Raw genomic sequence first — 57671 nt, forward strand, 5'->3', positions numbered from 1 at the left:
GTTTGGGAAGCCATTCAAGCGTGTGAGATTTTGGAAGCACAAGGCATCAGTGCGGAAATTGTTAATATCCACACTATCAAGCCTTTAGACGAAAAAGCGATTTTAAAATCAGTTCGTAAAACCAAATGTGTAGTTTCTTGCGAAGAACACCAAATGAATGGTGGTTTGGGCGATGCGATTGCACAAACTTTAGCAAAAAACTTCTTAGCACCACAAGAATATATTGCCGTTGATAATTCATTCGGTGAGTCGGGTACACCTGCTCAATTGATGGAAAAATATGGCTTAAATGCTGCAACAATTGTTGAAAAAGCATTGAAAGTAATTGCAAGAAAAGGATAAAAAATCAAAAAGAGCAAGTAAGAATCTTCTTTTTACTTGCTCTTTTATCAAAAATTCCTATTTTTATTCCCAAAAACACCATTTCTACAATAGTAATATCACTCATTTCAAGCATCTTAATAAAATAATTCTCCCTGCCTTTTACATTCCACATTTTACATTCCACATTTTACATTCCACATTTTACATTCTACATTTTTACATTCCACATTTTACATTCCACATTTTACATTCTACATTCCACATTTTACATTCTACATTCCACATTTTACATTCTACCTTTTACATTCCACATTCACTAAACTTCCTTTTAATCCTTTTTTAATACTTCTTTAAATTAGACTTGATACTCGATAAACAATTTTGCATCAACAAAACAATTACATGCAATGAAAAAATTGATTATCGTTTTATTAATGTTTAGCATCAAAGTCTCGGCTCAAGGCGACACATTAAAACTTACGCTTCCACAAGCAGAAGAATCATTTATACATGAAAATCTACAGCTGATTGCCTCAAAATTAGGGATTTCGGAAAGCAAAGCTTATGAAATTCAAGCAGGACTTCGAGTAAATCCTAATTTGTATATCGAACACATGCCTTACAATTCTCAGAAAAAAGAATTGGGCGGCATCAATCAAAATAATGCTGAACAATTGGTACAATTCCAATATTTGGTACAAGTTGCACAGAAACGTCAAAAGGCTGTTTCGTTGGCAAAAGCCAATACCGAACAAGCCGAAAATAGCTTCCGTGAATTACTCCGAAATCTCCAATTCCAGCTTCGTTCTACTTTCTACAATTTATATTTTGTCAATCAAGCACTTTCTGTGTATGACCAAGAAATTAATACTTTGCAGCAAACACTCATCTCTTATCAAGAACAATTTGATAAAGGCAATGTACCGCTCAAAGACCTCACACGCTTGAAGGCTTACTTGGTGAGTTTGACAACTGAAAAGCAACAACTCATTCAACAAAAAATGGATGACGAACGAGATTTAGGAATGCTAATAGGTGCAAAAAATTACGCACTTCAGCCAATTGTTAATCAAATAAGCAATCAAGCAGATTTTAAAACATTGACTATTAGTAACTTATTCGATATGGCCACCGAAAATCGTTACGATTTGAAGGCTGCATTCACCCAAAGAAAAATCGAAGAAAGTAATTGGCAATTACAAAATGCTCTTCGTAAACCTGACCTTACTTTGCAAATGACTTATGATAGAAATGCTGGCTATGTTGCCAATTATTTGGGCGTTGGTGTGGGAATGAATTTACCATTTTTCAACAAAAATCAAGGAAATATTCAAGCAGCACAAATCAGAATACAAGAAGCAGAAAAGCTTCAAAACGCTTGTCAGTTAAGGCTTGAAAAAGAAGTTCAAAATGCCTATTTCAAAGCTCGACAAGCGGATCAAACCGCTCAAACCATCGACCATAAATTTAGTGATGATTTCTCCCGATTGATCAGTGGGGTATTGGATAATTATAAGAAACAAAATATTTCAGTAGTCGAATTTATTGATTTTTTCGACTCCTACAAACAAACAATTTTACAATATAATCAACTACAAAATGACAGAATTTCAGCTTTTGAAAATTTAAACTTTGTAGTGGGCAAAAACATTTTAAATGGATAATCATATGAAAAATTCAGTCAAAACATTAAGTATAAGTCTTTTCATGACATTGATTGTATCAACATCAATGACAGGTTGTGGCGAAAGTCAAGCCAAACAAGACGAAAATTCATCAGAAAAAAAGCCTTTCAGTCTTGATGAAGTTGCTTTTAAAAACCTCAAAACAGATACTGTACGCCTAAAAACTGTCAATCAAGCTCTTAACTTAACTGGAAAAATCACTTATGACCAAGATGGCGTGGTGAAAGTATTCCCTTTGGTGGGCGGACATTTAGAGGAAGTGAAAGTTGAATTAGGCGATTATGTAACCAAAGGGCAAGTACTGGCTATTATTAGAAGTGGTGATTTGGCAGATTTAGAGCAACAAACCATTGCTGCCAAAAGCAACCTTTCAGTGGCACAAAAAAACTTACAAGTGGCCGATGATATGACAAAATCGGGACTTTCTTCACAAAAAGATTTGGTTGCTGCCAAAGAAGGAGTAGAAACTGCTAAAGCCGAAGTTGATAGAGTTGCCGAAAGAAAAGGCATTTTAGGTGGAAAAGGTACTTTATACATTGTAAAAGCCCCTTCAAGTGGTTTTATTGTTGAAAAAGCCGCAGCAACTGGTATGGAATTGCGAAACGATGACCCTGCTGACCTTTTCACTATAAGTAATTTAGATAATGTTTGGATTTTAGCAAATGTTTATGAATCCGATATTGCGAAGGTTCACTTAGGACAAGAGGGAAGAATTACCACCATTTCTTTTCCTGATAAAATTTACACAGGAAAAATTGATAAAATATTCAATACATTGGATGCGGAAAGTAAAACAGAAAAAGTAAGAATTCAACTCTCCAACAAAGATTATAGCTTAAAACCTGAGATGTTTGCCAATATTTCGATTGAGTATGGTGGCAATGAACAAAAACTGGCGATTGCGAGTAAATCGGTCATTTTTGATAATAATCAAAATTATGTCGTTGCAAAAGAAGGTAAAAACTTAGTTGTTAAACCTATTTCAATTTATAAAGTTGTAGGTGATAAAACTTTCATCGATGGTGGCTTAGAAGCTAACCAAGAAGTTGTGATTGAAAATCAATTAACACTTTTTCAAGCCTTATTAAATTAGTTTTTTTGAAGCTGCTGGTGTTGGATTAAAGATTTCAGCAGAATGATAAATACCGCAAGTTTGCAGTACAAGTTACTTATAATCAATTGATTACAAGCAACTTGTACTGCTTTTATTTTGAAAGTAGGTGCGAATAATTTTCATTTATTACGACTTTTTAACCCTATTTTAATCTAAGCTTAAACCTCTATATAGTTCATAAAGTCAGCTTTGTACTATCAAATTAAACAAGGCAAATTTATGAATAAGTTCATCAAAGGGATTTTAACATTCTCGCTCAAAAACAAATATTTTATCTTTTTTGCTACAATTTTAGCTGCCATTGGTGGTTGGTTAGCCTATAAAAATACACCTATTGAGGCATTTCCTGATGTAACAAATACACAGATTACCATCATTACCCAATGGCCTGGTAGAAGTGCTGAAGAAGTAGAAAAATTTGTTTCGATTCCACTTGAAATAGGCTTGAATCCTGTTCAGAAAAAAACTGACATCCGCTCAACTACCGTATTTGGACTATCGGTAGTAAAAGTAATGTTTGAAGATGGTGTTGATGATGCTTTTGCTCGCCAACAAATCAATAACTTGATAGGAGCAGTTAATTTGCCCGAAGGTGCCGATCCTGAAATCGAACCACCGTATGGTCCAACTGGAGAGATTTTTAGATATACACTTGAAAGTAAAATAAAAACTGTCAAAGAACTCAAAACTTTACAAGATTGGGTGGTGGAACGCCAATTGAAAGGCGTTGCTGGCGTAGCAGACGTGGTGAGTTTTGGTGGTGAAGTAAAAACTTATGAAATTAGTGCCAACCCTCATCTATTGGCCGATTATAATATTTCTGCCTTACAACTTTACCAAGCAGTAGCCAATTCCAATATGAATGTTGGTGGCGATGTGATTGAAAAGAATGCCGAAGCATACGTAGTACGTGGTATTGGCTTATTGAAAAATATCGATGATATAGAAAAAATCATCATCAAGTCGGCAAATGGTGTTCCTATTACGGTTAAAAATGTAGCTACCGTTACTGAATCTGCTCTTCCTCGCTTGGGTCAAGCAGGCAGAGATGCCCAAAATGATGTGTTAGAATGTATAGTAGTGATGCGAAAAGGTGAAAATCCGAGTCAAGTGATTGAAAAAGTTAAAGCAAAAATTGATGAATTAAATACTTCAATTTTGCCAAAAGATGTAAAACTCAATACTTTCTATAACAGAGAAACACTCATTAATTTTTCGACGCATACCGTCACGCACAATTTGCTCGAAGGGATTTTGTTTGTTACCTGTATTGTCTTCCTTTTCATGGCAGACTGGCGTACAACTGTTACAGTCTCTATCGTCATACCGTTAGCCTTGCTGTTTTCTTTTATTTGTCTTTATCTGAAGGGCATGTCAGCCAATTTGCTTTCGATGGGTGCCATTGATTTTGGAATTATCGTTGATGGGGCAGTTGTAATGGTTGAAGGGATTTTTGTTGTGCTTGATGCGTATGCTCATCAAGTTGGAATGGAAAAGTTTAATAAATTATCAAAATTAGGCTTGATTCGTAAAACAGGAACTGAGATGGGCAAAGCCATCTTCTTTTCAAAACTTATTATTATCACATGCTTGATTCCGATATTCTCATTCCAAAAAGTGGAAGGAAAAATGTTCTCACCTTTGGCTTGGACACTTGGTTTTGCCTTACTCGGAGCGTTGACATTTACCTTGACACTCGTGCCTGTCTTGGCAAGTATTTTATTAAATAAAAATGTCAAGGAAAAACATAATCCATTTGTCATTTTTATAGAAAAATGGGTAATGAGGGCTTTTAACTTTACTTATTCTCATAAACGTAAAACACTGATTATCACACTCTTGATTGTCATTGCAGGATTATTTAATTTCAACTTTTTGGGTTCTGAATTCTTACCCGAACTCAACGAAGGGTCGATTTATGTACGTGCAAGTATGCCTATGAATATATCGCTCAATGAGTCAATAAAATATACCAACGAAATGCGTCAAGTATTTAGAAGTTTTCCTGAAGTTCATGCTGTGATGTCGCAGACAGGTCGACCAAATGATGGCACTGACCCAACGGGTTTTTATAATATTGAGTTTTTAGTCGATATTTTTCCAAAAGATGAATGGAAACGAGATATAACAAAAGAGCAACTGATCAGTCAAATGCAAGAAAGATTAAAGGTATTTGCAGGAGTTAACTTTAATTTTTCACAACCAATCATGGACAATGTGGAAGAAGCCGTTTCGGGTGTAAAAGGAAGCATTGCGGTAAAAATATATGGACAAGATTTGGCATTAATGGAAAAAAAGGCAGATGAAATTCAGAAACAATTGGCGACTGTTCGTGGCATTGAAGATTTGGGAGTAATAAAAAACATTGGTCAACCAGAGCTTAGAATCGAATTAGACGAAGATAAATTGGCTTTGTATGGCATACAAAAGGGTGATGCTCAGGCAGTTATCGAAATGGCCATTGGCGGAAAAGCTGCTACACAAATATATGAAGGCGAGCGAAAATTTGATTTGAGAATAAGATTTCAAGCAGAATATCGAAAATCTGAAACTGAAATTGGTGATTTATTGATTCCAACAATGAATAATACCGAGATACCTTTGAAAGAAATTGCCCAAATCTATAATCATACAGGTCCAATTTTAGTTTTTAGAGAAGCCAACCAACGTTTCAATGCTGTCAAATTTTCAGTTCGTGGGCGAGATATGGGTAGTGCCATTGCCGAGGCACAACAAAAAGTAAATGCTCATGTAAAATTACCCGCTGGCTATTCGATGAAATGGGCGGGCGATTTTGAAAATCAACAACGTGCCACTGCTCGTTTGGCACAAGTTGTACCCATCAGTTTATTATTGATTTTCTTGATTCTCTTTGTATTATTTGGAAACATAAAAGACGCAGGAATTGTCTTGATCAATGTTCCGTTTGCGATTATTGGTGGTATTGCATCTTTGCTGATTACACATACAAATTTCAGTATTTCGGCAGGAATTGGATTTATTGCACTGTTTGGTATTTGTATTCAAAACGGTGTGATTCTGATTTCGGTTTTCAAGAAAAACTTGCATGAAAAAATGACACTTCGAGATGCCATTTTGAAAGGAGTAACCTCTCGCATCCGTCCAGTAATGATGACAGCCATGATGGCAGCCATCGGGCTAATACCCGCAGCCATTTCAAAAGGAATTGGTTCTGAAACATCAAAACCATTAGCTATTGTAGTGATTGGTGGCTTGATTTCAGCTACGATACTAACTTTGTTGGTTTTCCCCATTTTCTTTCATGTTTTCTACCAACACAAATTTAGTGATATTGAAAATTAATTTAAAAATTCAAATTTCTTTTATGGAACCGCTGTGGCGGTTCCATATTTCATTATTTATAACTTAAAATATTTAAAAGTATTTATAAGACCTTCGACTGATATTGCATTGAATGAAATTATCATATAAAATGGATAGTTATCGTTTTAGATTATTAAATTATTAATGTCTAATATTACTAATTATATTGTAAACCAGGTTGCGGGAAGTCTCGAAAGCTTCTTGCACTACTGCGGCAAGGTTGCGGAAAGTCCCGCAACCTTCCTGCACTATTGCGGCAAGGTTGCGGAAAGTCTCGAAAGCTTCTTGCACTAATGCGGCAAGGTTGCGGAAAGTCCCGAAAGCTTCCTGCACTACTGCGGCAAGGTTGCGGGAAGTCTCGAATACTTCTTGCACTACTGCGGCAAGGTTGTGGGAAGACCTGAAAGATTCTTGCACTATTATGGCAAGTTTTTAATTAAATTATATAAATCCTTAGTCCGAAGGACTTCAATATTGGTAAAACCGAAGGTGGAGTCAGTTTTCAAAATGCCTTAGGTATTCAAACCTTCGATTATTTGTTGCATTCATGCTAGATTTATTTGCCCTAATTATTAAAAAAAAAGATAGTCAAATCTTATGAAAATAGTCGATAAGCAAACCATCAGAGTTCCATTGATTTTGAGCTTTGCTCTAATAATTTTCTCGATAAACATTTATCTGTTTTTCTCTTATTTTAGAGAAAATGAGTTTTATGCCTATCTGCAAAGTACGGGTATAAATCGCTCGAAAATGCTATTTGATGAAGGCATTAGTGCTGAGCATTTCAATAGTATTGATGTCGATTTAAAAGAATCACCCTATTTACAAGAGCATTATATTATTTATGATTCAACAGGCAATGTTATCTATAAATCGAAATATTCAGTACCACATCTCAATGAAAAATTAAAACAAACAGTTTTGAAAGCAAAGATTACTGCACAAAAAGACGGTTTTGAGCGAATTATTTTTGCCAATAAAGAAAATAAAAAACATAGAACATTCATCATTGAAGCTTCTGGTTATGATTTAGCAGGTTTTGATAAACAAGAGAAATTATTTATCAATCTTATTATAAGCAATGTTATTCTAATTACCTTAATGGTATTTATCAGTCGTTTTTATATTTGGAAAGACCTCAAACCAGTAGGCGTAATTTCTAAAAGAATGCGTAGTATTACAACAAAAAATCTCCAACAACGTATTCCAGAGGCTAACTTAGACAATGAAATTGGCGAAATGGCTCATACTTTTAATGATTTATTAGACCGCCTTGATGCTTCTTATTCACAACAAAGAAATTTTGTTTCGTATGCCACGCACGAACTCCGCACACCTCTTGCCATCTTACTTGGAAATACGCAAGTAGCATTAATGAAAACTCGCAGTGCAGAAGAATATATTTCAACATTAAAAAACTTTGAGCAAGACATCAATAGTATGGTTAATTTGATCAGTGGTTTACTCGAATTGGCACGTATGAATGCAGATTCTCAATCTATACCATTTGCCGATGTGCGTATTGATGAGTTGCTTTGGCAAACAGAAAATATGATCAAAAGTAAAACTCCGATGTATAAAATTAATATCATATTTGAAGAAATACCCGAAAATGATGAATCCTTAATCGTCAATGGTAATGCTGAACTATTAATTTTAGTTTTCAGAAATCTAATAGAAAATGGCTGTAAATACAGCGAAAACAATAAAGTAGATGTAAAAATAAACTTTGATAAAAACAAAATACTATTAGATTTCGCTGATGAAGGAGTTGGAATTCCACTGAATGAAATTGAACATATTTTTGAACCTTTTTATCGTACGCAAAAGACCAAAGCAATATCGGGACATGGTATTGGTTTGCCGCTTACCAAACGTATCGTAGATTTGCATGGTGGTGAAATATTAGTAAATTCTACCGAAAATGTTGGTACTACTTTCACCGTAATATTTACCAATAAAAGTCGAATTAATTAAGTTATATCAATAGATTTTATATTTTCTTATGAAAATTTTACTCGTAGAAGACGAAGCTCGCTTATCTGAATTTATCAAGAAAGGCTTGGAAGAAAATGCTCACCATGTAGAGGTTGCTAATGATGGAGAAAAAGGGCTTCGAATGGCTTTTGATAATGACTATGACATCATCATTATGGATATCAACATGCCTAAATTGAATGGTTATGATGTGACTAAAGGTATCAGAGATGAAAAGCAGTTTACCCCCATTTTGATGTTGACAGCCATGGGTACGCTGAATGATAAAGCATTAGGTTTTGATGCTGGAATTGATGACTTTTTAGTAAAGCCATTTCAGTTTCAAGAACTATTGATGCGGATCAATGCTCTGCACCGCAGGAGTTCAATTGTAAAAAATCAAATCAGACATAATAGTATTAAAGTAGCTGATTTAATATTAGACTTATCAGCTCGAACAGTGAGTAGAGGACAAAAATCAATCACACTTACTGCAAAAGAATATGCTTTGCTTGAATATCTAATGGTCAATCATAATCGTGTAGTATCAAGGGTTGATATTGCAGAAAAAGTTTGGGACTCCGACCTTGATTCATTTAGCAATACGATTGATACCTATATCAATTTTTTAAGAAAAAAAATTGACCATGGTTTTCCAGTCAAACTTATTCATACTGTTGTGGGTATGGGTTATATGCTCAAAGAAAAAGATTAATACACGTATTTATATAAAAAAAGCATAATTTCTACCATATACCTATCATTTCAAACCAAAGCCGTTCCTTTCAAGGAATGGCTTTGGTTTTTTATAATCAGAATTTAATTTTCCTTTTAAGCCATTTTTAGTCAGTAATATTTATTTTGAATCATCAATAAAACGTAAGAGTTATGGCCAATTTTACTCATTTTAAACTATCAAAAAAAATGAATAATCTATTTCAAAAAGCCTTGCTCATCGGGATGATAGGGCTTGGCACAACAAAGGTAAAAGCACAGGTAATAACCAATGCTAACCATGCAGTAAATTTTCGTCAATATCATACTTACAACTGGGTAAGTCCTGATATTCAGACCAGAAATCCAATGTTGAATAGCGATTTAGTCACCAAAAGTATCGAATCAAGTGTTGATCAATCGCTACTTGCAAGAGGATTACAAAAAAATGAACAAGCCCCAGATTTGTTTTTCAGGTTTCATACTTATACCGAAAGAGTAATGAACGGAGGCTATTCATCAATGTATCCAATGGTTGGTTTTGGAAGATTTATGCCATTAGGTTTTGGCTACGGTCCTTATGGTGGAGGTGCTACCTATAACCAAGGTACTTTGGTTATTGATGCGATAGATACCAAAACCAAAGAATTAGTTTGGCAAGGAGGGGTTTCGGGTAGTATAAACCCACGCAAACTTGACAAAATAATTTATAAAGTAGTCAATAAAATTATGCGAAAGTACCCAGTTGAACAGATTAATTAGTCAATAGCATAAAACAACCAAGTCACCTCAATATTGCAACGTAAAATACTGTCTATCAGTTTTTTTACAAAAAACAAACTCATTAATTAAATCTACACAAGTACTTAATCGATGTAAAAAACACTTTAATTTTTAAAACTAAATAACAAAAAAATGAAAACGTTAAAAACACCACTCGTATCAGCTTTATTACTGCTATCATTCGGCTCAATGGCACAAGGAATTTCTCAAGTTACTATTGCTCCAAGCAAAAATGGAGAAAACGCTTCAGCTGTAATTACAAAGGTAGAAAACGATTTAAATGAAGTAAAACCAATTGAAAAAGGTTTGGCTTTTATGAAAACCTACCCAACTCGTTGGAAAATTTCACAAGAACAATTGGAGGCTTATGGCAAAAGCGATGAAACAACTTTCACAGAGGTTACAACCAAAGCTGATAATGAAACCTTGACAGCTGTTTATAATACAAAAGGAGAATTAGTAAAACTCAAAGAGGTCATCATTAATCAACCCTTGCCCCAGTCAGCAACTGATGTCATCAATACGAAATATAATTCATGGAAAGTGCTTGGTAACATTGAGGTTTTCAATAGTGAAAGTCGTAAACCAGATTACATAAAGGTAAAACTGTCTGAGGGTATAAAAAGAAAAGTGCTATTTTTTGATATTAATGGCCATGAATTGAATCATCTTTTAAAACCAATAGGCAGTTGATGACTTTCTTATTCAAGTAAATATTTTTTTGTACCTTACTGAATGTAAAAAAGCTTTGTATCGTTTGATGCAAAGCTTTTTTCTTGATTTTATACAAATATAATCACATTATTGTTTGTATAAAAATTCTACTTTACCACTCCCAACTTAGTCCATTTTTAAGGAATTATCACTTGAATTGAACATTTTTAAATCATATTTTCTTGTCAATCTACTTATCAATATTTCAAAGACTATTAAACTCCATCAATGATTTTATAAATTTTTCTCTAAAATGTTACTATTGACAAATTTGTAGTCAAAACATAAAATCTTAATGTAAAAAGTCTTTTACATTATGTATCGATAATACCCAAAAGCCTCCTCAAAATAACAAAGTATAAATTACCCAAAAATAGAAATGTGTACTGAAATTACTGAATTAGGATGCTCCTATAGCATTATTTTATCAGTTTTTTACAACCGCTTTGCAATGACCGTAATAAATTTATTTTAATTTATACCACAACTTATGCGATTACAACTACTATTTTTTGTGTTACTTATAGTACAAAGTTTGAAAGTTATTGGGCAAGACATCGAGAAGCTCATCAACACAAAACCTACAGATTTACTAAAAGGTAAAGGTTTAGCCATTGGAGGCTCGGTTAATGCAAATAATAGATATTATATTCCCTTCAATATACCTAATCGACAAATAAGCTATCAGTATCTTTATTCAGGAAGGTTAATTTTTGATTTTTTAGGCAAAATCAAAATGCCTATATCATTTAGTTTTACGAATCAAGGCAAAAATTTTGCGGGAGTATCGCTTCGTAGAAATTTACCAGCAGCACAACCATTCAATCGGCTTTCTTTAAAGCCAACTTATAAAGGTTCAACATTGCATCTTGGCACATGTACGCTACTTTTTTCACCTTTTACCTTAGCGGGTTACCGTTATCAAGGGGTTGGTTATGAATATAAATCTGCAAAATTTCCTATTTATGGAAGTCTGATGTATGGTACATTATTAAAACCCATACCAATATACGCTGATTTTCCTAATAATAAACCTGCTTATAAAAGAATAGGAATGGGTGGTAAAATTGGTTATAAAAAAGAACAAGATTTCATTGAACTCATTTTGTTTAATGCAGCAGACAAAACTAATTCATTAACATATTTATTAGATGATAGAAATATTTATCCTGAGTCAAACTTGGTGCTTTCAGCCAATTTTCAGAAAGTATTTCTCAATAAAATTTTCATTAAAACCGAAATTGCAAGTACACAGATTTTCGCTGAAAAGAATGAATTTAACTCGAATTTATCTTTTGCTAAAAAACTAAGTCGAGTAATAGGCTTAAATAAGGAAAATAAGCCAAAACAAGCAATTAAAGCAGGAGTTGACTATAAAAAGGATAATTCATTCATAGGATTTGAGTATAATCGAATCGCTCCCAACTACAAAACTTTCGGAGGTTATTTTTTCATCAATGATTTAGAATCTTTGGCTTTAAAATCAGGGATGCAAGTTTTAGACGGGAAACTTTCACTCAATGGTGACATTGGTTATCAGAGACATAATTTAGACCATACTATTCCACAGACATTAAAGCAATGGGTTTGGGCATTTGATGCGGCATACGCACCCAATGATAAAGTGAATCTAAGTTTGAATTATTCTACTTTTTCAAGCTATTCTAACTTTCAAAATAATTTTCGTTACCTGACGGCAATCGACCCTTTTCAACAAGCTGATACACTCAACTATAGGCAAATCAACCAAAGTTTAAGTACAAATTACCTTTTCGTGCTTCCGATAAGTGGAAAAACTAAAAAAATGATTACTGGAAATGTGGTTTATCAAGCTGGAATAGACCAACAAGGACAAATACCCAATATAAGTAAACTCACTAATGTCTCAATTAATTATGGTATTTCTAATGAAACTACCAAAAGTTCATACAGCGTAGGTTTGAATATCATTCATAACCAAATCGCTTCTACACGTGATTTTCTTTATGGCCCATTGATGGCAATAAGCAAGCCTATTTTAAAAAATAAGGCTCAACTAAATACTAATATTTCTTATACTTTTTCAAATAATCAAATTGCCGAAAGCTCAAAAAGTATAAAAAAACAAGTTTTACTGACCAGTATCGCTATTCAAACAACACTTTGGAAAAAGCATAAAGTTTCTTTTACAACAATGTATTTAAAAACACAAAATCCATTACAAAAATTGATGATTAGCGAAGATTTTTCAGAGCTGACATTCAATGTTGGGTACAATTATCATTTTCAATTGGTTGATTTGAAATTTTAGATGTCACGGTGTCTTCGGCTTCGCTCAGACACCATGCCTTGAGTGATATTTTCTGACACCAAATTTATATAGAACAACTTTTAAAAATTTATTCTATGCCACAACTTATACGATATTTAGTAAATAACATTTTCCACAAACTTCAAAAGCAGCATCAAACAATATTTCTTTGTTACTGTCTTTTACTTTCACCCTTGCTATTGAGTGGGCAAGCATACCCTGTTGATTGCCGAATTTTGCTCTCGCCTCCTTATAGTGGCAATTGGACTGATTATGCCAATAGTCCAACTAAATTTAGGGTACAACTTTTACTTAGAGATTTAACCAAACCCTCACTTGAAGTCAGTCTCAGAATCAGGCTTAAAAGTGTCGCTGGCGTTTGGATTGAAAACCCCGAAGGTTTCATTACCTCCAATCCTATTACCCTTAGTCCAGGTGTGCCTCGAATTATTTCGGGAGTTGAACTTTTTGATAATTTCAATCCAAACAATCTCGAAGCTCAAGGTATTGACCTTAAGGCTCTTTATCAAGGTGAAGTCCTGCCTGTTGGACCTTATCAATGGGAGGTTTTGGCAATAGAATTGTATCGAAATCGACAAGTTTCTAATATTGGTTCTGCCCGAATGACCATTAATGCCAATTATGCCCCGCTACTCAATTTGCCTCGAAATGAGGCAGTTTTAATGCCATCTCAGCCACAAAATATCTTATTCTCTTGGACACCTCGACATACAGCTTCCCCCTCTTTGGGTGTAAAATATACTCTATTTTTATATGAAATTTCAGATGATGATAACATACAAGCAGTGGTCAACAGCGGTATCTCGCCGTACAGAATTATCGAATCTTCACAGCCTAATTATTTGTATGGAGCAACCGAAGTGCCACTCCAAGCTGGTAAACGATATGCTTGGCAAGTAAAAGTTGAAGATTTACAAGGAAAAGAGGCATTTCAAAATGATGGATATAGTAATATTCAAAGCTTTAGTTATGGAAAACCACCATGTCTTGCTCCTGAAAATTTAATGAGTGAAATCGAAACGGAAGATGACAAACCCACTGGAGCAGTGAGATTCTCTTGGAAAGATGTACAAGATGCAAAGCCTATTGCTTACATTTTGACATATAACCAAGAAGGTAGTCTTCCGACCGAAGTACGTACAACAAAACCTGAGCATCTACTTTTACAACAAGAAGCAGGCAAAAACTACGAATGGAAAGTACAAAGTGTTTGTGGTGTAGGAGATAAAAGTTCTTTTACATCAATAGAAACATTTAATATTCCGTCACCCGAACCAGAAAGTTGGTACAGCGACCCAAACCTAAGTTACCAAGAAGAACCCACTCCCAAAGCTGACCCTGATGTGATGAGAACTAAAGAGGATGAAGTGGAAAATAATGAAACAACAAGCAAGGAAATAGAAAATGTAAACGCTCTATTAAACACACCAATCCAAATATTTATTCCTGCCGAAGGTGAAGAAAACTTGCCCGAAGGCATTCCTGCATCTTTGCCTATTTTACCTCAAAATGCAACGGTAGAGCAATTACAAGCTGCTTTAAAAACCAAAAAGCCTACTTGTTCAGGCATTGTATGCTCATACAGTTGTGGTAATCATGATACAACTCCAACCTACAATGGAACAATAATTCAAGTCAATACAGGAGATGAAGTTGCCATGAACTCATTAGTTTTAAGTATCGTAAGTATTGATGGCTCTGGCAATGGCAGTGGTTTGATAAAAATACCGATGATGAATAATGTCAAATTGGGTGTAACTTTAAGTGGCATCCAAGTAGCAGAAGGAGGCTGTGTGGTTGCAGGAAGAGCAGAATTAAGTGGTATCAGTGCATCGGTGCTTACCGAACAACAAAGAGTCAATTTAGAAAAGGCATATACTACATTTAACCAAATAATTGATGCTGGAATTGTCAATGCTGGTGCGATTGCAGAGACCTATAACGACATTGCGGAGTTGTACAACGGTATGGCAAAGAAAACACAAGCAATGTTGGATAAGCTCAACAATGGTGAGAAAATTTCACAAAGAGATGCCAAGGCTCTGGAAGAAATGAAAAAACAAGCCACTGTTGCAACAGATAAAATGATTGAAGCCTTGAAAACAAAATTTGGATCAGAAGGCTCAGAAGAGTTTATTGCTTTTCTCAAATCTACTACTGAAAGTTGTGTATGTAGTGCAGATATAGAAAAACCCAAAAAAGGGCCAAACGCAGAATTCTATTTTTCTTTTGATGATGATTGCAAAAAGTGCTTAGAAGAACAAAAGAAAAAGCAAGAACAAGCGGCACAGGTCATAAAGAAAGTGCAGAAGATTTTGATAGTAAAGATGCAATGTGGTTGTTTTAAATTGGGGAATTTTCTTCAAGATTTTGGTCATTTTAATAAAAAATGTGAAGAGGTTATTAATAAAGTAGAAATGGTAAAAAATGCCATTAAAACTGGCAAATCACTCCCAACAACTGATTTGAGTATTCAGGGGCAGATATTAATTGGAAGTGTTTGTTATACAGATTTACAAGTTATTTCAATACAAGGAAGTCTCGACCCGAAGAAATTTGAAATTAACTCCGATGGAATTACTTTTAAAAATGTATTAAAATTCAATATTACTGAACCTGACGATAGAAAAATGAAAGTTGAGTTATTAAGAAAGTATTTATTTGAAGAGGTGAAGGAAGTTGAGGAAGAAAAAAGTGAGGGAGATAAAAAAGTAGAGATATTGGATGATGAAGCATATAAAAAATATGCAAAAATTGCGGGTGTCAATGATTTTTTAGCATTTAAAGCTTTCGCTCTTGTAGAATCTGGCGGTAATGGTTTTTTTGAATATAAGGGTCAGGAAATACCAAAGATGTTGTTTGAACGTCAAGAATTTTATCGTTGTATAAAAAATGGCAAATTTTCCTCTAAAGGCAAAGTTTTTGAAAGTGTAGTTACCTCACCAAAAGATAAACTTTCTGAATTAGAAGAAAACTTTCCAGAGGTTGTCAAAAATTTAGACTATGTTTATTGTTCATCTTGTAAAAACTTACCTGCAAGAAAGGATAAATGTGAAGATAAGAATTCTTATGTACTTCGGGGTAAGGATTGTTGTGTTGAGGATAACAAACATGACTATAAATGGTTTATTTCGACTTGTTACCCATCTTCCCAAGTTGAAGTATATGAAAAACAGTTTTTAGTTGCTAAAAACATTAACAAAGAGTGTGCTTTTATGTCAACTTCATGGGGGCTTGGACAAGTCATGGGATATAACTTTAGAGATTCATACAAAAATATTGATGAAATGGAAAATGAAATAATGAAGGGTGGTTCAATGTCGCAAATTTCAATAATGGCAAACTTTATTAAATCTGATAAAGACTTACAAAACGCAATAAATAAAGAAGATTGGGCTACTGCAGCCAGTATTTATAATGGTCCTACTTATTATGTTCATGGATACGACAAAACAATAAAAGAAAAATATGAAAACCTTAAAAAATAAAATAGCTATATTAATTCTATTGTTTTTTAATTTGACAGTTAAATCACAACCCTCTGATAATAGATACTATCAGCATAATGATTCAATTTATCATTTTGAATTATTGTTTGAAAAGATTCAGACGAATAATACTATTACAAATCAAAAATTAAATAAAGAAATTTTTAAATTATTTCAAAGTAAAGTAAAGGTAATTTTAAATTATCAAAAAAAATACAAAAAAAACAAGAGAGAATATTTCCCTTATGTCACTACATATCAAGTAGATACTTTGTTAAGATATAACGATATCATTTCAATTGTTTACAAAGTTAATGAAGAAAATGCAACCCCAGGACTTGAGGATTTTTTCTATGAAATTTTTAATTTCAAACTTATTGATAGTCAAGCTATTTTCTTTGAAAAACGTTATTTTTATAAAGAAAATAATGCAAAAATTCAACAAATAATTGAACAACAATTACCTCAATGTAAAATATTTGATCAAGCTAATTTGAATAGGACCATTATTCAAATTCAGAAAAACCAGTTTTTAGTTTTGATATGGAAAGGATTATTGGATTTGGATTATATAAGATGTATAGATGATAAATTTTGGGTTAAAATAGAGAATAATTTTAACAATTTAAATAGTATTGTTTTTTCTACTAAGAAAATAAAAGATAAAGTGTTTTTGAATACAACTCCCAACACACTAACTAAAATGTACCTTCTAAAAGGTGACGAAGTAGAAATAATAGATGAAAAAGATGAATGGTTAAAAATTCGATACTACGGCAAAAAAACTGTCGAAGGATGGATAAAGAAAAGCGATGTGGAAGATAATTAAATTTCATCCATTCTCGATAAAAGCTATTTTTTAATAAAATAGTTTGAGACAAAAAACATAAAAAACAGTCTAAAGTTGAAAAACAAGCGAAGGCTGGGAAAAGACACACAAAAATAAACTAATACTAACCTATGAAACTACGTTTTTACATCTTGTTTCTCATAGCTTTCCCTTTTTCTTTTGTAACTTTTGCCAAAGATCTTAAACCTAAAGTTTATACAAAAGAGCAATGCCAGATATTGGGTTTACAGCCAATTAATTTTCCTAATGGTGAAGTTTTGATGCCAACCCATGATGGCGAAAGGTTTTTTGTAGGTTTAGAAAATAAACCCGCTACTGCTCAGGTTACGCCAGAACAAGTAATTGCTTTTTTTGAGAAAGCTCGGAGTGCTGGTAAAATCGTCCACGACCTTCTAAGTTTACAGTATGTAAGCGATATGCCTATCATTCTCCAAAAAGAAATTCAAGGCGTAAGTTATGAAATTGGTCTTAGTAATTTAATTTTCACACCTGCTGAAAATACCCTTTCATTGTTTGCCTTGATTACAACTCCTGATGGAAATCAACTATGTTTTGCAGGTGAACAGGTAGGTTTTACTGGTCAAGGAGGGATAAAAGAAGGCACTTTAAAATTAGTTTTAGGGGAGAAAAATACCATCCAATTATTAAAATTAAGCAAAATTGACTTGGAGCTTACAGGTGGTTCTTTAAAGTTCGACTGTAACGGCTATGATAGCTTTTCGATTGCTGGAAATGTCATTTTTGATCGATCGTTAATTGTTCCTGAAAATACATCTGATGGCGAAGTGATAGCTGGAAATGTAAAATCTGCTTTTGTATTGAATGAGGTAAAAGATTGGAATAATATGATGATAGAAATATCTATGCAACCATTCCAATTGCCTAATATGAAAGGGTATGGTTTTGAAGTAAGTAATGCCGTGATTGATGTAAGTGATTTCAAAAACTCACCAAATTGTATTTTTCCAATTGGTTATATAGCTGCCGAAACCGATAATTTGTGGCAAGGGGTTTATATCGGAAACGTGTCCGTTCATTTCCCAAAACACTTTAAAAACCGTTCTAATCCGCAACGTATAGTAGTTGGCGTAAGTAATTTATTAATCGACAGATTTGGTGTTTCGGGGGAGGTTTTTGGTGAAAACCTCATGGCTCTCAAAGACGGTGATTTGAATGGTTGGGATTACTCTTTAGATGCAGCAAGTATTGTTTTGGTCAAAAGTAAAGTCAAAGCAGGAAGTTTAGGAGGGAAAATGAGAATTGCCATTGCTGACGAAGACCGAACAATGGCTTACAAAGCGATCATTGACCCTACTCGTGAGTACTATAATTTTTCTGTTGCAACTGTCGATGCTCTCGAATTTAGTTTTTTAAAGGCTTCTCAGGTCACCCTTAGTCCCTCTTCTACCGTAGCTTTAACGCTTGAAAATGGTGAATTTTCAGCATCTGCTATGCTTCATGGCAAATTAGATATTACTTCAAAAGAAGATGGAATTAAACTTCAACAATATACTTTTGAGCAACTTTTCGTTTCTACCAAAGCTCCTTATTTGTCTATCGGATATTTTGGTGGTGGCTCAAATCAAGAGCATCTATTAGGAAATTTCCCTGTTACGCTCATTGCTCCTTATGTTTCTGTTCAAAATAACGTTGCCTTTATCGAATTTGGATTAGGTGTAAATTTAGACAATATTGGTATTTCTGCCAAAGGTGGCTTTGTTGTCGAAGGAGCTTTTGTTAATAAAAATAATAGACACTTTTGGGAAAATAAAAGATTTGAAGTTTCTCAATTGGCTATCAATGCAGACCTAAATGTTGGTACTTTTAGAGGAAATGTAGCTTTTTTCAAGAACGACCCTGTTTATGGAAAAGGTTTTTCTGGCGATTTAGAAATGACACTCAAGGCAAGTAGTACTTTGGGGGTAAGAGCCGCAGGTTTATTTGGAAGAACTACTGAAAGATATTGGTTCGTTGACGGCGAATTATCAAGTGGAGGTGGAGGAAGTGGACTTTCTATCAATATATTAGCTGGATGTTTTTATAAAAGAATGTCACCGATGGGAAGAGGTGGCAGCAAATCAATTACTGGCGTTAATTATGTTCCCGACTTTGGTGTCGGTTGGGGTGGACGATTTGCCATCGGACTAAGTGTTGGAGAAGCTTTAAGTGGTTTAGCTGGTTTAGAAATTGCCACTCATGCTGATGGTACTTTAAATAAAATTGGCATTTTAGGAGCAATCTCAGTTGCAGGAAGTGGCAGTGGGCAATCACCAGAATCAGCCAAACAGATGTACCAACAGATGTCATCGGATAGTGATATGACACAACCTGGAGGCATCACCAATCGAGTTGACGGAGACCCAAATACTGGTGACATAAAAAATTCGTCAAACAAGTTTTCTTCAGGTTCAGAAAGTGGTTTTGGAGCATCTATAATATTGAAATTAAATTATGATGACCGCAGTTTCTATGGAAAAATAGGTGCAAATGTTCATACAACTTCTATCGGCTTACAAGCAGTTGGAGCATTCTTATTCGCTCCTAATAAATGGTTTGTTCATCTTGGAGAACCGCCGAGAAATAGTAGAATTCTTGTTCAACTCCCTGCTTTTCCGACGGTTGATGCTTATATTATGCTTGGGCATGGAATTATTGAATTGCCTACGCCTGAACCAAATATTTTCACAAAATACCCACAAAAAAATGGTAAGCGAAATACTGGCATTAGTAGTTCAGCTATTATTGATGGTAGAGGCATTGCTTTTGGGGCAGCTCTTAGTGTAGGTGTTTCTGGTGGGTATAAAAATATTGTGAGAATTAGTGCTGAAGCACGAGCAGGATTGGATATGATGCTAACGCATTATGGAGATGGAGCATATTGCGAAGGCAGAGAAGGGCAAGGTATTGGCATCAATCATTGGCGAGCGGCTGGGCAATTATATGTGATTGGACAAGCAGGTGTTTCTGCTTTTGGATTTGATGTTTTGAGTCTTGAATTAGGAGCATTATTGAAAGGATCTGCCCCAAATCCAACTTATGGAGAAGGGCAAGTTGCTCTCAATTTCAGGGTTTTGATGAAAAATTATCATATTAATGCAGGTTTTCAAGTCGGAGAAAATTGTAAAGTGGTTGGCGGAGACATGACTACCGAAACTATTCAAGTGATAGAAGGTAATTATCCAAATGACGGCGACCAAAATATTGATAAAAGTATCAATCCTTTCATCGATTTTATAGAAAAAGTAGAATCGGAGGTTGCTGTTGATGGTTTAAATGGCTCTTATAAAATCAAAGTTTTGGCATTTAATCTTAAAACGGAATCAGGCAGTCCGATTGATGGTTCATGGGGCATTGATAGAAATAATGCAAAGAAAATTGCTTTTTACCCCTCCTCTACCCTTCCCGCAGCTACCAAAATTGTAGCTTATGGAAAAATACAATTACAAAAACAATCAGGTGGTAGTTGGCAACCATTTTTAGAAAATGGCGAAGTTGTTGAAGAAGTAAGACAGTTCTCTTTCATTACAGGAAAATCTCCAGAAGAGTATAAAAAAGACATTGAAATTATTAAAGACGTAGCTCAAGAAAAAGCCAAAGATATTATTGAAGAAACAAAAGAAACGGCCACTCAAATAAATGAATATGCCGAACAACGTGCAGAAGGAATTAATGAAAAAGCGACTAAAGAAGCGAAAGAAATAAATGACGAAGCAAAAGAACGAGGTAATAAAATCATAGAAAAAGCGATAGATTTACCAGAAGAAAAAAAGAAAGAAGTAATAGAAATAGTAACCGTTGCCATTGAAACTGTCAAAAAAGTGACCGAAGATGCACAGGCGAAAGTGAAACAAATAACTGATAAAGCTGTTGAAGATGTCAAGATCAATACCTCAAATGCTGTAAATGAGGTTAATAATACAGTCACTACTGCTCTTGCTAATGTGAATAACTTCAGCAATGATGGTAAAAGACAAATAGAAGAAATTGCACGCCAATTGAATGCAACAATCAATAATTTAGAAAGAGAAAGACGAAATGAAATCAAATGGTGGATGGGTAGAAGTAGAAGAAATAGAATCAAAGAAGACTATAAAAACCGAGTAATCGCTGCCCAAAATGCTACTCAAATAAAAATGGAGCAAGTCTATGAAGCAATTAAAACTCAAAGTGATGCAGAAATGGCAGAAGCTCAACGCAAAAGTAAAGAAATCATGGCAAATGCGAAAGCAAGAGCAGAAGAGATAATGAATGCTGCTGCCAATAAAGCCGATGCAGTCATGCAAAATGCTCGTGAATTGGCTAAACAAATAATGGATGAAGCTGAAAAACAATGCAATAACATTATTAACAATACGCCAAACACAGATATATCAGTTTTTGCAAAAATGAGGTATGATAATGCAGCTAATTATGATGAATCTGATGAAGGTGTTGCCGATGCTTTTCAAGAAGAAGATTTATCAGAAAATCCATTTTCACAAGAATCAGAACAACAAAAACAAGCGAAAATTGAGGAAGAAAACCAACGCTTGCAAGAAGCAATGATTCGTGAAGAAAATCAAAGAAAAGAGCAAGAACGGAGAGAAGAACAAGAAAGAGAACAACGCCAGCAAGAAGAATGGAATAGAGCTTACCAAGAAAGGCAAGCTGCCGAAGAAAATGAGCAACGAAGAAAAGAATACGAAAAACAAGCAGAAATAAACAGAGTCGAGCAAGAACGAATACAAGAAGAGCAAAGAATAGCAATGGAAACTTACCAAGCTGAACAAAAAAGAATCTACGAAGAACAAATACGAAGAGAACGAGAAACTTACGAAGCTGAGCAACGCCGATTAGCAGAAGAACAGCAACGAATAGCTGAACAACAAGCCTTTTATGCTGAAAAAAGACGTATTGCTTATGAAGCTGAGCAAGAGGCAAATAGGTTACGATTTTTAAGAGACGAAGAAGAACGTAATAGAAGATTGGTTGATGAGCCTGTTTATATTTTCACTCCCTATTATTACGAATACTGATAATCAAAATGAAACAATACTTCTTAATATTAATGATTATTTGTGCATGGAATACGTTTGCACAAGAAACACACTTAGGTATAATCGCCAAAGTGCAAGATAATAAAATAGTAGTACGATGGATGCCTTTAGATTATCAAACATGGAAATTAGGGAATTTAAATGGCTATCTATTAGAACGAAGAACTATTACTCGAAATAATATCAAAGTAAATGAATCTTCAATATTATTAACAAAAAAGCCTTTAAAACCATTAAAAGAAGACTTCTGGACTCGTTTCGGTAAAACTAACAAGTTTGCTGAAGTAGCTGGAAAATTACTATATCAAGAAACAAGTTCAGATACTACTACACAAAATCTTCAATTTGCTATGTCTATGCTAATGAGTAATATGTCTCCTGGGATTTCAAGTGGGATGGGCATGTTATATGAAGACAAAACCACAAACAAAGGTGAAGTGTATGAATACACTACTAAAATTGTGGATAGCTCAATTTTCGCAAAAACTATTATCAATACCTCAAAAAAAACGATACTTTTACCACCTCGAAATATCTATGCTGAGTTTTCTGATAGTACAGTTTTTATTCGTTGGCAAGTAACAGATTCTTTACTTCACAGTGCATTTGTTGTTGAACGCTCAGATGATGGTGGGGTTTCTTTTAAAAGCATTGATGTTAATCCAATTCTAATTTCCACAGAACCAGATTCATTAGGTCGATTTTTTGGCACAAAATCAGATAAATTGCAACGTTTTTACCAAAATTACTATTATCGAGTTAAGGCAATTACACCATTTGGAGAGCTTAGCCAAGCATCATCAATCGTCAAAGTAATGGGTTATCGTGATAAATTGCCTTTACCCAAAGTCTCTTATCAATTTTTGCCTAAAAATAGGGTCTTAATCAATTGGACTTTTCCTGATTCTCTTCAAAATGAAATGCTTGGATTTGAAATTTATCGTTCAGCAAAATTAGACCAAAAATATGAACTCTTATCCAAAAAACGAATCACTCGTAATGCAAGAATATTTGTTGATTCTCTTCCACTTTCAGAAGGCTATTATCGTGTGGTTGCCATCGATTGGGCGGGAAAAGAGCATACTTCTTATCCTGAATTTGTACAAATGGACGATACAATTCCTCCAATCAAACCTATTATTAAGATTAAAAGAATCAATGAAAAGGGAGTTGTTACACTTAAATGGTCAGCAAACAAAGAAAGTGATTTTCAAGGATATAGTATATTTAGAGGTGAAAATCCAAAACAAGAATTCAGTATTATTAGTAAAGAAATTTCAAAAGATACTGTTTTAACCGATACACTTTCTTTGGTTTTGCTCAACAAAAAAGTTCTTTATACCATTATCGCTTACGATAAACGATTAAATGCTTCGATACACTCAGATACAATTATTATTAAAAGACCAGACATTATTCCTCCCTCATCGCCAAATTTTACTTCATTCAATGTTAGTGATAGCACTATTTATTTAGAATGGGTCAATAGTTTTAGTGAAGATGTAATCTATACAGTTTTGTTAAGACGCCCTATAAGTGATTCTATTGCTTGTTTAGTACATGGTTTTAGGAATAACAATCTGAAAAGTACGTTAAATGAAATTAATACTCAAACTTCATTTTTAGAAGTAACCGCAGAAGATAATATTACGTATGAATATAGTTTGGTTGCTTATGATGAAAGTGGTTTAGCTTCCAAACCTACAACTATTCAATTATCGAAATTGTTTACAGGCGTTCGTAAAGCTATATCACCAATAACTTTTGAATTTGATACTACGGCAAGAAGCACTAAGATTACGTGGTTAGCTCCCAAACAAAAAGTTAGAAAATATATCTTGTACCGAAAAAGAGGAGAAAATGAATATATTTCTGTTTACAAACAATTTGAAGGCAAATATGCTTCCTTTACTGACACTAATATTGAATCCAATATTAGCTATTATTACCGATTAATGGCAATTTTTGAAGATGGTAGTGAAACAAAACTAAGTGAAATATTCACTGCAAAAATACCTACCAAATAACCCGTTCGTAGAATCTAATAGATTCTACGAACTTCCGAATTTTACCATAAATAACTGACCATCAAATATTTATAATTTATTCCATCTTAATATTTATTCAAAAGTTAGTACAACGTACTTCATTTTCAATAAAAACAAGCATTTTACTTACTTCAATGTCCCTTCTATTTCGCTAAGATTCACTCCCAATACTACTTTAGATAAATCATTCAATGCCTTTTTATCTCCTTCAAAATGGAATGTTCGATGATGATGGGTGATACTTTCACTGGTTTTCAAAGCTTTAGTCGAAGAATTTGATTCTAATTCTATAAAAGGACCTAATTGACTACCATCAGGCGTTTTTCCGTCATTATAAGCATTGAAAGCATCTCCTTTATAAGGTTCCGAGTGTCTTTCCCAAGTAGATTTAAGATAGTCGCCCTCTGTATCAAGGTCAAATTGGACGATGGTTAAAATTCCTCTTTCAGCGTCATAAGCACCAGCAAAAGGTTTTGCAGAAGGAGGAGCTAAACCAATTTTTCCTCGACTTTTACCATCTCCTTTAAAATAAGCAACGGAATCTACTATTTTCAATCGGTTATCAGGTATTTTTCCAAAATAGTCATCTGTTAACAATACCTTTTTTGTATTTGTAAATGGGGCAATCATCGTTGTTTCTTCACTTGGATTATACATTCCTAAAATCCAAATGCCTAAAGTTCCTTTATCTTTCGACCAATCTTTTCCTATATTCTTTATTATGTTTTCGCTCTCGAAACCTACATATTTTAGGGAAAGAGACGGTGTAACTTTCAAATACTTTTCAATGTCCTTTCTACTCAAAACAGATATTTTGCGGGTAATTTCAATGTCAAAATCTGTTCCTGAATAATTTTCAAGCGTTCCTCTCTTCTTAAAAGTAGCTTGTGATTTATTAGATTCTACGTTTTCATAACTTTCTGTGTCAATCAAGGAGGGTGTTTGCCAATTTTCAAAATCAAACTTTGCTCCTTTTTTGAAAAATATTGAGAATTGCCCACCTTCAGGTGATAACCAAAGGCGTTCTTCTCCGCCAAAAGCATTCATGTGAGGTTTTAATTTCCCTGATTCAATTAAATCATAATTGATCCAACCATAGCTATTACCATTTAATCCATCAGCGGTACTTGTCATCACTCGGCCCTGATAATCACCAATTACAATAATTTGTGCATCAGGGTTATCTTCAGCCTGAAGTACAATTAGTGGCTTTTGCTTTTCTAAAAATGTCAAATCATAACCAAAAGAACCAGGAGCTGATGAAACATTTTGCGTAGAGTCCGTCATACTTTGCATTTCATTTTTAATATTTTTACAACCAAAATGGCTATAAACTAGTGCAATTAAAACGATTGTATTGCTAAAGCCATATAAAGCTCTTTTTTTAGATAATCCTGACATATTATAAGTATTTTGGGTTAAATATTTGCGTAAATATATTTTCTACTTGATATTAATTACCATTTTTTCAATGGTTTAAAATACTCATTTATAGTAATTATAAATCTAAAATTACCTTTTGGTGCTTCAAAAAACTATCGCTCTTGAGTGTAAAAGTTTAGGTTTCTATATAAATGTTTCTATTTCTTGAATTTCATATTAATTGAGTCGTACTATCTTCTGTCTTAATTTTTTACCCTTCTATATTTCTCAATAATTATATGATCAACACCCAATTTTTCAACCTTTTCAATACCTTTTTGAATTAAAGTATCATTGACAATCTTTACTACAAATTCAAATTTATTATTTTCCCATTCACGGCTACTAAAATATTCTAAATGTTCTGTGTAAATACTATCTTTTAATGTGTATTGACCACCTCCAGCACTATAGGCGGCTGTAACAGAATCTTTTCCCATGCTTAGGTCATGACTTAGGAAAGCAAAATGGGTCGGATTAATAATTTTTATCATTTTAAGTTTTGGATTAAATGTCGAAACGGTCGAATCCTTTTCAGTACTTGTGGCTGAAACCAATTCCCACGTGCCAATAATTGATGGTTGATTTTGCTTATTTTCGCAAGAAAAAACAACCATAGAGATTAAAAAAATGCCAATTGTTAATTTCATATTTTTACTTTTAATAATGTTTGATTAATATTTTTTAATTATGGCTTTGGATATTTTTTTGAAGCATCATCAAGTATTAATACCCAATCTTGTCCATAGCCTGATGTTGGTGGTGTAAATTGTTTAGTTCCTTTATTTTCGAAAATTCCAAGATCTTTTACATCACCATTTTTTGGATTAAACCAGTAGCCAACTAATTGATTACCTAGTATTTTTCCTAAATTTATTGTCATTGATTTTCCCAAAGCCGTATAAACAAAGAGATAATCATTGCCTCTGGTAGCTTGAATACGTTCGTAGGCTGAAAGATTATTTTCCAAGACAATTGATTGATCTGGAATTCGCTCAAGCATCGGGCGTGATTCCATCAAACGTTTAATCAATTTTACTTGTTTAGCGGCAGGCAAATCTAATGCCTGTTGCCAAAAAACATGGGGGCCATTCACCCCCTCTCTATTAGGTGAATACATTTGCCAAATATCATGACACCCATAAGTACAGCCAAATGCTCCTGCAAAGAGGTCTAAATAAAGCGATTTTCGAACGTCATAAGCATTAGTTGAACCAAATTCATTGGCATTGAAACAAACAGGGTGATCTTCATAAATCGGTTCTCCATCAACTGTTGGTTTAGTTGGCAGACGGTCATAAGAGCCTTTTATTTTATCATACACATTATTATCACGACAATGACCTGTTTGAAACATATTAAAGTCAAACCATTCATCATTATGAAACCATTCACTCGACCCTTCATGATTAGGTTGAGGATGAAATGTCATCATCAAATTATCATTTCCGGCTGCTTCTGCCATTCCAGCCGCCATCGAACGCCAAATTTCTACATCATTCGTCCCTGCTCTTGGATTTCTATCTCCACCCAAAATCCAAATAATATTTTTACGATTTTTATAACGATTGGCTATCCATTTACCATAAATTTTAGCATTTTCAATATTGAAAATTTCAGGGCCTTTCCCCCAACGTTCTTTGCTTATTTTATCTCCCCAAGTTGGTAAAAAACCAATGGTTAAGTCATATTCTGCTGCTTTATCAATAATAAAATCAACGTGTTTGAAGTATGCTTCGTTGGGTTTTGTAGGGTCATTATCAATTAATGGCTTTTCACCATAAGCATTAGGTAAATTTAGTCCATCCATTTCTGCCAACGCAACAGCTTGAATCAAAGTAAAACCTTGACTTGCACGTTTACTGAAATAATATGTTGCAGATTCTCGATCCAAAACATGAAACAGTTCCCAAGCGGTATCTCCCATCCAAAAGAATGGTTGATTGTCCTTTAAAATATATCTTTTGTTGGCACTAACTTTAAATGTTTGTGCCATTGATCCAAAACTAATAAAAATAATTGTTAAAATTTCACAAAAGACCTTCATTATTTTTTTATATTATATATTTGAATTGTACTACAAATGTAGATTAAAAAATCAATATATAATTCAACATATTCTTATATTCTTAGGATAATTAAATGAGACGATTTTTAGAGAAAGTCAACTCAAATGTATAAACTTTTATTGGCGAAGAGGATGGAGATTATTCTAAGTAATTGATAATTGTATTTAATACCTTATTATCATTTTTAATACATTATCTAATCAAGAAAATTGTACCAATCTTTTCAAAAGGCTGATTAAATTTATCTTTGGCAGTGATTTTGTAGGCATAATTGCCTGAAGGGCTTGGTGTAATTCGGTCAAATTGAGTTCCATCCCATCCTGAATTCATATCAAAACTTTCAAAAACTATATCTCCCCACTTATTGAAAATAGTCATTTTGAATTCAACTATTCTTTTACCTTTGGCTTCAAAAATTTCATTGATGCCATTTCCATCAGGGGTAAAAGCATTAGGTACAAAGATATTTGGAGGTGGAATTATTGTAAAAGAATTTGAATAAATTTCAATAGGATAATTAATAAATCTTTGACTATTCAAATTAAATGTTGTGCGTTGAACGGCTCTTACTCTAATAACAGCTTGATCAAAATCATCCATTTCTTTTTTTACACCATTTACATCTTTGATATTAGCTGATAACATGGTAGTTCTATATGAATTAACTCGATTTATCGAACCATCATTATTGATTATATCAATATAATATTCCACTGGTTCAGCGTTTGGCAACTTCAAAAAGGGTGTCCAATTGATTGTATTTGGCTCATTGGAGCTCAGAAAAATGCTACAAAATGGAGCTGAAATTTCAGATTGTACACCATCATCACCTATATATGATACTCGATAACAATAGGTTTGTTTATTAGGGTCAACATTTTTATCAGTAAAGAAATTGTCTGTGGTTTTTGCAATTTCTTTATAATTATTTGAGTCACCATCTGCTCTATAAAAAATATATTGAGAGGCTTTTATTTCATCAGTTCTTAGAACAATGACTTTAATATTTTTAAAATCAGTTGTTACAGACACAAATCCAACATCAAGTGTTCTTTGAGAATATACAGCAATACTTGATATATTTATGATAAAATATATTATTAATAGCTGTTGAATATATGTTTTAATGGCATTCATAATTAAAAATCATTTTAAGGAGCTATAAATTGTTTTTATAGCCCCTTAAAAGTTATATCATCTTACTAATGTAATGAAGTGAATTCTATGATCTGTCTCATTACTAAGTTTGAGCGAATAGTAGTATGTGCCATCTGGGACTCCATCTCCACTTAATTTAAGCCCTTGGTTGCTTGTTCCATCCCATCCTTGAGAAGTAATCAATCCACTCGTATCTTTGAAAACCAATTGCCCCCAGCGATTATAGATTTCAATAGATTCAACTATCACACCCGTAGGAATTGAGATAATAAATTTATCATTTTTTCCATCCCCATTTGGTGAGAATCCTTCTGGAATAACCAGTTCCCCCACGATTGAAGGAAAAGTAACCACAGTTGGCGAAGTTTCATTCATTTTAATTTCTAAACCTGTATTTGAGGTATCGGATACAATATTTCCATTACTAATTGCTTTCGTATGAGCATAATTTATGTACGGGCCAAGGTGTTCATTATGGCATACTCGCACTGTGAAAAATACCGAATCCATTTGACTTATTTTCAATACACTGCTTGTATCAGCAATTAATAGATTGACATCTTCTTTACCATTAAAATTAGGATTTACTTTCAATGTTCCGTGTTGGCCAATTGTTGGTGTTCCAACCACTTCATAAGTGACACTATCACCAAATGTTTTACTTAGACTATCAACTACCTGTACATTTATCAATTTAGTATTACCGAAGTTTTTTACAAGTGCTAAGTATGTTACATTATGGCATTTACTATCAACTTTAGCCAAATTCCAAACCGATAAAGCAATACCAATAGCAGGACGACCAGTAGGGATATCTTCTTTAAACTGCACTTTTGTTGGTTCTTCATTATTACTTGGGTCTCCATCATCATCTGGATCTGCATTTATCCCAGTTGTGGATATATCTTTCTTTCCATGATAATTAACTTCAGCAATATTGAAGAAATTATTAACAGTTGCGTCTTTCAAATCTACTTTTACAGTAAATCTTAGCGTTAATTTCTGGCCTTTTTTAATGCTACTTAAAGAATCAATTAATAGATTCGTATTCAAACCACGTCCTGTGTAATTAGTGTTTGCTGCTAAGCTTGCATCTGTTGTTATTTGAATAGTATCGTTCAAAATTTTCGCACCATTACCAAATGCACGGTCAAGATCATCTTTTACTTGTAGGTTATTAATATCCTCGCTACCTAAATTTGTAATATAAATGACGAATGGCACTTTATAAACCTTATCCCTTACCCAAATAGCAGGTTCGCAGACTTTACTAATACCTAATAATTTACCCAATGACAAGTCATTAATTGTATATTCGCTCGAATTATTTGAGAGGACATTATCTGTTTCATTTATTTTAAATAACTCTACTTTATTCACAATTTTACCCGCTGATATCACCTTTGTTGTATAGGTAAATGTGGTACTATCACCTGCTTTTAAGGTATCTATTTTTGCTGTGATAATTCCATTTTCAAAAGTTGCATTATTACTAACTCTTTCGAAAGAAAGACTATTAGGTAATATATCTCTTACGATAAGCCCTGTTGCTTTATTCTGACCTACATTTTTAACAACAACTTTATAATTTACTGATTCGTTGATTGGGACAATTGATGCTGATGCTACTTTCTTCACTGAAATATCAACAAATCCTTCATTTTGATTTATTCCATTTCCTTCACAAAACTTAGTTTTAACTTTGACAGAGGCGAAATCAGAATAACAACCTACACTACTCCTTTCAAATACATAGTATTCCCCTGCTGACACTGCACTTGGATTTGTAACCAATGGTGAGTTTATCGAACTTGTTGTATGAAACTCAAATTGTCCTTCATTAGTTGATAGTTCACTTAAAACAGCTGTATTAAGATCTGAAGTATTATATGGGCAAATATTTGAAATTTCAGCAATTACTTTTGGTGCATCTACCTTTCTCCCTACAATTACTGTTACTTCATTTGATTTTTCGCTTTCACATTTACCCCCAAATGATTGACAAATCGCTGAATATGTTGTTTTTTCAGTGAGTGGAGAAACTTTAATTACTCCGCCTGTTTGTCCATCAGACCATAAGATTATACCTGTGCAACCAGAAGCAGTCAAAGTAGCTACACCACCTAAGCAAATTACACTATTTTTACAAGATACAAATGGTTGATTTGGTTTTCCAATTGGAATAGCAACATGTTCCGAACTTATACTTTCACAATCATCAATTCTACACTTAGCACTATACATTGTTGTTCCGTCAGGATTAACAATCATTGAGCTACCTGTGCTACCATTCGACCAAATTACGATTCCATCGCAACCATAAGCTTTCAACGTTGCAGTTTCTCCTAAACATACTAATGTAGAACTACAAGCTAACACTGGTGGAGCAATATGGCCTACTTTAATTTGAATGTTGTTTGAAAGTTTACTCAAACAATTATCAGATACCTTACAAACAGCAGTATAATTTGATGTAGTTAAAGGCCTTACAGAAATACTTGTCCCTGCTTGCCCTGTTGACCATATCACTGTACCTGAAGTACAACCTAATGCTGTTAATGTAATAGTCTCTGATTTGCAAATAGCTGTTTTAGAGGCTTTAATCTCTATAATTGAAACATTACATCCACAATTTGAAGTAACAATTACAGATTTTGAGCTAAATCCACAACTATTTGAACAAGTTGCCACATACGTTCCCGCTGAACTAATTATAATACTGCTACTTGTTGCTCCTACATTCCAAGTGATTATTCCATCACAACCTGAAGCTGTCAAGGTTTGATCAGTACCACAAACATTTATTGTTTCTGGTGAAACTGTTGGTGCTGAAGGTTTTTGCTGTAAAGTAACTTGTATTTGTCCACTCGATTGACATCCTGATCCATTAGAACTACAAACCGAAATTGTTTTTTCAGTACGAGCCAAACAATTTGATTTTACATTTGAAATGTTTTCACCAACTATAAGACCTTGAATGGTTTCCCTAAACGTAATTGCTAACACATTGTAACTACCAGCAGAAACATTTTCAAATGTTGGCGTATCAGCTATTTGCAAAATATTTCCACTAAGTCCCAATAATAAATAACGGGTTGTTATACCTGTTCCTGATGAACCTCCAGAAGTCTTAAAACGAATCGTCCCCTCATTAAAATCACATGAAGATTGATTTGATCCACAATTTGCTAAATAAGTTTTTGTTTCCGTTACAATAACTTTTATCTCACTACCTGTTGCTCCATTCGACCAAGTGATTTTTCCTGTGCAGCCGCCTGCTTTTAAAACAACTTCGCTTCCTAAGCAAGCTACTGTTGGCCCAGTTACAGTAAGGCTTCCTGAGTTTGGTGTTACAGTAATCGTAATATCACTTACAGAACTTTCACAAGCACCATCAACACATTTGGCTGAATAAGTTGTTGTTACAGAAGGAATTACTTTAATACTTGTACCTATTTGATTTGTATTAATCCAAATAACTGACCCTGTACATCCTGTGGCGTAAAGAATTACTTCTTCACCTCCACAAACGATTGATTTATCGGCTTTTAATAATGGTATTGCCATTGTGCCATTTGTGATTACAACTTCATTACTTACTCCGCTTTCTCCGCAAGCATTAGTACAAACCGCAGCGTATGTGCCTGAACTACTAACCGATATGCTTGTACTTATCGCTCCAGTATTCCACTTCAACTGTCCGCTACAACCACTTGCTTTAATAATTGTAGTTTCTGTTCCACATAATATTAGATTATCTGAATCAATTCTTGGGGGAGAAGGAACTATTCCTGAACTGATTACTACTCCATTACTAATACCACTTTGTCCACAAGTATTACTACAAATTGCAGTATAAGTTCCCGATATACTCACTGAAATAGTAGTGGTCGTTTCTCCTGTATTCCATAAAAGATTTCCATTACAGCCACTCGCTGTAATTGTTGCTTTTTCTGTACCACATAAACTTGTATTATCGCTATTAAGAACTGGTGCTAATGGCAACCCTCCTGCTGTTACAATTATGGCATTACTTACACCACTTTGTCCACAAATATTTGTACAAATTGCAGTATAGGTTCCCGATATACTCACTGAAATAGTAGTGGTCGTTTCTCCTGTACTCCATAAAAGATTTCCATTACATCCACTTGCTGCAATTATTGCTTTTTCTGTACCACATAAACTCGTATTATCACTATTAAGAACTGGAGTATTAACTGGTGGTATACTGGTTATCGTTACTATCTTTGAAGATGATGAAGATCCGCAACTATTGTTACAAATTGCAGTATAGGTTCCACTTGTATAAACTTTAATTGTTGCTGTTGTTTCTTGGGTATTCCAGATTAATGTCCCGTTACAATTTGAAGCAGTTAGATTCGCATTAGATCCTTCGCAACATATTGTTTTATCAATACTTAATAATGGAGCATTGGGAATAGTATTATTAGTTATTGAAATAGGATTAGAAATAGCACTTTCTCCACATGAATTACTACAAGTTGCCGTGTAGCTTCCTGCTGTACTTACACTGATACTCGCTGTTGTTGCTCCTGTACTCCACTTAATAATGCCCGAACAACCTGTCGCACTCAAGATAGCACTTTCGTTGTTACACAAACTATTCTTTGTCGTACTGATCACTGGTGTGGCAGGATTATTACCTGTGCTAATTATCACTGCATTGCTTATGCCACTTTCTCCACATGAATTACTACAAGTTGCCGTGTAGCTTCCTGCTGTACTTACACTGATACTCGCTGTTGTTGCTCCTGTACTCCACTTAATAATGCCCGAACAGCCTGTTGCACTCAAGATAGCACTTTCGTTGTTACACAAACTATTCTTTGTCGTACTAATCACTGGTGTGGCAGGATTGTTACCTGTGCTGATAATCACTGCATTGCTTATGCCACTTTCTCCACATGAATTACTACAAATTGCTGTGTAGCTTCCTGCTGTACTTACACTGATACTCGCTGTTGTTGCTCCTGTACTCCATTTGATACTTCCCGAACAGCCTGTTGCACTCAAGATAGCACTTTCGTTGTTACACAAACTATTTTTAGTTGTACTGATCACTGGTGTGGCAGGAATGCTGCCGGTGCTGATTATCACTGCATTGCTTATGCCACTTTCTCCACATGAATTACTACAAATTGCTGTGTAGGTGCCTGCTGTACTTACACTGATACTCGCTGTTGTTGCTCCTGTACTCCATTTGATACTTCCCGAACAGCCTGTTGCACTCAAGATAGCACTTTCATTGTTACACAAACTATTCTTTGTCGTACTAATCACTGGTGTGGCAGGATTGTTACCTGTGCTAATTATCACTGCATTGCTTATGCCACTTTCTCCACATGAATTACTGCAAGTTGCCGTGTAGCTTCCTGCTGTACTTACACTGATACTCGCTGTTGTTGCTCCTGTACTCCACTTAATAATGCCCGAACAGCCTGTTGCACTCAAGATAGCACTTTCGTTGTTACACAAACTATTCTTTGTTGTACTAATCACAGGTGTGGCTGGACTGTTACCTGTGCTGATTATCACTGCATTGCTTATGCCACTTTCTCCACATGAATTACTACAAGTTGCCGTGTAGCTTCCTGCTGTACTTACACTGATACTCGCTGTTGTCGCTCCTGTACTCCACTTAATAATGCCCGAACAGCCTGTTGCACTCAAGATAGCACTTTCGTTGTTACACAAACTATTCTTTGTCGTACTAATCACTGGTGTGGCTGGACTGTTACCTGTGCTGATTATCACTGCATTGCTTATGCCACTTTCTCCACATGAATTACTACAAGTTGCCGTGTAGCTTCCTGCTGTACTTACACTGATACTCGCTATTGTCGCTCCTGTACTCCACTTAATAATACCCGAACAGCCTGTTGCACTCAAGATAGCACTTTCGTTGTTACACAAACTATTCTTTGTTGTACTAATCACTGGTGTGGCTGGACTGTTACCTGTGCTGATTATCACTGCATTGCTTATGCCACTTTCTCCACATGAATTACTACAAGTTGCCGTGTAGCTTCCTGCTGTACTTACACTGATACTCGCTGTTGTTGCTCCTGTACTCCACTTAATAATGCCCGAACAGCCTGTTGCACTCAAGATAGCACTTTCGTTGTTACACAAACTATTTTTAGTTGTACTGATCACTGGTGTGGCTGGACTGTTTCCTGTGCTAATTATCACTGCATTGCTTACGCCACTTTCTCCACATGAATTACTACAAATTGCTGTGTAGGTGCCTGCTGTACTTACACTGATACTCGCTGTTGTTGCTCCTGTACTCCACTTAATAATGCCCGAACAGCCTGTTGCACTCAAAATAGCACTTTCATTGTTACACAAACTATTCTTTGTCGTACTAATCACTGGTGTGGCAGGATTATTACCTGTGCTAATTATCACTGCATTGCTTATGCCACTTTCTCCACATGAATTACTGCAAGTTGCTGTGTAGCTTCCTGCTGTACTTACACTGATACTCGCTGTTGTTGCTCCTGTACTCCACTTAATAATGCCCGAACAGCCTGTTGCACTCAAGATAGCACTTTCGTTGTTACACAAACTATTCTTTGTTGTACTAATCACAGGTGTGGCTGGACTGTTACCTGTGCTGATTATCACTGCATTGCTTATGCCACTTTCTCCACATGAATTACTGCAAGTTGCCGTGTAGCTTCCTGCTGTACTTACACTGATACTCGCTGTTGTTGCTCCTGTACTCCATTTGATACTTCCCGAACAGCCTGTTGCACTCAAGATAGCACTTTCGTTATTACACAAACTATTCTTTGTTGTACTAATCACTGGTGTGGCAGGAATGCTGCCGGTGCTGATTATCACTGCATTGCTTATGCCACTTTCTCCACATGAATTACTACAAATTGCCGTATAGCTTCCTGCTGTACTTACACTGATACTCGCTGTTGTTGCTCCTGTACTCCACTTAATAATGCCCGAACAGCCTGTTGCACTCAAGATAGCACTTTCATTGTTACACAAACTATTCTTTGTTGTACTAATCACTGGTGTGGCAGGATTATTACCTGTGCTGATTATCACTGCATTGCTTATGCCACTTTCTCCACATGAATTACTACAAGTTACCGTGTAGCTTCCTGCTGTACTTACACTGATACTCGCTGTTGTTGCTCCTGTACTCCACTTAATAATGCCCGAACAGCCTGTTGCACTCAAGATAGCACTTTCATTGTTACACAAACTATTCTTTGTTGTACTGATCACTGGTGTGGCAGGATTATTACCTGTGCTGATTATCACTGCATTGCTTATGCCACTTTCTCCACATGAATTACTACAAGTTGCCGTGTAGCTTCCTGCTGTACTTACACTGATACTCGCTGTTGTTGCTCCTGTACTCCACTTAATAATGCCCGAACAGCCTGTTGCACTCAAGATAGCACTTTCGTTATTACACAAACTATTCTTTGTTGTACTGATCACTGGTGTGGCAGGATTATTACCTGTGCTGATTATCACTGCATTGCTTATGCCACTTTCTCCACATGAATTACTACAAGTTGCCGTGTAGCTTCCTGCTGTACTTACACTGATACTCGCTGTTGTTGCTCCTGTACTCCATTTGATACTTCCCGAACAGCCTGTTGCACTCAAGATAGCACTTTCGTTATTACACAAACTATTCTTTGTCGTACTAATCACTGGTGTGGCAGGAATGCTGCCGGTGCTGATTATCACTGCATTGCTTATGCCACTTTCTCCACATGAATTACTACAAGTTGCCGTGTAGCTTCCTGCTGTACTTACACTGATACTCGCTGTTGTCGCTCCTGTACTCCACTTAATAATACCCGAACAGCCTGTTGCACTCAAGATAGCACTTTCGTTATTACACAAACTATTCTTTGTCGTACTGATCACTGGTGTGGCTGGATTGTTACCTGTGCTGATAATAACTGCATTGCTTATGCCACTTTCTCCACATGAATTACTACAAGTTGCCGTGTAGCTTCCTGCTGTACTTACACTGATACTCGCTGTTGTCGCTCCTGTACTCCACTTAATAATACCCGAACAGCCTGTTGCACTCAAGATAGCACTTTCGTTGTTACACAAACTATTCTTTGTCGTACTAATCACTGGTGTGGCTGGACTGTTACCTGTGCTGATTATCACTGCATTGCTTATGCCACTTTCTCCACATGAATTACTACAAATTGCTGTGTAGCTTCCTGCTGTACTTACACTGATACTCGCTATTGTCGCTCCTGTACTCCACTTAATAATGCCCGAACAGCCTGTTGCACTCAAGATAGCACTTTCGTTGTTACACAAACTATTCTTTGTTGTACTAATCACTGGTGTGGCTGGATTATTACCTGTGCTGATTATCACTGCATTGCTTATGCCACTTTCTCCACATGAATTACTGCAAGTTGCTGTGTAGCTTCCTGCTGTACTTACACTGATACTCGCTGTTGTTGCTCCTGTACTCCATTTGATACTTCCCGAACAGCCTGTTGCACTCAAGATAGCACTTTCGTTATTACACAAACTATTCTTTGTCGTACTAATCACTGGTGTGGCAGGAATGCTGCCGGTGCTGATTATCACTGCATTGCTTATGCCACTTTCTCCACATGAATTACTACAAATTGCCGTATAGCTTCCTGCTGTACTTACACTGATACTCGCTGTTGTTGCTCCTGTACTCCACTTAATAATGCCCGAACAGCCTGTTGCACTCAAGATAGCACTTTCATTGTTACACAAACTATTCTTTGTTGTACTAATCACTGGTGTGGCAGGATTATTACCTGTGCTAATTATCACTGCATTGCTTATGCCACTTTCTCCACATGAATTACTACAAGTTGCCGTGTAGCTTCCTGCTGTACTTACACTGATACTCGCTGTTGTTGCTCCTGTACTCCACTTAATAATGCCCGAACAGCCTGTTGCACTCAAAATAGCACTTTCATTGTTACACAAACTATTCTTTGTCGTACTAATCACTGGTGTGGCAGGATTATTACCTGTGCTGATTATCACCGCATTGCTTATGCCACTTTCTCCACATGAATTACTACAAGTTACCGTGTAGCTTCCTGCTGTACTTACACTGATACTCGCTGTTGTTGCTCCTGTACTCCACTTAATAATGCCCGAACAGCCTGTTGCACTCAAGATAGCACTTTCATTGTTACACAAACTATTCTTTGTTGTACTGATCACTGGTGTGGCAGGATTATTACCTGTGCTGATTATCACTGCATTGCTTATGCCACTTTCTCCACATGAATTACTACAAGTTGCCGTGTAGCTTCCTGCTGTACTTACACTGATACTCGCTGTTGTTGCTCCTGTACTCCATTTGATACTTCCCGAACAGCCTGTTGCACTCAAGATAGCACTTTCGTTATTACACAAACTATTCTTTGTTGTACTAATCACAGGTGTGGCTGGACTGTTACCTGTGCTGATTATCACTGCATTGCTTATGCCACTTTCTCCACATGAATTACTACAAATTGCTGTGTAGCTTCCTGCTGTACTTACACTGATACTCGCTATTGTCGCTCCTGTACTCCACTTAATAATGCCCGAACAGCCTGTTGCACTCAAGATAGCACTTTCGTTGTTACACAAACTATTCTTTGTTGTACTAATCACTGGTGTGGCTGGATTGTTACCTGTGCTGATAATAACTGCATTGCTTATGCCACTTTCTCCACATGAATTACTACAAGTTGCCGTGTAGCTTCCTGCTGTACTTACACTGATACTCGCTGTTGTCGCTCCTGTACTCCACTTAATAATACCCGAACAGCCTGTTGCACTCAAGATAGCACTTTCGTTGTTACACAAACTATTCTTTGTCGTACTAATCACTGGTGTGGCTGGACTGTTACCTGTGCTGATTATCACTGCATTGCTTATGCCACTTTCTCCACATGAATTACTACAAATTGCTGTGTAGCTTCCTGCTGTACTTACACTGATACTCGCTATTGTCGCTCCTGTACTCCACTTAATAATGCCCGAACAGCCTGTTGCACTCAAGATAGCACTTTCGTTGTTACACAAACTATTCTTTGTTGTACTAATCACTGGTGTGGCAGGATTATTACCTGTGCTGATTATCACTGCATTGCTTATGCCACTTTCTCCACATGAATTACTACAAGTTGCCGTGTAGCTTCCTGCTGTACTTACACTGATACTCGCTGTTGTTGCTCCTGTACTCCATTTGATACTTCCCGAACAGCCTGTTGCACTCAAGATAGCACTTTCGTTGTTACACAAACTATTCTTTGTTGTACTAATCACTGGTGTGGCTGGACTGTTACCTGTGCTGATTATCACTGCATTGCTTATGCCACTTTCTCCACATGAATTACTACAAGTTACCGTGTAGCTTCCTGCTGTACTTACACTGATACTCGCTGTTGTTGCTCCTGTACTCCACTTAATAATGCCCGAACAGCCTGTTGCACTCAAGATAGCACTTTCGTTGTTACACAAACTATTTTTAGTTGTACTGATCACTGGTGTGGCTGGACTGTTTCCTGTGCTAATTATCACTGCATTGCTTACGCCACTTTCTCCACATGAATTACTGCAAGTTGCCGTGTAGCTTCCTGCTGTACTTACACTGATACTCGCTGTTGTTGCTCCTGTACTCCACTTAATAATGCCCGAACAGCCTGTTGCACTCAAAATAGCACTTTCATTGTTACACAAACTATTCTTTGTCGTACTAATCACTGGTGTGGCAGGATTATTACCTGTGCTAATTATCACTGCATTGCTTATGCCACTTTCTCCACATGAATTACTGCAAGTTGCTGTGTAGCTTCCTGCTGTACTTACACTGATACTCGCTGTTGTTGCTCCTGTACTCCATTTGATACTTCCCGAACAGCCTGTTGCACTCAAGATAGCACTTTCGTTATTACACAAACTATTCTTTGTCGTACTAATCACTGGTGTGGCAGGAATGCTGCCGGTGCTGATTATCACTGCATTGCTTATGCCACTTTCTCCACATGAATTACTACAAGTTGCCGTGTAGCTTCCTGCTGTACTTACACTGATACTCGCTGTTGTCGCTCCTGTACTCCACTTAATAATACCCGAACAGCCTGTTGCACTCAAGATAGCACTTTCGTTATTACACAAACTATTCTTTGTCGTACTGATCACTGGTGTGGCTGGATTGTTACCTGTGCTGATAATAACTGCATTGCTTATGCCACTTTCTCCACATGAATTACTACAAGTTGCCGTGTAGCTTCCTGCTGTACTTACACTGATACTCGCTGTTGTCGCTCCTGTACTCCACTTAATAATACCCGAACAGCCTGTTGCACTCAAGATAGCACTTTCGTTGTTACACAAACTATTCTTTGTCGTACTAATCACTGGTGTGGCTGGACTGTTACCTGTGCTGATTATCACTGCATTGCTTATGCCACTTTCTCCACATGAATTACTACAAATTGCTGTGTAGCTTCCTGCTGTACTTACACTGATACTCGCTATTGTCGCTCCTGTACTCCACTTAATAATGCCCGAACAGCCTGTTGCACTCAAGATAGCACTTTCGTTGTTACACAAACTATTCTTTGTTGTACTAATCACTGGTGTGGCTGGATTGTTACCTGTGCTGATAATAACTGCATTGCTTATGCCACTTTCTCCACATGAATTACTACAAGTTGCCGTGTAGCTTCCTGCTGTACTTACACTGATACTCGCTGTTGTCGCTCCTGTACTCCACTTAATAATACCCGAACAGCCTGTTGCACTCAAGATAGCACTTTCGTTGTTACACAAACTATTCTTTGTCGTACTAATCACTGGTGTGGCTGGACTGTTACCTGTGCTGATTATCACTGCATTGCTTATGCCACTTTCTCCACATGAATTACTACAAATTGCTGTGTAGCTTCCTGCTGTACTTACACTGATACTCGCTATTGTCGCTCCTGTACTCCACTTAATAATGCCCGAACAGCCTGTTGCACTCAAGATAGCACTTTCGTTGTTACACAAACTATTCTTTGTTGTACTAATCACTGGTGTGGCAGGATTATTACCTGTGCTGATTATCACTGCATTGCTTATGCCACTTTCTCCACATGAATTACTACAAGTTGCCGTGTAGCTTCCTGCTGTACTTACACTGATACTCGCTGTTGTTGCTCCTGTACTCCACTTAATAATGCCCGAACAGCCTGTTGCACTCAAGATAGCACTTTCGTTGTTACACAAACTATTCTTTGTTGTACTAATCACTGGTGTGGCTGGACTGTTACCTGTGCTGATTATCACTGCATTGCTTATGCCACTTTCTCCACATGAATTACTACAAGTTACCGTGTAGCTTCCTGCTGTACTTACACTGATACTCGCTGTTGTTGCTCCTGTACTCCACTTAATAATGCCCGAACAGCCTGTTGCACTCAAGATAGCACTTTCGTTGTTACACAAACTATTTTTAGTTGTACTGATCACTGGTGTGGCTGGACTGTTTCCTGTGCTAATTATCACTGCATTGCTTACGCCACTTTCTCCACATGAATTACTGCAAGTTGCCGTGTAGCTTCCTGCTGTACTTACACTGATACTCGCTGTTGTTGCTCCTGTACTCCACTTAATAATGCCCGAACAGCCTGTTGCACTCAAAATAGCACTTTCATTGTTACACAAACTATTCTTTGTCGTACTAATCACTGGTGTGGCAGGATTATTACCTGTGCTAATTATCACTGCATTGCTTATGCCACTTTCTCCACATGAATTACTGCAAGTTGCTGTGTAGCTTCCTGCTGTACTTACACTGATACTCGCTGTTGTTGCTCCTGTACTCCACTTAATAATGCCCGAACAGCCTGTTGCACTCAAGATAGCACTTTCGTTGTTACACAAACTATTCTTTGTTGTACTAATCACAGGTGTGGCTGGACTGTTACCTGTGCTGATTATCACTGCATTGCTTATGCCACTTTCTCCACATGAATTACTACAAATTGCTGTGTAGCTTCCTGCTGTACTTACACTGATACTCGCTATTGTCGCTCCTGTACTCCACTTAATAATGCCCGAACAGCCTGTTGCACTCAAGATAGCACTTTCGTTGTTACACAAACTATTCTTTGTTGTACTAATCACTGGTGTGGCTGGACTGTTACCTGTGCTGATTATCACTGCATTGCTTATGCCACTTTCTCCACATGAATTACTACAAGTTGCCGTGTAGCTTCCTGCTGTACTTACACTGATACTCGCTGTTGTTGCTCCTGTACTCCACTTAATAATGCCCGAACAGCCTGTTGCACTCAAGATAGCACTTTCGTTGTTACACAAACTATTTTTAGTTGTACTAATCACAGGTGTGGCTGGACTGTTACCTGTGCTGATTATCACTGCATTGCTTATGCCACTTTCTCCACATGAATTACTACAAATTGCTGTGTAGCTTCCTGCTGTACTTACACTGATACTCGCTGTTGTTGCTCCTGTACTCCACTTAATAATGCCCGAACAGCCTGTTGCACTCAAAATAGCACTTTCATTGTTACACAAACTATTCTTTGTCGTACTAATCACTGGTGTGGCAGGATTATTACCTGTGCTAATTATCACTGCATTGCTTATGCCACTTTCTCCACATGAATTACTGCAAGTTGCTGTGTAGCTTCCTGCTGTACTTACACTGATACTCGCTGTTGTTGCTCCTGTACTCCACTTAATAATGCCCGAACAGCCTGTTGCACTCAAGATAGCACTTTCGTTGTTACACAAACTATTCTTTGTTGTACTAATCACAGGTGTGGCTGGACTGTTACCTGTGCTGATTATCACTGCATTGCTTATGCCACTTTCTCCACATGAATTACTACAAATTGCTGTGTAGCTTCCTGCTGTACTTACACTGATACTCGCTATTGTCGCTCCTGTACTCCACTTAATAATGCCCGAACAGCCTGTTGCACTCAAGATAGCACTTTCATTGTTACACAATTTGTTTTTGTTAGTACTCAATAATGGTGAAGTTGGACTTATTCCTTTATTAATTATGATTTGATTTGAGATACCACTTACACCACAAATATTATAACAAATTGCTGTATAAGTTCCTGAAACATAAACAGTCAAATTATTTCCTGTCTCTCCTGTATTCCATTTGATAGTTCCACCACATCCAATAGCTGTCAAGACTGTACTCTCCTTATCACATAAATTAAGATTAATCGTACTAATTATCGGTGTGGCAGGGATTTGACTATTAACAATATTCAAAATATTTGAAACGTCACTTAAACAATCACCTACTTTACATTTTGCAGAATAAGTGCCAACTTTGTTTATTATAATGGATTTTCCTGTAGTATTATTTGACCAAATTACTTCGCCATTATTACACCCTTCAGCATTTAAAATAGCTGACGAGCCATTACAAACAATTGCGTCGCCTGAAATAACTGGAGAAGATGGCTTAGCGTTTACATCAACTATTACAGTTCCAGTAGTAGTACAATTATTTTTAGTTACTTTTAATAAATAAAGACCTACATTTAATTGAGTAGCATTTTTAATATCAACAATTCTATCAACTGAAAATAGATTATTTGGGCCTTTCCATTCATAAGTTGCTCCGATTCCATATTCAGGTGCTGCTAATGTTATATTTTGCCCTTCACAAACAATAGTGTTTGTAGGTATAATTTTCGGGATATTATTGATTATTACATTTGTAGTAGCTGTTCCAACACATCCATTAATATCAGAGACTATAACTTTATAAACTCCCTCCATTTCCTTAGAGGATAACGGGATAGTCGGATTCTGTAAGCTTGATGTAAAGTTGTTGGGACCTGTCCAGAAATAATTCTTACCACCACTAGATGTTAAAATAATTGTTTCGTTTTCACATAATGGAGAGTTAACTCCAATGGTAGGTTTAAATATTAAAGAATTTATAAGCTCCAAACTTACCGATTTCACACAGCCATTCTCATCCTTTACATAAAATACATAAGTACTGGCACTTAATCCACTGAATACATTCGAACTAACATAATTCACCCCATCCTTACTATAAACATAAGAGCCAGAACCATTGCTTGCTGTCAAGGTCACAATACCACTCGAACTACCACACGTTGGCTCAGTTGATGTGACACTTAAACTTAAGTTCGATGGTGAACTTGTCAAAACCACTGCTACCGACTTCACACAGCCATTCCCATCCTTCACATAAAATACATAAGAACTGGCACTTAACCCACTAAATACATTCGAACTACCATAATTCACTCCATCCTTACTATAGACATAAGAGCCCGAACCATTGCTCGCTGTCAGGCTCACACTACCACTCGAACTGCCACACATTGGCTCAGTTGATGTGGCACTTAAACTTAAATCTGATGGAGAACTTGTCAAAACCACTGCTACCGACTTCACACAGCCATTCCCATCCTTCACATAAAATACATAAGTACTGGCACTTAATCCACTGAATACATTCGAACTACCATAATTCATTCCATCCTTACTATAGACATAAGAGCCCGAACCATTGCTCGCTATCAAGGTCACAATACCACTCGAACTGCCACACATTGGCTCCGTTAATCTGGCACTTAAACTTAAGTTCGATGGTGAACTTGTCAAAACCACTGCTACCGACTTCACACAGCCATTCCCATCCTTTACATAAAATACATAAGAACTGGCACTTAACCCACTAAATACATTCGAACTACCATAATTCATTCCATCCTTACTATAAACATACGAACCCGAACCATTGCTCGCTGTCAAGGTCACACTACCACTTGAGCTGCCACACGTTGGCTCCGTTGATGTGGCACTTAAACTTAAGTTCGATGGAGAACTCGTCAAAACCACTGCTATCGACTTCACACAGCCATTCCCATCCTTCACATAAAATACATAAGAACTGGCACTTAATCCACTGAATACATTCGAACTACCATAATTCACCCCATCCTTACTATAAACATACGAACCAGATCCATTACTCGCTGTCAAGGTCACAATACCACTCGAACTGCCACACGTTGGCTCCGTTGATCTGGCACTTAAACTTAAATCTGATGGCGAACTTGTCAAAACCACTGCTACCGACTTCACACAGCCATTCCCATCCTTTACATAAAATACATAAGAACTGGCACTTAATCCACTAAATACATTCGAACTACCATAATTCACCCCATCCATACTATAAACATACGAACCAGATCCATTACTCGCTGTCAAGGTCACAATACCACTCGAACTGCCACACGTTGGCTCCGTTGATGTGGCACTTAAACTTAAATCTGATGGCGAACTTGTCAAAACCACTGCTACCGACTTCACACAGCCATTCCCATCCTTCACATAAAATACATAAGAACTGGCACTTAATCCACTAAATACATTCGAATTACCATAATTCACCCCATCCTTACTATAGACATAAGAGCCCGAACCATTGCTCGCTGTCAAGGTCACAATACCACTCGAACTGCCACACGTTGGCTCCGTTGATCTGGCACTTAAACTTAAATCTGATGGCAAACTCGTCAAAACCACTGCTACCGACTTCACACAGCCATTCCCATCCTTCACATAAAATACATAAGTACTGGCACTTAATCCACTAAATACATTCGAACTACCATAATTCATTCCATCCTTACTATAAACATAAGAACCAGATCCATTACTCGCTATCAAGGTCACAATACCACTTGAGCTGCCACACGTTGGCTCCGTTGATCTGGCACTTAAACTTAAATCTGATGGTGAACTTGTCAAAACCACTGCTACCGACTTCACACAGCCATTCCCATCCTTCACATAAAATACATAAGAACTGGCACTTAATCCACTGAATACATTCGAACTACCATAATTCACCCCATCCTTACTATAAACATAAGAACCAGATCCATTACTCGCTGTCAAGGTCACAATACCACTCGAACTGCCACACGTTGGCTCCAATGATGTGGCACTTAAACTTAAATCTGATGGCAAACTTGTCAAAACCACTGCTACCGACTTCACACAGCCATTCCCATCTTTCACATAAAATACATAAGAACTGGCACTTAATCCACTGAATACATTCGAACTACCATAATTCACCCCATCCTTACTATAGACATAAGAGCCCGAACCATTGCTCGCTGTCAGGGTCACAATACCACTCGAACTGCCACACGTTGGCTCCGTTGATGTGGCTGTCAATATAACTTCTGGAAAACGCTCAACTTTGATAGGACAACACAACCAGCCACTACATACTGAATTTGTGTTTGATGCTACAAGATCTGCTGTAAATGTGTAGTTCCCTTCACTTACTATTGTATAAACCTGCTCATTTGCTCCTACAATTAAAACCCCATCTTTAAACCATTGATAATTTTTATAGCCGGCTGGTGCTTCTGCTTTGATTTCTATCAATTCTCCATAACAATACTTATATACAACACTATTACATACCACACTACAATTTACTTCCACATTCGTTGTTGATGTACAGCCTTTCTGATCTTTAACCGTATAACTATATGTCCCAGTTGATAAATTATCAAATATATTATTACTAACAAAGCCTGACCCATTACTATATTCATAAGGATATGTTCCTCCACTCGCTGTCAGCGTTACAGTCCCATTTCCTAAGGTAACATCGCAATCGGATTTACCTGTTAGAGATAAATTACTATTTTGGTTTGTTAAAATTATACTTGTTGTTTTCACACAGCCATTCCCATCCTTCACATAAAATACATAAGTACTGGCACTTAATCCACTGAATACATTCGAACTACCATAATTCACCCCATCCTTACTATAAACATACGAACCAGATCCATTGCTCGCTGTCAGGGTCACAATACCACTCGAACTGCCACACATTGGCTCCGTTGATGTGGCACTTAAACTTAAATTAGATGGTGAACTTGTCAAAACCATTGCTACCGACTTCACACAGCCATTCCCATCCTTCACATAAAATACATAAGTACTGGCACTTAATCCACTGAATACATTCGAACTACCATAATTCACCCCATCCATACTATAAACATACGAACCAGATCCATTACTCGCTGTCAGGGTCACAATACCACTTGAACTGCCACAAACGGGCTGCATTGATGTCACTGCCAATGTAAGTTCAGGAAAACGCTCCACTACAATTGGACAACACAATGAACCACTGCAAGTTGAATTCCCTGATACAATGTCAACAGTAAAGCTATAACTCCCTTCACTCACTATTGTATAAACATGATCACTTGCCCCTGCTATTAATACCCCATCCTTAAACCATTGATAATTTGTATAGCCTTCTGGTGCCTCCGCTCTAATTTCTATCAAATCTCCAAAACAATACTTATAAGGATCTGTTTGACATACTACATTACACGTTACATCTACAGCCGTGGTAGCAATACATCCAGCTGCATCCTTAACTGTGTAGGTGTATGTCCCCAGTGAAACATGATCAAATTCATTCGTCGAAACAAAGCCCGTTCCATCGCTATATTCGTATGGAATCTTTCCGCCGGTCGCTTGCAAACTCACTTTACCATTGCCTAAAACATCACAAACAACCCCATTCGTTACTATTAAATTACTCCCTTCATTTACCAATGTTACTGTTGAACTGGCTGAACAACCCTTGGAGTCTATCACTGAAAATGTATGTACGCCTGAACCTAAGTTTGAAAATACATTACTTGACCTAAAACCTCCACTACCAATACTATACGTAAAAGGACTTATGCCTCCTGTTACTGTTAAAGTCACACTTCCATTCGATAAACCACAGCTTGGTGCTGTTGATGTATTTATGCTCAATAATGGTCCACTTGATGGTTCTAATGTTACATCAATATTCGACGTGCAACCTTTAGAATCTTTCACAATAAAATTATATGTTCCAGCTGCTAAATTTGAAAATAGACTGTCATTGGAAAAAACTACACCATCTATACTATACGTAAAAGGATTTATCCCTCCCGTAGTGTGCAAATTTACAACTCCATTGGATAATCCACAACTTGGTTGTTTTGTATCAGCTACTAAAGTAATAGCAGGATAACGTTCTACCATAATCGGACAACACAATGAACTACTACAAGTTGAGTTCCCTAAAATAGTATCAGCAGTAAAGGTATAACTTCCTTCATTTACTATTGTATAAATCTGCCCAGTTGCTCCTTCTATTAATACCCCATCTTTAAACCATTGATAATTTGTATAGCCTGCCGGTGCTTCTGCTTTGATTTCTATTAAATCCTTAGAACAATATTTATAAGGTACACTTATACAAGACATTGAAATGTCATCTTCATTTAATTTGTTATTTTTTGGGGTGCTATCAATATCTAATTCGTTCATTGCAGTTATTTCTGCTGAATTATAAAAAATACCCGAATCATTTACTTTAACAACAAATGTCAAGGTTATTAAAGAAGTAGATGAATGAATTGCACCAACGTCCCAAGTTAATGTATTTCCATTAACACTGGTTGTTCCAACACTGGGATTCACACTAACTAATGTTATTCCAAGCGGTAAGGTATCTGTTACTATTACACCTGAAACATTGGTCTGCCCCTCATTACTTAATGTAAGTGTGAAAGTTGCATTATTACCTTCACTAATTGAGGTGGCATTCACAGATTGAGTTAGGGAAATATCTGCAAATCCTGCAAGAATTGAGATTGGAGTCTTATCAAAGACATTTTTTTTATTATATCTTCTTTCGAATGAACCAATCATTGATTCATTCATTGCATAGACAACTATACTATTTGTAAAAAAAAGTATAGAAAGTATAACAATTAACAAATTTTTTGTAAAGAAGTTTTTCATCTCAATTATGTATTTACACCTTAAAAAATAGTATTTTCTATTGTTTAAGGATAGATTTATGCTATAGTTAGTTTATAAGTTGGCTAGGTGCTTTGATTAAACCAATCTTTTTGTTTGTCGATGATATGTATTTACTGAACTATCATTAGTTTTTAGTAATACAATATTGTATGGATTTAGTAGGTAAGTATCATAAAAAAGAAATTGATTATCAGATGTTTGCTTTGCAAATTCAAGCTGCGTGAATTTAGACATTCCTTTTACTGCTGGGTTACACTTACATATTGAATCAATCATTTAATAATTTGGCAAAACGATAGTAAGGTATCTGTTTCCAAATACTTAATAATTTTCGTAATAATTCTTAATTTTTGACTTCCCTAATTACGATGTAGTATTAATTTTCTACCAAAAACATTCTTGCCTATTTTGACTCTCACCACCAAACTTTGACTTGGAACCTCTAAAGGGACTTTAATTATCTTTTTTTCTAACTCTCTTTTGGTGGTTTTGAATTTCAATATTTCTTTACCCAATTCTGTTGAAACAATTAGATCAACTTCCTCAGAGTCATTCACTCCTGTTAAATTAACTTTGAAGTCTTCTTCTGTTGTATTTGGATAAAGTATCAATTTTTCCCCTTCAGAAGATTCTACTAAAGTCGTTTCAACTGCTAATACTTTAGCATTGTTCTTGAACTCATTGGTATAGTTACGCAAATAAACTTCATTGGCATTCTCATCATTAATTGTATTTGAAAAATCACCTCCTTTCATTCCAGGAGCGGCTGAATTGGGGTCTTTGCTATTTTCAAACAGTTTCACATCTAATGGATTAATATCTTTAGATAATGAGAAATAAAAAACTAAAGATTCATTACCATCGATTAAATCAGTTTTCGCTCCCATTGTATTTATAGCATGATAATCAACCAATGGATTTGCTTTTGGTGCAAAAACGTGGGTATTATCTTCCCAAGAGCCTCCATCAGAAGGAATTATTCTTAATTTTTCATCAACAGCCGATGTAGGAAGTACAACAGTTATTTGAGATGGTCCTAACAAAAAATCCTTCTTTGTGAAGTTGGGCCTTGCATATACTTCATATTTATCTGAATCAACATTATATTTCAAAGTAAGTTCTAAACCTTTTTGAGCAAATGTTGCCTTGCTGACAATAAATAAGGCAAATATTAAAGATGCTATTTTCTTTTTTTTCATTGTATTGTAGATTACGATTTAAAAACATACTATTTTGTCAAAAGCACATTAAATTATTTTATTTTTGTTAAGACAACTGGCAAACAAATTGGCTTACAAACACATACATTCACTGGAAAAGGGTTGGATAAATCAAAACAAGAACCAGTAATAGTGTTATAATTATTACCAATTGCTAAATTTGAAATATTCCCAGTATAGCTTACCGCAAATACATTAAATGATTGAGTTCCTGAAAATCCACTAAAAGTTGGTGTTGAAGCTATCTGCAAAATTGTTCCATTTATGTTGGTCAGTATATACTGGGTAGTTCCATCTGTTGGTGGCGGTGTTGCTGGATTCAAAGTAAAACTTGAAGTAGTAAAATCGCACTGTCCATTATTAGATGGCAAACAAACGCTTACAGTTAGCGGATTTGATAAATCGCTGCATGATGCTGTTAATGATGATAAAAGTCCCCCAGCAAATAAACCAGTGACCGTATTATCATTGATATAGCTAAAGGCATAGATATCGTATGTTTTCGACTGTGTGATACCCGTAAAACCTTGTGTTGATGATATTTGATTTATAATTCCTGTGTTATGGTCAACCAGTAAGTATGATGTCAAACTATTACTGGGCAGTACCCCGGCAGTCCCTATATTAAAAGTAATATTGGATGAATTATAATCGCAATTAGTTTGAGCTTTTGACACAAAAGAATACACAATTACCATGCTAAACATTATTACTTTTTGAAATATTTTGTGTTTATTTTTCATGAATGTAATATTTATTATTTGACGTTGAACACTCATTTGATAAGTTCAGGTGCAGTGATATTACACGTAAAACAACTTGTACCAGAATTACTATAATTTACATTATACACATCTTTTAATGCACCATTATCAATGGTATTACTAAAATCACTAAGGTTCATACCCGATGCAGACGATGATGGATCTGAGCCATTCACAAATAAACGAACACCATCTCTACATTGACCGTCTGAAAAAGTAAATGAATACAATAAAGTTTCTGAGTTTGCCGTCAAAGCAACAGGTTGACCACTTGATTGGACTGCATGGAAATCATGGTTTAAATCTGAAGCTGGAGCATAAACCACATTGTTTGCTAAGGCTGACCAACCACCAGCATTTACAGAAGTAATTGATAATGTATTATCTGGAGCTGTTGCTGGTACGACTACTGTTATTTGTGATTGCCCCCATGTAAAAGAGGGGTCTGTAAAGTTCGGTTTTGCATAGACTTCATAACGACTCAGTGAAGTATTCCACTTAACTGTCAAATCAATCTTATTTTGTGCAAATGAGGTCATTGCTATCAACCCTAAAATTGCAATTAAAAAAACTTTTTTCATGAGCGTATTTGTTTAAAAATTTGCTTTTGTAAGTATAGACGGTAAGTAAAACTCCCGCCTATACTTAATTAAATTATTTATTTAAGGAATCTGCTCGACCATAAAGTCGAAATTATAAGTTTTATTTATAAAGTTATTTGGGAACTTATTGATGATGTTAAACAAGATGAATGCAGCATCAGTACTTTTTCCTTGATATTTTACTTTACCATCCATATTAATATCACCTACCTGATATACTGGAGTTGCAAAATCATAATTATAATTTTTGGAACTATTACCTTGATGATTAAGCACTTGGTTTAATATCATTGTTGGGTCTGGATTTACGCCAGAATATTTCACTTTGATATCTGTATTTATGGCATTACCTGCCCAAAGTCCCATTTTACCATTATCAAGAAGTACTTCTTCAGAACCATTGTATGATCCAAGACTATTGTCTCCTAAAACAACACCTTTATCCCATAATTGAGCAGCTGTCATGCTTGTGAAATCAACTAAAGTTCCTGTCGTAGTCAACATAATTGGAGTTGCAGTCATTGCACCTAAGTGATTACGATGTTTAATAGATACATAATAGCTTGTTCCAGCAGCACCAATAAAGGTTACAGGAGTCATACCATCATTTGCTTCTACTACATCACCATCTCTTTGGACAAGAGCCGCTCTTGTTTTAAGAACCGTTGCTGGATTAGTTGCATCTCTCAATTCTACAAAAACCCAATCTACAATCGCATTGACACCAGTAACATCAAGCACTCCCGAACCAATAGTTTGTCCACCTGTATCAGAAACTTTGTTGAAACGGCTATTGTTCATGGCTGTGTAAGGTTCTATAGTTGGAATAATTCCTAATGAACGTAAGTCATCACGCATAAAGGCTTCTGTACCTGTACTTGGAGAAAAGAATGCTCCTTGTAAAAACACCTTCGCTTGTAATTTGGCATCGGTATTCACTATACATGCTGGTGCAGTTACTTCTATCACTCTTGGTACGCAACCTTTTTCGGTTATTGTCAAACTTACCGCTCCTGTCAAATTCACAAAACTACCAGTACTTGATGTTACAGTTGTCTCTGGTACAGTTGCAATATTGATATTAAAGCTACCATTGCCATTACAAACTGTACTATAAGACAAACCTTTATCTCCATCTTCACAACTTGGTGTTTGGCAATCCAATGGAGCAATTACTGTTATTTCTTGAGAGGTACATGTACTTCCACTCAATGGATTTCCAGTAATTATGATATTCACCAATGATGACACAGTTATTGTTCCACTCGAAGTTGTTCCACTATTCGATTTTTGATTAATCGTACCAAAGCTTACACTCAAAGTTCCATTACTTATTGAATATGCAACTAAATATGTTCCATTACCTGTACAGACAGGCTGTCCTACACTTAAACTAACAGGTGTAGTACAAGTTACTAATGGCGGACAGGTAGGAGAATTTACTTCTAAAGCACTGGTTTCTCCGCAATTACTCGTTGAAGTTAAGCGTACCTTTACCCCTACTGGAATATTAGTAACTGTTGTCCCAACTATTGTTCCTTGATCACTTGTTACTGCTCCATCACTACTGAAAGTTACACTGTAACTACCTGTTCCTGCACATAAGATATTCTCTATTGTCAAAACTGGTTTAATACAGTTGATATTCACAGTCACTAATGCAGTATCGCAGACAGTCGGATTTGCTTTATCACATATTTGATAGATAAATGTATCGGTTCCCGATGCGTTTGCATTAGGGGTGTAAGTAATTGTACCATCTGGATTTACATTTACAGTTCCTTTATTTGGAGCTGTTGTTACCAATGGCTTCGTTACTTCTGTCAATACCGCTGATGTGCCATCAGGATTTTTGTCATTCGCCAACACTTGTATAATTTTTGATGTACCTACTGTTAAACTTGCATAATCAGGAATTGCACACGGAACTTTAATGACATTCACTGGAGTAGTTTCGCTATAACACTTCGTCGTTCCATTATAGAAAACTGCATAGTATGTACCTCCACCAACAACTGTTGGATCTGCTACTTTATTCCCTGCTGTTGCTGGAGTTGCTGTGTGCCACTCAAGTATTGTTCCTGCTGGTAGATTGCTTGCTTTAATTTCCGTTAAATCGGCCGTTCCTATTGAACAATTTGTATTCAATGCTGATAAACTCAACGTTGGTTTTGCTAATAAACTTGGGCTTAGTAAAGTTACATTAACCGCATTTGATACACAACTTGCTTGCATTACAGTAATATTGCTATATGCTGCAGCAGTCAATCCATCAACAATATATGAAGTCGTTGTTGCATTAAATGGAATCGGAGTTTGTGATATTCCATTTTTAGTATAGTTCAATATATAGTTTAAACCCTGTGCCAAACCTGTCACTAAAAGTTTACCTTCATTTCCTGGCAAGCAGGAAATTGGATCAATTCCAACTACATCAATAATTGCACCACCAGGATTTGACAATGAAGTATTTAATGTATTGGATATACATCCTGCTTGATTTACATTTATACCTGTGTAGTTTGCAGCTACTAAGCCTGACAAAGTAAATGACGTTCCTGATGCTATAAATGTTGTACTCGCTTGTTGTACGCCATCCTTTACATAATTAAGGATATAACTTAAACCTGAAGTCAAACCAGTAATTATTATCGATCCGTTGTTAGCTCCACAAAATGTTGGTTGAGTAATTGTACCAAACCCAATCACTGCTGGTTCTGGATCAACAAGTATTTGTGATAAACTATTTGACATACATCCACCATTTGAAGCAGTAATATTGCTATATGCACCAGCTGTTAAACCATTAATTGTATATGAACCTCCAGTAGCATTATGATTTATTGAAGTTTGCCAAATACCATCTTTTTTATACTTAATCTCATAAGTGGTACCAGGTATTAGTCCTGTAATTGTTATCGAGCCATCTGAACCTTTACAAGTACTCGGGTTATTCGATGTCATTGAAATAACTGATCCTCCTGGGTCACTCAAAGTCACAGATAAGCTATTGGAAGTACATCCAGAATTTGTTACCCTAATGTTAGAATAAGTACCACTTAATAAACCTGCTACCTGATATGAAGTACCTATCGAAGTAAATGAGATTGGTGTTTGTACAAACCCATCTTTACTATAGTACAAAACATATTCAGTATTTGGTGCTAACCCACTTATGGTAAACGTTCCATCATTTCCAGAACAAGTCGTCGGATCAGTTTTTGTTCCTAAAGAAATAATAGCGGTGATTGGATCCGACAATGCTTTACTTAAAGTATTTGATATACAGCTATTATTTGTAGCTACAATATTGGTATAGTTTGCTGCTGTCAAGTCAGTTAATGTGTAAATTGAACTTGATGCAGTAAACAGTCCTGTTGTCTGTTGTATTCCATTTTGAAGATAGTTTACAATATACTGAGTACCAGGAGTTAAACCATCAATTTGAATAAATCCATCATTCAAACCACAAACGCTTGGGTTCTGGCTTGCACCTAAAGTTATAGTTGTACTTGTAGGATCAGATAATATCATCGACACTGACGTTAAAACATCAATCGAACAAGTGGTGGTTGAATTTGTAATAATGAAATTATCATAAGTCCCTGCAGTTAAAGTACTTAACATAAGACAACCATTGGCATCTGAACTTGAAGTAACTGGTGTTTGTGATGCACCATTCTTATTGTAAACTACCACATAACTTGTATTTGCATCCAATCCACAAAGTTTAATGGTTCCTTCAGTTCCTGCACAACTTGTAGGGTTTGTTTTTGTAAAGTTACTACTTGTCAATGTAATTAATGGATTTACATTGACGATAATACTAACTGCTGAGCTTTTACAAGTTCCTGTTACACACGCCCCATAATAGGTAGTTGTTACTGTTGGACTTACTATGTTACTTACAACTGTAGTTAGGACGGCATCAGTGTACCATGACATTGTCCCTGTTGAACAAGTCGCTGACAATGTGGTACTTCCACCTGAACAAATGCTACTTGGACTTGCATTCGCACTGAGTGGTGCTTCTGGAGCAATAGGATCTGTTAAAGTAACATCTATTCCATTACTGCCATTTACACATGTTACACTACTCGCTTTAATATTTGTATAAATACCTGCTGTTAAACCACTAATAATTATACAACCACTTGCATCGGAAGTTTGCGATATTAATGAACTGGCTGATACTCCGTTTTTATCATAATTAATTGTCCATCCTGAGCTATTGGCTGGCAATCCACATATTTTAATACTACCATCACTTGCCCCACAGGTAGATGGATTTACATTATTGTTAATAGTATTTGTAAGTATTGGACAGCATGTTGATATTGTTACTACTACACCAGCTCCAGAGGGACTAAAACAGTTATTCACTGCATCATAGTAGGCTGGATAATATGTACCTGAAGTACTGACTGCCGTTGGGTCAGTTACCATATTTGTAACTGATGGAGTACTTGACGTAAACCACTTCAATGGAGCTCCATCCGCACTTGTGAGTGGACTTGCATGCGATGTTAAATCAACTAACGCTGATGGACATACGTTTGAAATGGTTATATTCCCGCAAGAATTGATAGTAACTGATATTGGAGCACCGACTGGGCTAAAACAATTATTTGAAGCATCATAATATGTTGCGTAATAGTCTCCATTTTCTGCCACCTGGGAAGGATTACTCACTTTATTTGAAATATTTAGTGGTAAGCCTTTTATCCATACTAAAGTAGTCCCTGCTGGTGCTGTACCAGTAACGTGGCTCGTCAAATCAACGAATGTAGTAGGACATACATTGGATACAGGTATCCCTGAGCAGCTCACTAAAACTGCTCGAATTGCTCCACTTGTAGGACTGTAACAAGGCGTACCTGGTGTCACATCTTCATAAGCTGCATAATAATCTATACCAGCGGATGAGGTTGGAGCCTTCGTAGGGTCACCAAGGTATTTATTGCTCGAAGTAGCTGGCGTTGCTGTATGCCATGTCAATGTTGTTCCTGCGGGATGACTATCTACTACATGTTTAGTTAAATCAATGGTTGTAGGGCTTGAAATATTACTACAATCATTGGTTACAACTAACTGTCCATAAGAGTACATCCGCACAAAAATCAGAAACAGCACAAGAGCATTCCTCAATAGGCGAGCTATTTTGATATTTGTTGTCAAAGTATTCATATTCTTTCCATAATAAAATTTAATGAATTAATAATCAAAGTATTATGAGATGTTCTACCATATCATATTTTGCAAATGATTTTATACGAATCAAAATCACTCAGCATGATAGTCAATTCATTAATGAACCGATGGTGCAACACTTCCTGCATTACAAACCGCAGATACATTTAGTGTATATGTACTTGTTGCACAATTATTTGCATTATTGGCATCACATACTTTAATACAGTAGGAATATGTTCCTGTTGTTGTTGGCGTTATATATGAATACGCTCCTGTACTTGCATTTGTAATTGTTAAATTACTACTTGCTGGCAAGGGAGTTGTACCTGCTGGAGTTGGCGAACAAACTGTTGTACTATAAATATAAGAAGTTGCTCCAGTTGGATTCATCTCCGTTGATGCTGTACCAGTTTGTGTCCCACCATTGGTATTCCCTGTTTTTGGAATAGTTGGATTTGATACTGAAATTACTGCAGCAGCGTTGATTATGGCAGAAACAGGGCAGGTTATTGTAGAAGCATTATTGCCAGACATGCTTATTGTTAAGGTCTGTGAACCCGAACCACCACCATCATAATTTATTGGAATATTAACTGAGGTTTGTCCTGCTATTAAATTGGTACTGTAAGTAGTTGGATTAGTTGCAAAATTTGCAGCAGTTGTTTCTGAAAAATTATATGCCCCAGCAGAGATTCCTGTAAGCGAAACTGTAATACTTGCTGATGCCGTAGTTCCTGCTGTAAATGTATTTGGATTTAATGTTATACCTGAACAAGATAGTGAAGGAATGACTTCACAAGCAGCAGTATTTAGGTCGTAAGAGCTTCCATCCCACCCTTCACGGGCTGAAGAAGTTGGAGTATCTTGTACTACTAAAGAAGTAACATAAGAAACACCAGCGTTT

At 36.0% G+C, this 57671-nt stretch carries 24 protein-coding genes (2 of these 24 only partly in view); 13 read left to right on the top strand and 11 right to left on the bottom strand.

Going from position 1 to position 57671, the window contains the following annotated elements; genetic code table 11:
• The 4 genes from ACQUQZ_RS15285 to ACQUQZ_RS15300 form a co-directional block, all read left to right on the top strand.
• A protein-coding gene (locus tag ACQUQZ_RS15285; RefSeq protein ID WP_435355888.1) for a transketolase family protein crosses the window boundary here: on the top strand, positions 1-342 show its final stretch. Its footprint begins 615 nt before the window's first position; only the last 342 of its 957 coding nucleotides appear in the window; its start codon lies off the left edge, out of view; it ends in the stop codon at positions 340-342.
• A 389-nt stretch (positions 343-731) separates the two neighbouring features.
• Entirely contained in the window at positions 732-1988 is a 1257-nt protein-coding gene (locus ACQUQZ_RS15290; RefSeq protein ID WP_435355889.1) for a TolC family protein, read from the top strand.
• 4 nt (positions 1989-1992) lie between these two features.
• Positions 1993-3102 carry an efflux RND transporter periplasmic adaptor subunit gene (locus tag ACQUQZ_RS15295; RefSeq protein WP_435355890.1) on the top strand — a complete coding sequence of 370 codons (1110 nt, stop codon included), beginning with the start codon at positions 1993-1995 and terminating at the stop codon, positions 3100-3102.
• Positions 3103-3342: 240 nt separating this feature from the next.
• Positions 3343-6447: an efflux RND transporter permease subunit gene (locus tag ACQUQZ_RS15300; RefSeq protein ID WP_435355891.1), complete on the top strand. Its 3105-nt coding sequence runs from the start codon at positions 3343-3345 to the stop codon at positions 6445-6447.
• A gap of 162 nt (positions 6448-6609) precedes the next feature.
• Here the strand turns inward: ACQUQZ_RS15300 and ACQUQZ_RS15305 are convergent, their stop codons facing one another.
• Positions 6610-6843: a hypothetical protein gene (locus ACQUQZ_RS15305; protein WP_435355892.1), complete on the bottom strand. Its 234-nt coding sequence runs from the start codon at positions 6841-6843 to the stop codon at positions 6610-6612.
• Positions 6844-7065: 222 nt separating this feature from the next.
• Between ACQUQZ_RS15305 and ACQUQZ_RS15310 the strand changes: the two genes are divergently transcribed.
• The 9 genes from ACQUQZ_RS15310 to ACQUQZ_RS15350 all read left to right on the top strand — a co-directional run bounded on the left by ACQUQZ_RS15310 (position 7066) and on the right by ACQUQZ_RS15350 (position 24368).
• Positions 7066-8445, top strand: a complete 1380-nt coding sequence (locus ACQUQZ_RS15310; RefSeq protein ID WP_435355893.1) for an ATP-binding protein — start codon at positions 7066-7068, stop codon at positions 8443-8445.
• A 28-nt stretch (positions 8446-8473) separates the two neighbouring features.
• Positions 8474-9160, top strand: coding sequence for a response regulator transcription factor (locus tag ACQUQZ_RS15315; protein WP_435355894.1), 687 nt, complete (start codon positions 8474-8476; stop codon positions 9158-9160).
• Positions 9161-9369: 209 nt separating this feature from the next.
• Entirely contained in the window at positions 9370-9921 is a 552-nt protein-coding gene (locus ACQUQZ_RS15320) for a DUF4136 domain-containing protein (RefSeq protein WP_435355895.1), read from the top strand.
• Between the two features lie 153 nt (positions 9922-10074).
• Positions 10075-10635 carry a hypothetical protein gene (locus tag ACQUQZ_RS15325; protein WP_435355896.1) on the top strand — a complete coding sequence of 187 codons (561 nt, stop codon included), beginning with the start codon at positions 10075-10077 and terminating at the stop codon, positions 10633-10635.
• Positions 10636-11146: 511 nt separating this feature from the next.
• Positions 11147-12946: a hypothetical protein gene (locus ACQUQZ_RS15330; RefSeq protein ID WP_435355897.1), complete on the top strand. Its 1800-nt coding sequence runs from the start codon at positions 11147-11149 to the stop codon at positions 12944-12946.
• Between the two features lie 95 nt (positions 12947-13041).
• Entirely contained in the window at positions 13042-16455 is a 3414-nt protein-coding gene (locus tag ACQUQZ_RS15335; RefSeq protein WP_435355898.1) for an N-acetylmuramidase domain-containing protein, read from the top strand.
• The gene (locus ACQUQZ_RS15340; RefSeq protein WP_435355899.1) at positions 16436-17284 is read left to right on the top strand and encodes a hypothetical protein; all 849 of its coding nucleotides are present in this window, start codon (positions 16436-16438) and stop codon (positions 17282-17284) included. The genes ACQUQZ_RS15335 and ACQUQZ_RS15340 overlap by 20 nt, the downstream gene beginning before the upstream one ends.
• A gap of 131 nt (positions 17285-17415) precedes the next feature.
• Positions 17416-22320, top strand: a complete 4905-nt coding sequence (locus ACQUQZ_RS15345; RefSeq protein ID WP_435355900.1) for a hypothetical protein — start codon at positions 17416-17418, stop codon at positions 22318-22320.
• Positions 22321-22328: 8 nt separating this feature from the next.
• Positions 22329-24368, top strand: a complete 2040-nt coding sequence (locus tag ACQUQZ_RS15350; protein WP_435355901.1) for a hypothetical protein — start codon at positions 22329-22331, stop codon at positions 24366-24368.
• A gap of 147 nt (positions 24369-24515) precedes the next feature.
• On the opposite strand, the gene ACQUQZ_RS15355 is transcribed toward ACQUQZ_RS15350, so the two are convergent.
• The 10 genes from ACQUQZ_RS15355 to ACQUQZ_RS15400 all read right to left on the bottom strand — a co-directional run.
• Entirely contained in the window at positions 24516-25790 is a 1275-nt protein-coding gene (locus ACQUQZ_RS15355) for a DUF6786 family protein (RefSeq protein ID WP_435355902.1), read from the bottom strand.
• 224 nt (positions 25791-26014) lie between these two features.
• Entirely contained in the window at positions 26015-26461 is a 447-nt protein-coding gene (locus ACQUQZ_RS15360) for a hypothetical protein (protein WP_435355903.1), read from the bottom strand.
• 38 nt (positions 26462-26499) lie between these two features.
• The gene (locus tag ACQUQZ_RS15365; protein WP_435355904.1) at positions 26500-27807 is read right to left on the bottom strand and encodes a glycoside hydrolase family 140 protein; all 1308 of its coding nucleotides are present in this window, start codon (positions 27805-27807) and stop codon (positions 26500-26502) included.
• A 265-nt stretch (positions 27808-28072) separates the two neighbouring features.
• On the bottom strand, positions 28073-29017 hold the full coding sequence (locus tag ACQUQZ_RS15370; protein ID WP_435355905.1) for a gliding motility-associated C-terminal domain-containing protein: 945 nt from the start codon (positions 29015-29017) through the stop codon (positions 28073-28075).
• Between the two features lie 57 nt (positions 29018-29074).
• Positions 29075-48874, bottom strand: a complete 19800-nt coding sequence (locus ACQUQZ_RS15375; RefSeq protein ID WP_435355906.1) for a gliding motility-associated C-terminal domain-containing protein — start codon at positions 48872-48874, stop codon at positions 29075-29077.
• Positions 48875-49347: 473 nt separating this feature from the next.
• Complete coding sequence (locus tag ACQUQZ_RS15380; protein WP_435355907.1) at positions 49348-50187, bottom strand: hypothetical protein; 840 nt, start codon at positions 50185-50187, stop codon at positions 49348-49350.
• 53 nt (positions 50188-50240) lie between these two features.
• Positions 50241-50951 (bottom strand): hypothetical protein, encoded by a 711-nt coding sequence (locus tag ACQUQZ_RS15385; protein ID WP_435355908.1) that lies wholly within the window; start codon positions 50949-50951, stop codon positions 50241-50243.
• Positions 50952-50983: 32 nt separating this feature from the next.
• A complete protein-coding gene (locus tag ACQUQZ_RS15390; RefSeq protein ID WP_435355909.1) occupies positions 50984-51553 on the bottom strand; it encodes a hypothetical protein in 570 nt (189 codons plus the stop codon).
• Positions 51554-51634: 81 nt separating this feature from the next.
• Positions 51635-56761, bottom strand: a complete 5127-nt coding sequence (locus ACQUQZ_RS15395; protein WP_435355910.1) for an Ig-like domain-containing protein — start codon at positions 56759-56761, stop codon at positions 51635-51637.
• 120 nt (positions 56762-56881) lie between these two features.
• Positions 56882-57671, bottom strand: partial view of a hypothetical protein gene (locus tag ACQUQZ_RS15400; RefSeq protein ID WP_435355911.1) — the 3' portion only. Its footprint extends 437 nt past the window's final position; 790 of the gene's 1227 nt are visible here — the last part of the coding sequence; the start codon falls outside the window, past its right edge; its stop codon occupies positions 56882-56884.

The organism is Emticicia sp. SJ17W-69, from assembly GCF_051209875.1.
Lineage (GTDB): Bacteria > Bacteroidota > Bacteroidia > Cytophagales > Spirosomataceae > Emticicia.

Bases quoted from the DNA above. Each gene is read 5' to 3' on its own strand.
- ACQUQZ_RS15290 (WP_435355889.1), top strand. From the start codon at position 732: ATGAAAAAATTGATTATCGTTTTATTAATGTTTAGCATCAAAGTCTCG.
- ACQUQZ_RS15295 (WP_435355890.1), top strand. From the start codon at position 1,993: ATGAAAAATTCAGTCAAAACATTAAGTATAAGTCTTTTCATGACATTG.
- ACQUQZ_RS15300 (WP_435355891.1), top strand. From the start codon at position 3,343: ATGAATAAGTTCATCAAAGGGATTTTAACATTCTCGCTCAAAAACAAA.
- ACQUQZ_RS15310 (WP_435355893.1), top strand. From the start codon at position 7,066: ATGAAAATAGTCGATAAGCAAACCATCAGAGTTCCATTGATTTTGAGC.
- ACQUQZ_RS15315 (WP_435355894.1), top strand. From the start codon at position 8,474: ATGAAAATTTTACTCGTAGAAGACGAAGCTCGCTTATCTGAATTTATC.
- ACQUQZ_RS15320 (WP_435355895.1), top strand. From the start codon at position 9,370: ATGAATAATCTATTTCAAAAAGCCTTGCTCATCGGGATGATAGGGCTT.
- ACQUQZ_RS15325 (WP_435355896.1), top strand. From the start codon at position 10,075: ATGAAAACGTTAAAAACACCACTCGTATCAGCTTTATTACTGCTATCA.
- ACQUQZ_RS15330 (WP_435355897.1), top strand. From the start codon at position 11,147: ATGCGATTACAACTACTATTTTTTGTGTTACTTATAGTACAAAGTTTG.
- ACQUQZ_RS15335 (WP_435355898.1), top strand. From the start codon at position 13,042: ATGCCACAACTTATACGATATTTAGTAAATAACATTTTCCACAAACTT.
- ACQUQZ_RS15340 (WP_435355899.1), top strand. From the start codon at position 16,436: ATGAAAACCTTAAAAAATAAAATAGCTATATTAATTCTATTGTTTTTT.
- ACQUQZ_RS15345 (WP_435355900.1), top strand. From the start codon at position 17,416: ATGAAACTACGTTTTTACATCTTGTTTCTCATAGCTTTCCCTTTTTCT.
- ACQUQZ_RS15350 (WP_435355901.1), top strand. From the start codon at position 22,329: ATGAAACAATACTTCTTAATATTAATGATTATTTGTGCATGGAATACG.
- ACQUQZ_RS15355 (WP_435355902.1), bottom strand. From the start codon at position 25,790: ATGTCAGGATTATCTAAAAAAAGAGCTTTATATGGCTTTAGCAATACA.
- ACQUQZ_RS15360 (WP_435355903.1), bottom strand. From the start codon at position 26,461: ATGAAATTAACAATTGGCATTTTTTTAATCTCTATGGTTGTTTTTTCT.
- ACQUQZ_RS15365 (WP_435355904.1), bottom strand. From the start codon at position 27,807: ATGGCACAAACATTTAAAGTTAGTGCCAACAAAAGATATATTTTAAAG.
- ACQUQZ_RS15370 (WP_435355905.1), bottom strand. From the start codon at position 29,017: ATGAATGCCATTAAAACATATATTCAACAGCTATTAATAATATATTTT.
- ACQUQZ_RS15375 (WP_435355906.1), bottom strand. From the start codon at position 48,874: ATGATTGGTTCATTCGAAAGAAGATATAATAAAAAAAATGTCTTTGAT.
- ACQUQZ_RS15380 (WP_435355907.1), bottom strand. From the start codon at position 50,187: ATGAAAAAAAAGAAAATAGCATCTTTAATATTTGCCTTATTTATTGTC.
- ACQUQZ_RS15385 (WP_435355908.1), bottom strand. From the start codon at position 50,951: ATGAAAAATAAACACAAAATATTTCAAAAAGTAATAATGTTTAGCATG.
- ACQUQZ_RS15390 (WP_435355909.1), bottom strand. From the start codon at position 51,553: ATGAAAAAAGTTTTTTTAATTGCAATTTTAGGGTTGATAGCAATGACC.
- ACQUQZ_RS15395 (WP_435355910.1), bottom strand. From the start codon at position 56,761: ATGAATACTTTGACAACAAATATCAAAATAGCTCGCCTATTGAGGAAT.